Source organism: Marinomonas phaeophyticola, from assembly GCF_026966905.1.
Lineage (GTDB): Bacteria > Pseudomonadota > Gammaproteobacteria > Pseudomonadales > Marinomonadaceae > Marinomonas > Marinomonas phaeophyticola.
In genome coordinates this window covers 1-57,671 of sequence record NZ_JAPUBN010000016.1, presented here as the reverse complement: position 1 = coordinate 57,671, position 57,671 = coordinate 1, and the positions used below count along the sequence as shown (strand labels likewise).

48 protein-coding genes, 4 tRNA genes, 2 rRNA genes and 2 pseudogenes (1 of these 56 running past the window's edge) are annotated in these 57,671 nt (G+C 41.4%); 44 read left to right on the top strand and 12 right to left on the bottom strand.

Annotated elements, in window-relative coordinates; translation table 11 throughout:
* A protein-coding gene (locus tag O1D97_RS10785) for a cytochrome C assembly family protein (protein ID WP_269125506.1) crosses the window boundary here: on the bottom strand, positions 1-710 show its 5' portion. Its footprint begins 58 nt before the window's first position; only the first 710 of its 768 coding nucleotides appear in the window; the start codon lies at positions 708-710; the stop codon falls past the left edge of the window.
* 130 nt (positions 711-840) lie between these two features.
* Between O1D97_RS10785 and ffh the strand changes: the two genes are divergently transcribed.
* The 17 genes and pseudogenes from ffh to O1D97_RS10695 all read left to right on the top strand — a co-directional run bounded on the left by ffh (position 841) and on the right by O1D97_RS10695 (position 19,251).
* A complete protein-coding gene (gene ffh, locus O1D97_RS10780) occupies positions 841-2,211 on the top strand; it encodes a signal recognition particle protein (protein WP_269125504.1) in 1,371 nt (456 codons plus the stop codon).
* A gap of 196 nt (positions 2,212-2,407) precedes the next feature.
* Positions 2,408-2,656: a 30S ribosomal protein S16 gene (gene rpsP, locus O1D97_RS10775; protein ID WP_269125502.1), complete on the top strand. Its 249-nt coding sequence runs from the start codon at positions 2,408-2,410 to the stop codon at positions 2,654-2,656.
* Between the two features lie 14 nt (positions 2,657-2,670).
* Positions 2,671-3,213: a ribosome maturation factor RimM gene (gene rimM / locus O1D97_RS10770; RefSeq protein WP_269125500.1), complete on the top strand. Its 543-nt coding sequence runs from the start codon at positions 2,671-2,673 to the stop codon at positions 3,211-3,213.
* A gap of 23 nt (positions 3,214-3,236) precedes the next feature.
* On the top strand, positions 3,237-3,989 hold the full coding sequence (gene trmD, locus O1D97_RS10765) for a tRNA (guanosine(37)-N1)-methyltransferase TrmD (RefSeq protein ID WP_269125498.1): 753 nt from the start codon (positions 3,237-3,239) through the stop codon (positions 3,987-3,989).
* 73 nt (positions 3,990-4,062) lie between these two features.
* The gene (gene rplS / locus O1D97_RS10760) at positions 4,063-4,425 is read left to right on the top strand and encodes a 50S ribosomal protein L19 (RefSeq protein WP_191601322.1); all 363 of its coding nucleotides are present in this window, start codon (positions 4,063-4,065) and stop codon (positions 4,423-4,425) included.
* Positions 4,426-4,529: 104 nt separating this feature from the next.
* Positions 4,530-5,249 (top strand): thioredoxin fold domain-containing protein, encoded by a 720-nt coding sequence (locus O1D97_RS10755; RefSeq protein ID WP_269125496.1) that lies wholly within the window; start codon positions 4,530-4,532, stop codon positions 5,247-5,249.
* 149 nt (positions 5,250-5,398) lie between these two features.
* Entirely contained in the window at positions 5,399-6,700 is a 1,302-nt protein-coding gene (locus O1D97_RS10750) for a homoserine dehydrogenase (protein ID WP_269125494.1), read from the top strand.
* A gap of 11 nt (positions 6,701-6,711) precedes the next feature.
* Positions 6,712-8,097: a threonine synthase gene (gene thrC, locus O1D97_RS10745; protein ID WP_269125492.1), complete on the top strand. Its 1,386-nt coding sequence runs from the start codon at positions 6,712-6,714 to the stop codon at positions 8,095-8,097.
* A gap of 132 nt (positions 8,098-8,229) precedes the next feature.
* Positions 8,230-8,945, top strand: a pseudogene (locus tag O1D97_RS10740) (16S rRNA (uracil(1498)-N(3))-methyltransferase).
* A 417-nt stretch (positions 8,946-9,362) separates the two neighbouring features.
* A complete protein-coding gene (gene recJ / locus O1D97_RS10730) occupies positions 9,363-11,093 on the top strand; it encodes a single-stranded-DNA-specific exonuclease RecJ (protein WP_428981113.1) in 1,731 nt (576 codons plus the stop codon).
* Between the two features lie 84 nt (positions 11,094-11,177).
* Positions 11,178-12,020, top strand: coding sequence for a bifunctional methylenetetrahydrofolate dehydrogenase/methenyltetrahydrofolate cyclohydrolase FolD (folD, locus tag O1D97_RS10725; RefSeq protein WP_269125488.1), 843 nt, complete (start codon positions 11,178-11,180; stop codon positions 12,018-12,020).
* Between the two features lie 120 nt (positions 12,021-12,140).
* Complete coding sequence (locus tag O1D97_RS10720; protein ID WP_269125486.1) at positions 12,141-12,731, top strand: UPF0149 family protein; 591 nt, start codon at positions 12,141-12,143, stop codon at positions 12,729-12,731.
* Between the two features lie 38 nt (positions 12,732-12,769).
* Entirely contained in the window at positions 12,770-14,074 is a 1,305-nt protein-coding gene (locus O1D97_RS10715) for an aminopeptidase P N-terminal domain-containing protein (RefSeq protein WP_269125484.1), read from the top strand.
* Between the two features lie 39 nt (positions 14,075-14,113).
* Positions 14,114-15,316, top strand: coding sequence for a UbiH/UbiF/VisC/COQ6 family ubiquinone biosynthesis hydroxylase (locus tag O1D97_RS10710; protein ID WP_269125482.1), 1,203 nt, complete (start codon positions 14,114-14,116; stop codon positions 15,314-15,316).
* 131 nt (positions 15,317-15,447) lie between these two features.
* Positions 15,448-16,476 carry a Fe(3+) ABC transporter substrate-binding protein gene (locus O1D97_RS10705; protein WP_269125480.1) on the top strand — a complete coding sequence of 343 codons (1,029 nt, stop codon included), beginning with the start codon at positions 15,448-15,450 and terminating at the stop codon, positions 16,474-16,476.
* A gap of 29 nt (positions 16,477-16,505) precedes the next feature.
* Positions 16,506-18,158: an ABC transporter permease gene (locus O1D97_RS10700; RefSeq protein ID WP_269125478.1), complete on the top strand. Its 1,653-nt coding sequence runs from the start codon at positions 16,506-16,508 to the stop codon at positions 18,156-18,158.
* Positions 18,159-18,180: 22 nt separating this feature from the next.
* A complete protein-coding gene (locus O1D97_RS10695; RefSeq protein ID WP_269125476.1) occupies positions 18,181-19,251 on the top strand; it encodes an ABC transporter ATP-binding protein in 1,071 nt (356 codons plus the stop codon).
* 16 nt (positions 19,252-19,267) lie between these two features.
* On the opposite strand, the gene O1D97_RS10690 is transcribed toward O1D97_RS10695, so the two are convergent.
* Positions 19,268-20,134, bottom strand: a complete 867-nt coding sequence (locus O1D97_RS10690; protein ID WP_269125474.1) for an HDOD domain-containing protein — start codon at positions 20,132-20,134, stop codon at positions 19,268-19,270.
* Positions 20,135-20,240: 106 nt separating this feature from the next.
* On the opposite strand from O1D97_RS10690, the gene O1D97_RS10685 reads away from it, so the two are divergent.
* Positions 20,241-21,437 carry a class I SAM-dependent rRNA methyltransferase gene (locus O1D97_RS10685; protein WP_269125472.1) on the top strand — a complete coding sequence of 399 codons (1,197 nt, stop codon included), beginning with the start codon at positions 20,241-20,243 and terminating at the stop codon, positions 21,435-21,437.
* 109 nt (positions 21,438-21,546) lie between these two features.
* On the opposite strand, the gene O1D97_RS10680 is transcribed toward O1D97_RS10685, so the two are convergent.
* On the bottom strand, positions 21,547-22,203 hold the full coding sequence (locus tag O1D97_RS10680; RefSeq protein ID WP_269125470.1) for a histidinol-phosphatase: 657 nt from the start codon (positions 22,201-22,203) through the stop codon (positions 21,547-21,549).
* A gap of 134 nt (positions 22,204-22,337) precedes the next feature.
* Here O1D97_RS10680 and O1D97_RS10675 point away from each other — a divergent pair, with 134 nt between their 5' ends.
* From O1D97_RS10675 to folA, 5 genes are all read left to right on the top strand, one after another.
* Positions 22,338-22,841 carry an RNA pyrophosphohydrolase gene (locus O1D97_RS10675; RefSeq protein WP_269125468.1) on the top strand — a complete coding sequence of 168 codons (504 nt, stop codon included), beginning with the start codon at positions 22,338-22,340 and terminating at the stop codon, positions 22,839-22,841.
* A gap of 20 nt (positions 22,842-22,861) precedes the next feature.
* Entirely contained in the window at positions 22,862-25,153 is a 2,292-nt protein-coding gene (gene ptsP / locus O1D97_RS10670; protein ID WP_269125466.1) for a phosphoenolpyruvate--protein phosphotransferase, read from the top strand.
* Between the two features lie 27 nt (positions 25,154-25,180).
* The gene (gene lgt, locus O1D97_RS10665; protein ID WP_269125464.1) at positions 25,181-25,975 is read left to right on the top strand and encodes a prolipoprotein diacylglyceryl transferase; all 795 of its coding nucleotides are present in this window, start codon (positions 25,181-25,183) and stop codon (positions 25,973-25,975) included.
* A 68-nt stretch (positions 25,976-26,043) separates the two neighbouring features.
* A complete protein-coding gene (locus O1D97_RS10660) occupies positions 26,044-26,877 on the top strand; it encodes a thymidylate synthase (RefSeq protein ID WP_269125462.1) in 834 nt (277 codons plus the stop codon).
* Between the two features lie 27 nt (positions 26,878-26,904).
* Positions 26,905-27,417 (top strand): type 3 dihydrofolate reductase, encoded by a 513-nt coding sequence (gene folA / locus O1D97_RS10655; protein WP_269125460.1) that lies wholly within the window; start codon positions 26,905-26,907, stop codon positions 27,415-27,417.
* A gap of 95 nt (positions 27,418-27,512) precedes the next feature.
* Here folA and O1D97_RS10650 read toward each other — a convergent pair whose 3' ends face one another.
* From O1D97_RS10650 to ilvD, 3 genes are all read right to left on the bottom strand, one after another.
* Positions 27,513-28,748, bottom strand: a complete 1,236-nt coding sequence (locus O1D97_RS10650) for a PAS domain-containing protein (protein WP_269125458.1) — start codon at positions 28,746-28,748, stop codon at positions 27,513-27,515.
* A 33-nt stretch (positions 28,749-28,781) separates the two neighbouring features.
* A complete protein-coding gene (locus tag O1D97_RS10645) occupies positions 28,782-29,621 on the bottom strand; it encodes a 23S rRNA (adenine(2030)-N(6))-methyltransferase RlmJ (RefSeq protein WP_269125456.1) in 840 nt (279 codons plus the stop codon).
* Positions 29,622-29,732: 111 nt separating this feature from the next.
* A complete protein-coding gene (gene ilvD, locus O1D97_RS10640; protein WP_269125454.1) occupies positions 29,733-31,577 on the bottom strand; it encodes a dihydroxy-acid dehydratase in 1,845 nt (614 codons plus the stop codon).
* Between the two features lie 161 nt (positions 31,578-31,738).
* On the opposite strand from ilvD, the gene O1D97_RS10635 reads away from it, so the two are divergent.
* Positions 31,739-32,932: an EAL and HDOD domain-containing protein gene (locus O1D97_RS10635; protein WP_269125452.1), complete on the top strand. Its 1,194-nt coding sequence runs from the start codon at positions 31,739-31,741 to the stop codon at positions 32,930-32,932.
* A gap of 481 nt (positions 32,933-33,413) precedes the next feature.
* Here O1D97_RS10635 and fdxA read toward each other — a convergent pair whose 3' ends face one another.
* The 3 genes from fdxA to O1D97_RS10620 all read right to left on the bottom strand — a co-directional run bounded on the left by fdxA (position 33,414) and on the right by O1D97_RS10620 (position 37,350).
* Entirely contained in the window at positions 33,414-33,737 is a 324-nt protein-coding gene (gene fdxA, locus O1D97_RS10630) for a ferredoxin FdxA (RefSeq protein ID WP_269125450.1), read from the bottom strand.
* 127 nt (positions 33,738-33,864) lie between these two features.
* Positions 33,865-36,474 carry a DNA mismatch repair protein MutS gene (gene mutS / locus O1D97_RS10625; RefSeq protein ID WP_269125624.1) on the bottom strand — a complete coding sequence of 870 codons (2,610 nt, stop codon included), beginning with the start codon at positions 36,472-36,474 and terminating at the stop codon, positions 33,865-33,867.
* A gap of 231 nt (positions 36,475-36,705) precedes the next feature.
* Positions 36,706-37,350, bottom strand: a complete 645-nt coding sequence (locus O1D97_RS10620; protein ID WP_269125448.1) for a hypothetical protein — start codon at positions 37,348-37,350, stop codon at positions 36,706-36,708.
* A gap of 156 nt (positions 37,351-37,506) precedes the next feature.
* Between O1D97_RS10620 and O1D97_RS10615 the strand changes: the two genes are divergently transcribed.
* The 5 genes from O1D97_RS10615 (at position 37,507) to O1D97_RS10595 (ending at position 41,311) form a co-directional block, all read left to right on the top strand.
* Complete coding sequence (locus tag O1D97_RS10615; RefSeq protein WP_269125446.1) at positions 37,507-37,887, top strand: helix-turn-helix domain-containing protein; 381 nt, start codon at positions 37,507-37,509, stop codon at positions 37,885-37,887.
* Positions 37,888-37,972: 85 nt separating this feature from the next.
* On the top strand, positions 37,973-38,461 hold the full coding sequence (locus tag O1D97_RS10610) for a CinA family protein (protein ID WP_269125444.1): 489 nt from the start codon (positions 37,973-37,975) through the stop codon (positions 38,459-38,461).
* Between the two features lie 95 nt (positions 38,462-38,556).
* Positions 38,557-39,609 (top strand): recombinase RecA, encoded by a 1,053-nt coding sequence (gene recA, locus O1D97_RS10605; protein ID WP_269125442.1) that lies wholly within the window; start codon positions 38,557-38,559, stop codon positions 39,607-39,609.
* Between the two features lie 155 nt (positions 39,610-39,764).
* Entirely contained in the window at positions 39,765-40,241 is a 477-nt protein-coding gene (locus tag O1D97_RS10600) for a hypothetical protein (protein ID WP_269125440.1), read from the top strand.
* Positions 40,238-41,311 (top strand): hypothetical protein, encoded by a 1,074-nt coding sequence (locus O1D97_RS10595; protein ID WP_269125438.1) that lies wholly within the window; start codon positions 40,238-40,240, stop codon positions 41,309-41,311. The genes O1D97_RS10600 and O1D97_RS10595 overlap by 4 nt, the downstream gene beginning before the upstream one ends.
* 35 nt (positions 41,312-41,346) lie before the next feature.
* Here the strand turns inward: O1D97_RS10595 and O1D97_RS10590 are convergent, their stop codons facing one another.
* The gene (locus tag O1D97_RS10590; RefSeq protein ID WP_269125436.1) at positions 41,347-41,802 is read right to left on the bottom strand and encodes a regulatory protein RecX; all 456 of its coding nucleotides are present in this window, start codon (positions 41,800-41,802) and stop codon (positions 41,347-41,349) included.
* Positions 41,803-41,998: 196 nt separating this feature from the next.
* Here O1D97_RS10590 and O1D97_RS10585 point away from each other — a divergent pair, with 196 nt between their 5' ends.
* The 9 genes from O1D97_RS10585 (at position 41,999) to O1D97_RS10545 (ending at position 49,289) form a co-directional block, all read left to right on the top strand.
* Positions 41,999-43,252, top strand: coding sequence for a D-amino acid dehydrogenase (locus O1D97_RS10585; RefSeq protein WP_269125434.1), 1,254 nt, complete (start codon positions 41,999-42,001; stop codon positions 43,250-43,252).
* Positions 43,253-43,259: 7 nt separating this feature from the next.
* On the top strand, positions 43,260-44,336 hold the full coding sequence (gene alr, locus O1D97_RS10580; protein WP_269125432.1) for an alanine racemase: 1,077 nt from the start codon (positions 43,260-43,262) through the stop codon (positions 44,334-44,336).
* Positions 44,337-44,561: 225 nt separating this feature from the next.
* Positions 44,562-47,180: an alanine--tRNA ligase gene (gene alaS, locus O1D97_RS10575; RefSeq protein ID WP_346433184.1), complete on the top strand. Its 2,619-nt coding sequence runs from the start codon at positions 44,562-44,564 to the stop codon at positions 47,178-47,180.
* A gap of 40 nt (positions 47,181-47,220) precedes the next feature.
* Positions 47,221-48,462, top strand: coding sequence for an aspartate kinase (locus O1D97_RS10570; protein ID WP_269125429.1), 1,242 nt, complete (start codon positions 47,221-47,223; stop codon positions 48,460-48,462).
* A gap of 138 nt (positions 48,463-48,600) precedes the next feature.
* Positions 48,601-48,786 carry a carbon storage regulator CsrA gene (gene csrA / locus O1D97_RS10565; RefSeq protein WP_191601287.1) on the top strand — a complete coding sequence of 62 codons (186 nt, stop codon included), beginning with the start codon at positions 48,601-48,603 and terminating at the stop codon, positions 48,784-48,786.
* Positions 48,787-48,853: 67 nt separating this feature from the next.
* Positions 48,854-48,943 (top strand) — tRNA-Ser (locus O1D97_RS10560).
* Between the two features lie 6 nt (positions 48,944-48,949).
* Positions 48,950-49,026: transfer RNA gene (locus tag O1D97_RS10555), tRNA-Arg, on the top strand.
* A 52-nt stretch (positions 49,027-49,078) separates the two neighbouring features.
* Positions 49,079-49,155: transfer RNA gene (locus O1D97_RS10550), tRNA-Arg, on the top strand.
* A 57-nt stretch (positions 49,156-49,212) separates the two neighbouring features.
* Positions 49,213-49,289 (top strand) — tRNA-Arg (locus O1D97_RS10545).
* A 26-nt stretch (positions 49,290-49,315) separates the two neighbouring features.
* On the opposite strand, the gene O1D97_RS10540 is transcribed toward O1D97_RS10545, so the two are convergent.
* Positions 49,316-50,278 (bottom strand): tRNA dihydrouridine synthase, encoded by a 963-nt coding sequence (locus tag O1D97_RS10540; RefSeq protein ID WP_269125426.1) that lies wholly within the window; start codon positions 50,276-50,278, stop codon positions 49,316-49,318.
* Positions 50,279-50,475: 197 nt separating this feature from the next.
* On the opposite strand from O1D97_RS10540, the gene O1D97_RS10535 reads away from it, so the two are divergent.
* The 3 genes and pseudogenes from O1D97_RS10535 to O1D97_RS10525 all read left to right on the top strand — a co-directional run bounded on the left by O1D97_RS10535 (position 50,476) and on the right by O1D97_RS10525 (position 53,748).
* A complete protein-coding gene (locus tag O1D97_RS10535; RefSeq protein ID WP_269125424.1) occupies positions 50,476-50,730 on the top strand; it encodes an OadG family protein in 255 nt (84 codons plus the stop codon).
* A 43-nt stretch (positions 50,731-50,773) separates the two neighbouring features.
* A pseudogene (gene oadA / locus O1D97_RS10530) lies at positions 50,774-52,560 on the top strand (sodium-extruding oxaloacetate decarboxylase subunit alpha).
* A 15-nt stretch (positions 52,561-52,575) separates the two neighbouring features.
* Positions 52,576-53,748, top strand: a complete 1,173-nt coding sequence (locus O1D97_RS10525; protein WP_269125422.1) for a sodium ion-translocating decarboxylase subunit beta — start codon at positions 52,576-52,578, stop codon at positions 53,746-53,748.
* Positions 53,749-53,875: 127 nt separating this feature from the next.
* On the opposite strand, the gene O1D97_RS10520 is transcribed toward O1D97_RS10525, so the two are convergent.
* On the bottom strand, positions 53,876-54,070 hold the full coding sequence (locus O1D97_RS10520) for a type 2 periplasmic-binding domain-containing protein (RefSeq protein WP_269125420.1): 195 nt from the start codon (positions 54,068-54,070) through the stop codon (positions 53,876-53,878).
* 334 nt (positions 54,071-54,404) lie between these two features.
* Between O1D97_RS10520 and O1D97_RS10515 the strand changes: the two genes are divergently transcribed.
* The 3 genes from O1D97_RS10515 to O1D97_RS10505 form a co-directional block, all read left to right on the top strand.
* Positions 54,405-54,743, top strand: a complete 339-nt coding sequence (locus O1D97_RS10515) for a hypothetical protein (protein WP_269125418.1) — start codon at positions 54,405-54,407, stop codon at positions 54,741-54,743.
* Positions 54,744-55,183: 440 nt separating this feature from the next.
* Positions 55,184-56,721, top strand: a 16S ribosomal RNA gene (locus O1D97_RS10510).
* Between the two features lie 393 nt (positions 56,722-57,114).
* Positions 57,115-57,671: ribosomal RNA gene (locus tag O1D97_RS10505) — 23S ribosomal RNA — on the top strand; the annotation flags it as partial.

The window sequence follows — 57,671 nt, the reverse complement described above, 5'->3', positions numbered from 1 at the left end:
ACAAAGCCTCCAAGGGTTAATTTTACCGCATGCTGTCCTCTCCACCCAATAAAGTGATGTCCTGCTAATAATCCCGCAAAAACACACCAGGAAGCGATAGTAAAGACTGTTTTGTGTACTAACTTCTGTGCAAAAATGTCGTCAATAAAATAAATGCCAGTAATAATAGTGACCGTAAGTAGAATGAAAGCCGCCCAGATAAATTCAAACATCAGATCTTCAAGTACCTGTAACGGAGGAACTCGTAATAGCTGCCTTAAATGATGATGCTTTAATTGGTACTCTTGCAATGCCAATAATATGGCAATGCCGCAAGCGGCAGTAAATAAGCTGTAGGCGACTGCCGCAATGAGTATGTGTATTGAGGTGCCAACGGATTGACTGTGCAAAGAATGTAATGCAAATGGCTCTATCGCATTGAGCATCAACATAATAGCAGATAGAGGGAACGCAAAGGTAAGCAGTAGCGAAAGATCTTTGTTTCGATTACTAAACCAAAGCAGTAAACTGCCAATGACAGCGATGAGTGAGCCTATGGTAAGGAAGTCGAATCCATCTTTTGTATTAAACAGTAATATCAGGGCAGCCGTGCTGACCACTATGGTAGTCGCGCCAATGAGTTGAGAGGCCTTGTGTGCCGGCCGGTAAAAATAGCTCGCTCCAGCAAAAAGGGAGAATATACTTGCTAGCCAAAGTGCGATCTGAGTCATGAATCTCAATAGTCCATTCAGTAAAGGTATAGGGTGATAATAATTTATCCGCTATAATAGGGGCAATTCAACATTGGATAAACCATGATCTTGGTTTTTTTCCGTATAGAACACAAATTTTGGGGTTGTTATGTTTGATAATTTATCTGATCGTTTAACGTCGTCCTTGGATCGAATCCGCGGCCGCGCTAAATTAACAGAAGACAATATACAAGAAGTATTGCGTGAAGTCCGTATGGCATTGCTTGAAGCGGATGTTGCTTTGCCGGTTGTAAAAGACTTTATTGGGAATGTAAAAGAACGCGCTATCGGTACAGAAGTCAGTAAAAGTCTGAGTCCTGGACAAGTGTTCTTGAAAATTGTTAAGCAAGAACTAGAGAAAGTGATGGGGGAAGCGAACGATGAATTGAATCTGCGTGCGGCTTCTCCTGCCGTGATCTTACTCGCAGGTCTACAAGGGGCGGGTAAAACGACTTCGGCCGCCAAATTGGCTCGATTCCTAAAAGAGCGCCAGAAAAAATCGGTATCGGTTGTCAGTGCGGATGTTTATCGTCCAGCGGCGATCAAACAACTAGAAACCTTAGCGAATGAAGTTGGGGTGGGCTTTATCCCAAGTGATATTTCGCAAAAACCGATTGATATTGTTAATAACGCCATTGATGTAGCGAAAAAATCCCATAAAGATGTATTGATTGTTGATACCGCCGGTCGTTTAGCCATTGATGAAGACATGATGGCAGAGATTAAAGCGCTTCACGCTGCGATTAATCCTGTTGAAACCTTATTCGTTGTTGATGCCATGACGGGGCAAGATGCGGCGAATACGGCTAAGGCTTTTGGTGATGTGCTACCGCTTACGGGTGTGATACTAACGAAAACGGATGGTGATGCCCGTGGCGGTGCTGCTTTGTCTGTTCGTCATATTACTGGTAAGCCGATTAAATTCTTAGGTGTTGGTGAAAAAACCACGGCATTAGAACCTTTCCATCCAGACCGTTTAGCGTCGCGAATCCTTGGTATGGGTGACATGCTTTCTTTGATAGAGGAAGCTGAACAAAAAATTGATAAAGACAAAGCTCAAAAACTGGCCGGTAAACTGCAAAAAGGCAAAGGCTTTGATCTTGAAGATTTTAAAGAACAGTTACAGCAAATGAAAAATATGGGTGGCATGGGAGCTATGCTAGATAAGCTTCCCGGTATGGGCGGACAAATGGCCAACATCCAGGATAAAGTGAATGATAAAATGTTTATTCAAATGGAGTCTTTGATTAATTCAATGACCCCAGCTGAGCGTCGTAATCCAGATGTTATTAATGGATCACGGAAAAAACGTATTTCTGCCGGTGCGGGTTTACAGATACAAGATGTGAACCGTTTGTTGAAACAGCATAAGCAAATGCAGAAAATGATGAAGAAATTTAGTTCTAAATCGGGTATGAAAAAAATGATGCGCGGTTTGGGAGGAATGATGCCTGGTGCTGGTGGATTCCCTAAAATGTAGGTTTTAAGGTGTTTTGGGCAATATGAATGCTTAATTCGAGCTTTAATTTTGAAAATTTGTTGGAAAAAACAGCAGAAGCGGTCAAACGCCTCTTTTGTTTTCTCTTGATATCAACTAGAATATGCCGCCTTCTTGATCTATGGCTCAAATTTGCCGATGCAAGAGGTGTTTCGTTAAGCAATAAGGAACCAATAATATGGTAACTATTCGTCTTTCTCGTGGAGGCTCTAAAAAGCGTCCTTTCTATCACTTGAACGTGGCTGATAGCCGTTGTGCTCGTGATGGTCGTTATATCGAGCGTCTTGGTTTCTTTAACCCAGTTGCTCGTGGTCAAGAAGAGCGTTTACGCATCGATTTAGATCGCGTTAACCATTGGGTATCTCAGGGTGCTCAACTATCTGACCGTGTTGCTAAGCTTGTAAAAGATGCTAGCAAAACCGCTTAATTATTGAGGTAGGTATGTCTAAAAATAAACAAGCCGCTCCTGAGCAACCGCTTGTTGTTGGACGCATCACTTCGGTCTTTGGCGTGAAAGGGTGGGTGAAGTTATATTCACACACCGATCCAATGCAGGGAATCTTTGATTACCCGAATTGGTGGTTGAAAACCGCTAGCGGTTGGAAATCGATTGAATTGAACCAAGGCCGCCTACAAGGGCGTGGCTTGGTGGCAGCGGTAAAAGGTTATAACGATAGAGATCTTGTAAAAGAAATCTGCGGTATGGATGTTTATATCGATGCAAGCAATCTGCCAGATCTTGACGATGGTGATTATTACTGGAGTCAACTGGAAGGATTGAAGGTCATCACCAAAGAGGGTGTCCTCTTAGGTAAAGTTTTTCAGATGATGGAAACAGGTGCAAATGATGTACTTGTTGTTCGAGCTTGTGAAGGCAGTTTTGATCGTGAAGAGCGTTTGCTCCCTTACGTGCCGAATCAATATGTTTTAAGTGTTAACTTAGAGCAGAAAGAGATGGTCGTAGATTGGGATCCAGGGTTTTAACGATTATTTTGTAAGGGTTAAATGTGCGGGTAAGTGTTATTTCACTGTTTCCTGAAATGTTTCAAGCTATTACCCATTATGGGGTAACAGGGCGAGCTGTTAAATCAGGTCTAGTTGAAATAGACTTTTTAAACCCTCGTGATTTTACTCATGACAAGCATAAGACCGTTGATGATCGACCTTATGGTGGTGGTCCAGGGATGTTGATGAAAGTTCAACCCCTGAACGATGCAATTGAAGTGGCTCGTAATAAGTTACCCAATGCAAAAGTTATTTATCTGTCCCCTCAAGGGCGTACACTGACGCAGGACGGTGTGCAACACCTAGCTAAACAAGCAGAATTAATTCTGGTAGCTGGGCGTTATGAAGGCGTTGATGAGCGTTTGATTCAATCTCAAGTTGATGAAGAATGGTCTATCGGTGACTTTGTGTTAAGTGGTGGCGAGTTGCCGGCAATGGTTCTAATGGACTCTGTGTTTCGTATGATTCCAGATGTATTGGGACACAAAGCATCCGCAGAGGAAGATTCGTTTTCCGATGGGTTGTTGGATTGCCCGCATTATACTCGACCGGAAGTATTAAATGAGACGCCTGTACCGTCTGTACTACTTAGCGGGAACCATGAGGAGATCAGACGCTGGCGATTAAAGCAAAAGCTCGGAAGAACTTTGTTGCGCCGGCCAGACCTCTTGCAAGACCTTGAGTTGGACAAGGAACAGCAAGAGTTGTTGAAAGAGTTTATTCACGAAACCGAAGATTCAACCTCGGCAGAGTAGGAATTGTGAACTTATCAGAGTGGAAGATACATCTTCCACTTGGTAAGAAACCAAATCATTGGGAGTCAAATCCATGAGCAGCAAAACATTAATTATTCAGCAGCTTGAAGCTGAACAAATGACAAAAGAAATCCCGGCCTTCGGACCAGGTGACACTGTTGTTGTTCAAGTTAAAGTTAAAGAAGGTACGCGTGAGCGTCTACAGGCCTATGAAGGTGTTGTAATCGCGAAACGTAACCGTGGTCTTAACTCTGCTTTCACTGTTCGTAAAATTTCGAACGGTGTTGGTGTTGAGCGTTCTTTCCAGACTTACAGCCCATTAGTTGACAGCATTGCTGTTAAGCGTCGTGGTGATGTTCGTCAAGCGAAAATCTACTATCTTCGTGATCGTTCTGGTAAATCAGCACGTATCAAAGAGAAGTTGGCAAAACGCTAAGATCTCATTTGAAAAAAGGCAGCTTCGGCTGCCTTTTTTTATGGAACTTACTTCTTGTTTTATGGCCTAATGATACTTAATTTACGCCTAAGGATTAGAAGTCTATGAAACACATTATTTCAAAAGCATGCAAGGTGCTTTTTATTAGCGCCACTGTTGCCTCTCTTTCTGTTTTTGCTGCTCCTGAAGATTTAGTTCGTTCTTCTATCCAGGCGGCGATACCTCAATACCCTATCGAATCCATTAAGTTACATGAAGGCACCGGTCTTTATGTTGTTTCATTGGGCGGTGGCCCGGTTTTACATGTGAGTACGGATGGTAAATCTTTTATTGCGGGAGATGTCTATCGTGTTGAAACGAATGGCATCGTGAATGAAACAGAGCTCGCAAAAATACAGCAAGTAGAAGATATGCCATTGGATCAAATGGTGGTTTACCCTGCGAAGGGAGAAGAAAAGGCTCATATTTCGGTCTTTACGGATGTCGATTGTGGTTACTGTCGGATGCTGCATAAAGAAGTAACGGCATTAAATGAAAAGGGGATTACGGTGCGCTATTTAGGCTTTCCCCGTGCCGGTACAGGGTCGGCTGCACATGCAAAGCTGATTAGTATTTGGTGTTCTGATGACCCTCAAAAATGGATGACAGAAGCGAAACTTGGCAAAGTTGTCCCGACATCAAATTGTGAGAATCCCATTGCTGAGCAATATCAGTTAGGGCAAGCCGTAGGCGTTCGAGGAACACCTAGTATCGTTTTAAGCAATGGCAAGTTTATTCCTGGCTATTTACCGGCTGACGAACTTGCGAAAGAGCTTGGTTTATAAATAAAGCTGAAAAAAATCTAATAAGTTGGCTTTAACTGGTTAACTCGGCTTTAGGTTTGGACTTTACTGACGGTATAATGTTTTTACTTAAGTTGACTGCGATTCAATCAATTTAAACTATTTTTTAAGCATCTCTGTGGGGTACTATTTTGAAACCGGTAAAAGTCGGCATTTGTGGGTTAGGAACCGTAGGTTCTGGAAGCTTTAATATCCTTCGAAATAACGCGGAAGAAATTACACGTCGTGTTGGTCGTAGTATTGTTATTGAGCAAGTGGGTGCTCGTCGTGATAACGATATGTGTGACTTAACAGGTGTAAATGTAACGCGTGATATTTTTGATGTGGTTGCTAATCCTGAGATTGACATTGTAATGGAGCTCATTGGCGGAACAACGATTGCCAAAGACTTAGTATTACAAGCCATTGAAAATGGGAAGCATGTCGTTACGGCTAATAAAGCATTGATTGCTGAGCATGGTAATGAGATTTTTGCTAAAGCCCAAGAAAAAGGCGTCATGGTTGCTTTTGAAGCAGCGGTTGCTGGCGGTATTCCAATTATTAAGACCATAAGAGAAGGTCTTTCAGCAAACCGCATTGATTGGTTAGCGGGTATCATTAATGGTACTGGTAACTTTATTATGACAGAGATGAGCGAGAAGAATCGTCCATTTTCTGATGTATTAGCGGAAGCTCAGGCTTTGGGTTATGCCGAAGCCGATCCGACCTTTGATGTTGAAGGGATTGATGCTGCTCATAAGTTAACGATCCTTGCTTCTATCGCATTTGGTATTCCTTTGCAGTTTGAAAAAACCTATACCGAAGGCATAAGTAAAATCACCGCCGAAGATGTCGGTTTTGCAAAGGATCTTGGTTATAGCATTAAGCATCTTGGTATTGCTCGACGAACGGATCAAGGTATTGAGCTGCGTGTTCATCCTACTTTGATTTCGAAAAAACAGTTGCTCGCTAATGTTAATGGTGTGATGAATGCCGTTATGGTGAAGGGGGATGCTGTTGGTCCAACACTCACTTATGGCGCAGGCGCAGGCGGACTTCCAACCGGTTCTTCTGTTATTGCAGATGTGATTGATGTGGCGAGAACATTAACGGCTGACCCTGATAACCGAGTTCCTCATTTAGCCTTCCAAGCGAATTCGCTATCTGATTTACCTGTGCTGCCTGTTGAAGAAATCGAAAGTGGCTATTTCTTAAATATGAGCATCGAAGATAAAGCTGGTGTGTTAGCCAATATTACTCAGATTTTGTCTAAAAATGGTATTAGCATTGAATCATTGATTCAACGCGAAAGAGAGGGTAGTGATTTAGTGCCTTTGGTAGTGATGACGCACATTGTGAAAGAGCGCAATATGAACGCGGCTATTACTGAAATTGAGGCTTTATCTGATATCTCAGGTAAAGTGCAACGTATCCGTGTAGAGCATTTAGCGTAGGAAAATTGGTTATGAAATATATTTCTACTAGAGGAAAAGCACCAGCACTTTCTTTTGGCGATGTATTATTGGCTGGACTGGCAAGTGATGGCGGCCTTTATGTGCCTGAGACGCTCCCGACTTTCTCTCAAGAGGAAATCGCTTCTTGGTCTGGACTAAGCTATCAGGAATTGGCTTTTAATATAATGTACCCATTTGTTGAAGGCGATATTCCAGCGGCTGCATTTAAAGAGATGATTAACGATGCTTATGCAGGTTTCAATCATTCCTCTATCGCACCAATGGTTCAAACTGATACGAATGAATGGATCCTTGAACTGTTTCGTGGTCCGACATTAGCATTTAAGGATTTTGCCTTACAACTGCTTGGTCGCTTGATGGATTATGTACTGACAAAACGCCAAGAGAAATTGGTTATTTTGGGGGCAACATCGGGTGATACTGGATCGGCTGCCATTGAAGGTTGTCGTCATTCTGATCATTTGAAAATCTTTATTTTACACCCTTATCAGCGAGTGTCAGAAGTTCAGCGTCGTCAAATGACAACAGTAATTGATGATAATGTGTTTAATATTGCTGTGAAGGGCAATTTTGATGATTGCCAAGGTATGGTTAAAAACAGTTTTGCGGATCAGTCTTTCTTGCAAGGAGCGAAACTGGGGGCGGTAAATTCAATTAATTGGGCCCGTATTATGGCTCAGATTGTTTATTACTTCTCTTCTGCTCTTTCTGTTGGTGCGCCGGCGCGTAAGGTGTCTTTCTCTGTTCCAACGGGTAATTTTGGTGATATTTTTGCGGGTTATCTAGCGAAAAAAATGGGATTGCCAATAGATCAATTGGTTGTTGCGACTAACCAAAATGACATTTTGCACCGTGTAATATCTGAAAATGATATGAGTCGTCAATCGTTGAATGTTACCTTGTCTCCTAGTATGGATATTATGGTTTCTAGTAACTTTGAGCGTTTATTGTTTGATGCTCATGGGCGTAATGGTGCTGAGATTGATGATCTGATGACTCGCTTTAATGCAGGTGATGTTTCTCTAAGCGATGACGCTTGGTCCTTTGTTAAAAGTCACTTTGACAGTTATAAAGTCGATGACAGCCGTACCTGTGAAGTTATTAAGCAAGTATTCGATGAGACTCAATACCTTTTAGATCCTCATACGGCCATTGGTTTAGATGCGGCGCGTACGTGTTGGAAAGATAAATCGATTCCTATGATTACGTTGGCGACAGCGCACCCGGTGAAATTCCCTGAAGCGGTTGAAAAAGCGGGGTGTGTTTCTCCGGTTCTTCCTGATCATATGAAAGACTTATTTGAACGTGAAGAGTCTTATGATGTGCTTGATAATGATTTAAGTGCTGTGCAGCGCTTTGTTACTGAAAGACTATAGAATAAGGTACTGATTTTTCCTTGTTCTACTAAACGGCAAGTTGCTTATAAAGTAACTTGCCGTTTGTTTTTCTGCTATTGATCGGTGATTGCGCTTACATAATTTAATGTAAAACCAGATGAGAAATGAAACTTGAATATTGTTTTATTTGATGAAACCCAAAAAATTAATGACGACGTTTTTCAGCTTACAGAGCAGCAGTCGAAGCATATTCATTCTGTTATTAAGATGCAGGAAGGGGCTCGTATTCGGATTGGTCTGCTAAACGGTAATATGGGGTATGGTACATATTTAGGCAAAGAAGCGGCGAGTATTGAAGTAGTGTCATTGGATCAAGCTCCACCCAAAGCGCTGCCATTAACATTAGTTCTGGCATTGCCACGACCAAATATGTTGAAAAGAACCCTTTTGAATATCACCAGTATGGGGGTAAAAAATATAGTTATAGTGAATTCGGCTAAAGTAGAAAAAAGCTATTGGCAGTCTCCTGTTTTGGAATACAGTAATCTACAGGGGATACTAAGGGAAGGATTGGAACAAGCTAAAGATACGCTGCTGCCGTCGTTACAATTGATACCTAGATTTAAACCATTCGTTGAGGATATATTACCAAGAATGTTGTCTGGTAAGCGCGGTTTATTAGCCCACCCTTATAATGCGAGTGTTTGCCCTGTTGCACTAACGGAACCGTCAATTTTAGCGATTGGCCCTGAAGGGGGTGGAACGAATTTGAGGTGGAAAAATGGCGTGAAGCTGGTTTTGAACAAGTGCATCTAGGTGATCGTATACTAAAAGTTGAAACGGCTGTGCCTACCTTGTTATCACGTTTGTATCCAGCTGGGCTTTAATGTCTTTTGCTGTTAGCCCTTCTTGTTCAGACTGCGATATAGGTCATAAACCGAAAATGCAAAAAAAGCGCTACCTAAGATAAGGTCGATGACACTGGATTTTTGAATGCCCAGCACGATTAGAAATAAACCAAGAGCCGCAAAGATTATTTTTAAAACCATAGTACTTCAAATAGAATAAGTGCCATTAAAAAACCCGCAGGTCGAAAATAAATCTCGAAATACGGGCTAGAGGTATACACAGAGAACTACAATTTGCACTGCAGCGCTTGTGTAGGTCTTCCAAGTTAAAGCTCCAACGTGTGTTTGTCAAATTAATCGTTCTTTTTTTGAGCGGAATTAAATAGAAGTGAGCCGTTTAGGGTTTATTTTGGCTATTTATAAGCTTAGTTGTTACGTAATTTTGGGGAATAAACATTGATAAAAAAACACATAAAACAACGTCAGATCGACGTTTCGTTTGCGCCTTTTTCTCAGCGTTACCCTTTAACTTTACAGAAAATTTTGTATTCAAGAGGGGTTCGATCTGATGAAGAGTTAGGTTATCGTTTGCACTCCCTGTTACGTCCTGAGCCACTTAAGGGCGTAAAGATGGCCGCGGTTCTGTTGGCAAATGCGATTGAAGCTGGTGAGCGAATTTTAATTGTTGGTGACTTTGATGCGGATGGTGCAACCAGTACTACACTAGGGATTCTTGCGTTAACGGCGATGGGTGCCATCGATCCAGAATACCTAGTACCGAATCGGTTTGAATATGGTTATGGGTTGACTCCTGAAATTGTTGAGGTTGCGGAGCAAAGAAAGCCAGACCTTTTGATGACAGTAGACAATGGCATTTCCAGTATTGATGGTGTCGCGGCGGCTAAATCATTAGGCATGACAGTGGTGGTTACTGATCACCATTTACCTGGAGATGAAACGCCAAATGCCGATGCGATAGTGAATCCTAATCAGCGAGGTTGCGAGTTTCTCAGCAAGTCTATGGCTGGCGTGGGCGTGGTCTTTTATCTAATGAGTGCATTAAGGGCTGAATTAAGTGCTCGAAAATGGTTCACAGCGCAGCATATTAAAGAACCTAAAATGGCTGATTATTTAGATCTTGTGGCGTTAGGTACGGTGGCTGATGTGGTGTCCCTAGACGCTAATAATAGGGTCTTGGTGTATCAAGGTATTCAGCGAATTCGTGCCGGTCTAGCGCGACCGGGTATTCTGGAATTGCTGACTATTGGTGGGCGTGATTACACGCAAATTAAGGCTTCAGATTTAGGATTTGTGGTTGGTCCTCGACTGAATGCGGCTGGAAGACTAGATGACATGTCTGTCGGTATTGAGTGTTTATTGAGTGAAAGTAATATACATGCAAGGTCGATTGCGCAGAAGCTTGATCAATTGAATCGTGAAAGAAAAAGTATTGAGTCGGATATGAAAGCTCAGGCCGAGTTCGTTTTGCAAGACCTCTTAGAGGAGACAAACTTGCCAAACGGGGTGTGCTTTTATGATCCAGAATGGCATCAAGGTGTTATAGGCATTCTGGCATCAAGAATGAAAGACAAGTGCTATCGACCAGTCATTGCATTTGCTCGGGCAGACGGAGGGGTTATTAAAGGTTCTGCTCGTTCTATTCCTGGGTTGCACATTCGAGATGCATTGGATGTTATTGCTAAGCGTTCTCCTGACTTGTTAAGTAAGTTTGGTGGGCATGCTATGGCTGCAGGGATGAGTATTCAAGAAGAAGATTATTCACGCTTTTCTAAAGCATTTGATGAGGTTGTTACTGAACTCGTTAGTGAGGATCAGTTAGAGGCACGTATTGTGACCGATGGTCATTTGTCTCCGGAAGACTTTAGTTTAAGTTTTGCGGAATTAATTCGGAACAGTGGCCCTTGGGGGCAGAATTTTCCAGAACCTATTTTTGATGGAGAATTTGAGATACTACAACAGCGAATTGTAGGTGAAAAACATTTAAAACTCTTAGTAAAAGAACCTCAATCTGATCTCTTATTAGACGCCATCGCGTTTTTCACTGATCTAGATGAATGGCCTAATTCGGCACAAAGAGCGCGTCTTGTGTATAAATTAGAAATTAATGAGTTCAGAGGTCAGCGTAATCTACAGTTATTAGTGGATTATATTGAAGCAATTCACTGACATTGGCTGCGGCATTGGGAATATTTACGCTATAATGTTGCTCCCTCATTCATCCACCTTATTTTTTGCAGGAGTTATTTTGTCATGACTGCACTGGTTCTTGATGGCAAGCATTGTGCCGCGGAAACTGAAACTCGTTTGAAAGCACAAGTTGCTGAATTAAAAAGTCGTACTGGCGGAACCCCTATTTTGGCAACCATACTTGTAGGTGGCGATCCAGCTTCTGCAACATACGTTAAAATGAAAGGTAACGCTTGTCGACGTGTTGGTATGGACTCTATGGCAATTGAATTGCCTGAGCAAACCACCACAGATGAGTTACTTTCTCAAATAGAAACACTTAATAATAACCCTGATGTCCATGGGATCTTATTACAGCATCCTGTTCCTCCACAAATTAACGAACGCGTTTGTTTTGATGCTATTGCGGCCCATAAAGACGTTGATGGTGTTACTTGTTTAGGTTTCGGACGTATGGCAATGCAAGAGCCTGCTTATGGAGCCGCTACTCCAGCTGGTATTATGCGTTTGCTTGAAAACTATGATATTGATCTTGAAGGTAGGCATGTTGTGGTTGTTGGCCGTAGTCCGATTTTAGGTAAGCCAATGGCGTTGATGATGCTGAATGCGAATGCTACTGTCACTATTTGTCACTCACGCACGAAAAACTTACCTGAATTAGTTAATCAGGCGGATGTGATTGTGGGAGCTGTGGGTCGACCAGAGTTAATCAAAGCATCTTGGATTAAAGATGGCGCCGTTGTTGTGGATGCTGGTTACCACCCTGGTGGTGTTGGTGACATTGAGTTAGCGCCTTTGCTAGAAAGAGCCTCTGCTTATACACCAGTACCTGGTGGTGTTGGGCCAATGACGATTAATACTTTGATTTTACAAACATTAGAATCTGGCTTGAAGCATTTGAGCTAATCTTAATGTATTGTGAATCAGCACTGCATGCCTATAATCTTTGGGTGATGTATTGACGAAAAGCCGCTGTTTTGCGGCTTTTCACTTTCTATTTTTATTTTGTAATTAGGTTGATTTTCCATGTCTACGGAAGTATTAAAAGAGGCTTTAGATTTTGATCTGTTAGCTGATGTTTTTGTCACTGAATCTATTTCGGCGTCGCCTGCTGAGCTACACGGTCAACTGTGTGGATACCTCGCTTCTGGTGTGAGTTTACCTTTGGAAGATTGGTTAGTTATGGTGGTTGAGTTTTGTGATATTGAATCATGGAAAGAAGACCAAAGCCGCGAAGCCATTGTTGAGTTGTATACCTCTACTTTGAGTTTGTTTCAAAATGGAGAATATGGATTAGTGCCTGCGATTGCAGATGAAGATGCACCCTTAAGTGAGCGAGGTGTTACCTTAGCGCAATGGTCTCATGGTTTTTTAGCGGGTTATGGCCTATCAGGTAGAAAGGATCACTTATCTGATGAAACTAAGCAGGTGTTAAAAGACTTTGCGAATGTGTCGGCGATGCAGTTAGAGATGCAAGACCTAGAAGATAATAATGATAATGAAACGGATTTGACTGAATTAGTAGAATACGCACGTCTATCGGCCATGATGCTGTATTCTGAGCATCACGATGTTAAGCCTGATGCAGAGCAACAAAATAATAACAGAGTTCACTAATATCGCTTTATTAAGACATAATGATGCAGGATAAACTTATGACGAAACTATCAAATACGCGCTATCAATCACGTCGTGCTCAAGTAATGGCAACGTTGCCTAAGGGGGCCGTCGTTGTACTGAGAGCAGGAAGTTTATGTACTCGGAACAGTGATTGTGAATATGAGTTTCGTCCTAATAGCCACTTCTTTTATCTGACTGGTTTTCCTGAATCAGATGCTTGTCTTATTATTGGGGCAGATGGCGTCTCTCATTTATTCTCATTACCTAAAGACATTGAGAAAGAGCAGTGGGAAGGGTTTCGTTATGGAGATAATGCGACCGATGTATTTGGATTTGATAAGGTACATCCCCTAGCGCATCTAGACACTGTCGCGTTATCCCTTCTTGATGGCGCATCGGCCGTGGTGTTTCCATTTGAAGATGCGCTGTTAAATGAGAAAGTCATGTCTTGGCGTTCAACACTTTCTAAAAGAGCGAGAGCCGGAGCCATTGCTCCAACAGTGATTCGAGATCTTGTACCGATTTTATCCGAAATGCGATTGATTAAAGACGATGAAGAAATTGCCCTAATGGAAAAGGCGGCTCAAATCAGTGTTCAAGCCCATAGAGCGGCGATGCAAAATGTGAAACCAACTATGATGGAATATCAATTGGAGGCGGAATTAAATTATCACTTCATGAAGTCTGGATCGCGCCATCTAGCGTATAACAATATTGTGGCATCGGGTGTGAATGCGTGTACTTTACATTACATTAATAACCAAGATGAGATTCGCGATGGCGACCTCGTTTTAATTGATGCAGGTTGTGAACTAGGGTGTTATGCCTCTGATATTACTCGTACTTTTCCGGCAAATGGTCGCTTTAGTGAGCCTCAAGCCGCCCTCTATCAAGTGGTTTTGGATGCGTATTATGCTGGTTTTGCCAAGCTCAATGTCGGTGAAGCTTATGAGTCATGTCATAACGCTGCAGTGGAAACCATTACCGCAGGTTTGATAAAGCTTGGATTGTTAAAAGGCGAGCTTAAAACCTTGATAGAGAGCAAGGCATATCGAGCATTTTATATGCATAATACCGGACACTGGTTAGGTTTAGACGTGCATGATGTAGGTGCTTATAAAATAGATGGTGAGTCAAGACCATTAAAAGCGGGGATGACACTAACGTTAGAACCGGGCATTTATGTTTCAAAAGATAATATGGATGTCGCTGCTAAGTGGCGAGGTATTGGCATTCGTATCGAAGACGACATTGTTATTACTGAGCAAGGTCCTTATGTTTTAACACATGGATTACCAAAAGAGATTTCAGAAATTGAATCACTTGTGACAACCGGTTGAGATCAAGAATATTTATAGTTGATTAGGGGAAGCGTAGGAATGGCAAATAAATACGATGTGGCTGTGATTGGCGCAGGTATGATTGGCAGTTTGACTGCGTCTCTACTCGCTCAAAATAATCTATCGGTTGCTCTCATTGATCCGTCTAATGGATGTATCACACTTTCCTCTCCGCCTTGTTATGATACTCGGGTGAGTGCGATCTCCGCCGCCTCACAAGCGTTAATAGAAAAAGCCGATGTTTGGCATAGAATTCCGAAAGATAGGCTATTGCCTTATCGAAAAATGGATGTTTGGGATGGGCTTGGAACGAGCAATATTCAATTTCAAGCAGAGACTCTAGGTGTCCCTGCTCTGGGATGCATGGTTGAAAATGCCGTGTTAAGTGACGCATTGAATAAAAAAAATGATTCATTACATAAGATACATGCCTATTTCGGTGAGAAAGTAGTTAAATTTCAGCATCAGGATGATCTCATTGCAATAACCTTGTCATCGGGTAAGAAAATTCAGTCACAGCTCATGATCGCCGCAGACGGTGCACATTCTTTTGTACGAAAGGAGGCTGGATTTGTGTGTCGAGAATGGGATTATGGGCATAATGCCATAGTATCCACCATTGAAATTGATCGCTCTCACGAAAATACGGCCTGGCAGGCGTTTGGAGATGAAGGTATTTTAGCGTTTTTGCCCTTACCAAGTGTAGCTGGTCGATATTTCGCTTCGATCGTCTGGTCTGTGCCACCAAAGGAGTCTGAGCTACTCTGCTCTCTGGATGAAGCGGGTTTTTGTCAACGATTAAGTTATGCACTTTCGGAACGCTTTACTGTTTTGGCCGAGCTTTCATCAAGGCAGTCGATTCCTTTAAAGCAGCGCCATGCAACGGAATATGTTAAAGATCGAATTGCCTTAGTAGGAGACGCCGCACACACGATACATCCTTTAGCGGGTCAAGGCGCCAACATTGGTTTCGCGGATGTTAAGGCATTGGTTGATGTGGTTAGTAATGCCTATAAACGTGAAGATGATATTGGTCGTAGTATTGTTTTAAGGCGTTATCAAAGAGCTAGAATGCTTAACAATTTGCAAATGACAGCAGGAATGGAAACTTTTAAGAGATTGTATGCAACACAGACGCCTCTTATTGTTCAAATGCGCAACCTTGGAATGAATTTCATTAATCACAACAGTACCATAAAACGTCTGGTGGTTGATCGTGCTTTTGGTGATCGTAAAGCTTAAGTAAATTATCTTTGTAAACCCATAAAAAGTCAGATTTTCATGGGTTATTGATTAAAAGTCATTGGTAATGGTAATTGTTTTCATTTATAGTCTGGTTATTGTTTTAGATTACTTTTGAAGGTGAATATTCTATGAAAAAAACAGTGTGCTCTCTTTCTATACTTGCTGCTACAAGTGTGATTGCTACTCAGGCGTTTGCTTCTAATGAAGTGAATTTATACTCGGCTCGTCAAGAGTCTTTGATTTTGCCATTACTGGAAAACTTCACTGAAGATACGGGTATCGCAGTGAACTTAATCACAGGTTCAGACGATCAATTATTAAGACGTTTACAAGTAGAAGGCGATGCAAGTCCTGCGGATCTTTTCATTACAGTAGACGCAGGTCGTTTACATAGAGCAAAAGAAGCGGGTGTTCTGCAACCGGTTGAAAGTGATGTTTTAAATGAAAAAGTTCCAAGTAATTTAAAAAACTCTGATAACTATTGGTATTCTTTATCACAACGTGCGCGAGTTATCTTTTATGCTAAAGACCGTGTTGATCCAGCGGAGTTGTCTCGATATGAGAACTTGGCTGACTCAAAATGGAAAGGAAGATTATGCATTCGCTCTTCTGGTAACATCTACAACCAATCTTTAGTCGCTTCCATGATTGAAGTTGATGGCGCCGCCAATACTCAAGAGTGGATTAACGGATTGGTAAAAAACTTTGCTCGTCCTCCAGTCGGTGGTGATACGGATCAACTAAAAGCAGTTGCCGCTGGCGAGTGTGATATTGCGGTTGCTAACACCTATTATTTCGGTCGTTTAGTAAATAGTAAAAAAGCAGAAGATCGTGCAATAGCGGAAAAACTCGGTTTGTTCTGGCCTAACCAAGGTAAGGGTGATCGTGGGGCTCATGTCAATGTGAGTGGTATTGGTGTAACGGCGTCTTCAGAAAATAAAGAGAATGCGGTTAAATTAATAGAATATCTTTTGTCGGATAAGTCACAAACTTGGTATGCTGAAGTGAATAACGAGTATCCAGTCGTGAGAGGGAATCCTTTCCCTACGTCATTGGTTAAGTATGGCGAGTTTAAATCAGACCAGCTTAACTTAACTAAATTAGGTGAAAATAACCGCCAAGCCGTTGAGATGATGGACATTGCTGGTTGGAAATAACCTTAAAAGTGTTTAAGTGTTGAGAAAACATGTCGAATAATGTGTTAACTGCCAATTCAGGAAAAACTGGAAATGGCTGGCTAAAGGGCGTATCAATCGCCCTTTCTGTCGTTCTAGCGTTGCCTATTTTAGTGATTTTAAGCCATGTTGTTTTAGGTGATGCCTCTGTTTGGCACCATCTAGTTGACACTGTGTTATTTGGCTACATTGCTAATTCTCTTTATCTGATGGGAGGTGTAACGTTTGGGGTTCTGCTATTAGGGGTTCCTACGGCTTGGCTGACCAGTGTTTGCGTTTTTCCTGGACATAAATGGATTGCCATTGCACTCTTACTGCCGCTTGCGGTTCCCGCCTATATCATTGCCTATACTTATACTGGGCTATTTGATTACGCTGGACCGATTCAAACCTTTATTCGGGATATGACTGGGCTAGGTTATGGAGAGTATTGGTTCTTTAAAGTACGCTCCTTGCCTGGAGCCATCGTTATGTTATCTTTGGTGCTGTATCCCTATGTTTACTTGATGGCACGATCGGCTTTTTTAGAGCAATCCTCCAATACCTTAGAGGTGAGCCGCACACTAGGTTACAGCAATCGAAAGGCGTTTTTCAAGCTGGGGTTACCTTTAGCAAGACCGGCTATTGTGGCAGGTGTTACACTCGCATTAATGGAAACATTAGCGGATTACGGTACCGTACAGTTTTTTGGCGTGAATACCTTCACTACAGGAATATTTCGCACTTTTTATGGTTTCGGCGATGCCGTTGCAGCCTCCCAACTGGCTTCTATATTGTTGGTTTTCGTGACGATTTTGATCGTTCTTGAGCGTTATTCTCGTAGGAAGATCCGTTATCACTCTTCAGGTCTAAGCAAGGTGAGTAATCGTAAAATTCATTTGCAAGGGCGTTATGGAATAGGGGCCTTAATTTTTTGTCTGGTACCTATTTGCTTCGGCTTCTTATTTCCGGTCTTACAACTGGCGTATTGGGCCTTTTTTGATTCAATAGGTCTGGATAAAAGCTTTTTCAAATTGGCTTGGAACTCCTTGTCTTTAGCTTTCATCGCTTCTTTATTGACAGTGTCTTGTGCGTTACTTTTAGCCTATGCAAGCCGTTTATTTCCTAGTAAATCAGTTGACACTGCAGTCTCTGTTTCTGGTTTAGGTTATGCTCTTCCTGGAACCATTATTGCGATTGGCGTGATTATTCCTTTTGCTTGGTTAGATCATCAAATTATTGATGCCGTGAAAGCCTTGACCGGTGACAAGATCGGTTTGTTAATGTCAGGTACAATCTTTGCGTTATTGTTTGCTTATGTAGTCCGTTTTATGGCGGTTTCTCTGGGAGCGGTACAGAGCGGCTTAGGGAAAATAAAACCCAGCTTGGATATGGCTGGACGTTCTTTAGGACTAACGCCGGTAGGGGTATTGAAACAAATACATGTGCCTTTGCTTCGAGGGTCTGTGCTCACCGCGCTATTGATTGTTTTTGTTGATGTGCTGAAAGAATTGCCGGCTACATTAATCCTGAGGCCTTTTAATTTTAATACTTTGGCGGTAAGAGCGTTTGAGTTGGCCTCTGATGAACGACTAGCCGATGCCGCGCCAGCTTCCCTTATGATCGTCTTAGTAGGGCTTATTCCTGTGATATTACTCAGTCGTTCAATTGCGTCCAGAACTTAAATTCATATAGAGATTTATATTAATGACCTCATCATCTTCGACAGCCGTATCTGAATTATCTATTAAGAATGTCTCTATTGCGTATGATGATATACAGATTATAAAAGAGGTAAGCTTTTCTCTAAAAGAAGGTCAGATAGGGTGTTTACTTGGCCCAAGTGGCTGCGGAAAATCTACCTTATTACGCGCGATTGCAGGCTTTGAACCACTTGCTGAAGGTGAGATTCATATTGATGGTGAGTTATTTGCTTCCACTTCCTATTCATTGCCCCCCGAACAGAGACAGTTTGGTATGGTATTTCAAGATATTGCTTTATTCCCTCATCTCACCATTTTTGAAAATATTGTCTTTGGAATTAAGCATTGGAGTAAACAAGAGCAAATTGAGCGGGTGTCTTATTTGCTAGAGTTAGTTGGTTTATCTGGCTATGAAACTCGTTATCCTCATTCTCTCTCCGGTGGTCAGCAGCAGCGCATCGCATTGACCAGAGCGATGGCTCCTAAACCTAGATTGCTGTTAATGGATGAGCCTTTTTCAGGGCTGGATACTAAATTGAGAGAAGAGCTTGTTCCTGAGATTCGTCAAATCTTATTACAAGAAAAGATGAGTGCTATTTTAGTAACTCATGATCAGCTGGAGGCCTTTGCGATGGCGGATCAAGTTTCAGTTATGAGTGATGGCTATATACATCAAACTGGTTCTGCCTATCAAATTTACCATAAACCGAATACTCGTTTTGTGGCGAGCTTTATTGGTCATGGTGATTTTCTAGCCTCGGTTGTCTGTGGAGATGATTGTGTTCATTCAGATCTAGGTGAGATAAAAGGGCATGCGCCTCATGGTTATGATGCTGGAGAAAAAATAGATCTATTGGTTCGTCCAGATGATATTTTGCATGATGATGAGAGTAACTTTAAAGGGTTAATTGTCAATAAATGGTTTAGAGGATCGCACTTCTTGTATCGGGTTCGATTGCCCTCAGGAAAAGTCGTGTATTGTTTTGCGTCATCTCATCATGATCATTCCGTAGGACAGCGAATTGGTCTTTCAGTCCATTTAGATCATCTTGTGCTGTTCCCAAGAGAATCTTGATGGACTGTTTTGCCCTCTAACCAAGTCCTATGCCTTGTTCATGGCAGGCCTCAACAATCCCTTCAAAATCATATTGAGTGAGCTCTAGGTGTTCTAGGGCATACTCTGATATTTTGTCCCACTCATAATCTATTTGAGCTTTACCTATGATTTTATAGGTCCCAGAAATATGTTCTGCCATTTTTAAGATGGACGAAAATGTTAGCGTGCTTTTATCGCCCGCAATGCGCTCTTGGAAAAGTTGCTCGGTTCTATGGTGATGAGCAATGACATGACAGCTACTCTTTGGTAGGACCCATGATTTTGATAAATAGTATCCAACAACGGAATGGTTCGTTTTAAAGTGTTGATTCTCATTGTTTGTAAGTTCAAAGTTTGGGTCTTGGTATGACTCTTCTAAGACGTCATTGTAATCTTTAAAGCGCATCATCATTAATGGTATGCCCGCGTTATGGAACAACCCCAGAGAGTAGCATTCATCTTGGAAGCGAAATCCAATTTGTTGGGCGATACTGGCACTGACAGCAGCAACGTCCATCGCATTATCCCAAAAGTCATGTAAGGATTGAATAGAATCATCAGACAGCTGACTTTTAATTGATAAGCCGTTAATGATATTAGAAATACTGCTGATTCCGAGCATCATAACGGCTTGTTTGATTGACGAAACCTTTCGAGGAAGGCCGTAATAAGATGAATTAATCAACTTTAAAATAGCAGCAGACAAGCCGACATCTCGAGAAATAATGCTTGCTATACGATTTAAATCTGGGTCAGGCATGGCCTGTTCCATGTGTAAATCGACCATTACCTGAGGCTGTGGAGGGATGGTTATACCTTGTAGGATTCGGTTTAATTGCGATTCGGTGATTTCAGTGGACATTCTGACCCTTTTAATTGTACAAATATTCAATAAAGTTGGTGTTTTGCATTAGCAAAAGGCAGTTGAGTAACTATAATAGCTTCTTTTACTATGTTAGGTGATTATTTTGAGTGTTATACGACTAAAAGGTCAAGCAGATCGACGTTTACGCGCTGGACATCAATGGGTATACAGTAATGAAATCAATACTACTGCAACGCCATTAAAGCAATTTTCTGCAGGTGATCAAGTCGTGGTCGAAGCCGCGAATGGTAAAGCACTCGGTATGGCGACGATTAACCCTAACACATTGATCTGTGGTCGACTATTTAGTCGTGAGGTTGGCGCTGTATTAAATAAATCATTGCTTATTCATCGCCTAAAAATCGCGTTGTCATTGCGTGAAATGGCGTATAAAGGTCCCTACTATCGTTTGGTTTTTGGGGATTCCGATGGTTTGTCAGGCCTAGTAGTTGACCGTTTTGGCGATGTCTTAGTTGTACAGATATCTACAGCCGGTATGGAACGCGTTAAACAAGACATTATAGATGGTTTGATCGAAGTGATTAAACCTGAAGCGATTCTGATGAAAAATGATGGCAAAATGCGTACGGTCGAAGGGTTAGACTCTTATGTTGAGGAAGTATACGGCACCGTTCCTCAAGAAGTCTTCATTCAAGAGAATGGCGTATTATTCCAAGTACCTGTGTGGGATGGGCAAAAAACAGGCTGGTTTTATGATCATCGTGAAAATCGCAAAACCATGCAGGGTTTTTGTGATGGCAAACGGGTTTTGGATGTTTTTTCATATATTGGTGGTTGGGGAGTGCAAGCAGCGTTTGCTGGTGCGACGGATGTTACCTTTATCGACGCATCAGAAAGTGCGCTGAGTCATGTAGAAGCAAATTTACAGCTGAATCAATATGAAGGGCACTCATCACTAATGAACGGCGATGCGTTTGAGGCGATGCAATCTTTAATCGCTGATAAAGAGCGTTTTGATGTGGTGGTGATGGATCCGCCTGCGTTTATTACCCGTCGCAAAGATATTAAGGCTGGAGAAGGGGCTTATCATAGAGCCAATCAGTTGGCTTTGCGCCTTGTTGCGAAAGGAGGCGTGTTAGTCACAGGCTCTTGCTCTATGCACTTACAAGAGTCACGTTTACACGATATTATTCGTAGTAACACTCGCTCCTTAGAGCGCTTTTCACAGTTGATTTATCGTGGAACACAGGCACCAGATCATCCGGTGCATCCATCGATAGAAGAAACGGAATACTTAAAGGCACTTTTCTATCGGGTCCATAACAATATGGGACTGTGATTGACAGTGTTTTGATATAGAAACAAAAAAACGCCTTCTCGTTATTTATCAAAGAGCGAGAAGGCGTTTTTTGTCTGATGATATGACGGCAAAAATCGATAGATTGATCTTAATCTCTTAGAGAAATATGCGGCCATCCTCTTTTTGCCGCCGTATCTGTAAGTACCTTGTCGGCATCAACGGCAACGGGATGCTCTACGAGTTCGAGTAAAGGTAGATCATTATGAGAGTCACTGTAGAAGTAACTTCCCTCAAGAGAGAGACCGCTTTCTTCTAACCAGTGGTTCAAACGAGTGACCTTGCCTGACTGGAAGCTTGGAATACCAACGACGTTACCCGTATAGCGACCATCGATGACTTCAGGAATTGGCGCTATGATATCGTCCATACCTAACATCTCGCTAATGGGGCCTGTAACAAATTGATTCGTGGCCGTAATGATCAATAAGAAATGACCTTTTTGGCGATGATCCTCAATGAGATTTAAGGCTTTCTGATGTACCATAGGTTGTATTTTTTGATGCATGAATTTTTGATGGAGCAAGTTCAGTTCTTCAGAAGAGAAGCGGCTTAAGGGCGCCAAGCTAAAAGAGAGATATTCATGAATATCTAGGGTACCCGCAACGTAATCTTGGTAGAACCGATCGTTCGCTTGCTTATACACATCTACGTCGACCAATTTTTCTTCTACTAGAAACTGTCCCCAACTGTAGTCACTGTCTCCTTCTAAAAGTGTTCCATCTAAATCAAATATCGCAAGTGTCACGTTTCGTCTCCAATTGTTGCAAATATGTGGAAGTATAATGACCTTATGGAGAAATAACACCAGTGTTAATTGTTAAGCTTAGTGAATTATGGAACAATGAATTCAATTATTTTTTACTTTTAAGGTAGTATCTCGTGATTGATACAGACGGATATAGGCCGAATGTAGGCATCATATTGATGAACGAGCGAGGTCAACTTTTATGGGCGCGACGGATAGGTCAAAATGCATGGCAATTCCCTCAGGGTGGCATCAAAAATGATGAAACGGCTGAAGACGCCCTATTTCGAGAGTTGAAAGAAGAAGTTGGCTTAGAGCCTCATCAAGTTGAAATCGTTGGAAAAACACGTGGCTGGCTAAGGTATCGATTACCAAAGCGAATGTTACGTCATAATAGTAAACCTCTGTGTATCGGACAAAAGCAAAAGTGGTTTTTGCTCTCAATACGATGTCCAGATGCCGCTGTATGTGTGGATGGAACAGATTGCCCTGAGTTTGATGGATGGCGTTGGGTTAGTTATTGGTATCCTCTTGGGCAAGTTGTTGCTTTTAAAAAGGATGTTTACCGCCGTGCATTGAAAGAATTAATCCCTAATGCTCATAGATGGTTAGATAAGATTGATAGGTCGGTGGCTTGATATTAAATAAAAGGAGAACCATGCTAAGTTTGTTAAGACGCATTACTCAGGAAGTAGCCGCGGCGGAATCTCTGTCGGCCGCACTGGATATCATTGTTCGTCGAGTTCGTCGAACAATGCGTGCGGAAGTATGTTCTGTTTACCTTGTTGATCCAAACTCCAAAGAATATTTATTAATGGCGACAAGAGGCTTAAATGCTGAAGTAGCAGGTAGCGCCAGTTTAAAGCCTGACGAAGGATTGGTCAGTCTTGTTGGACGACGGGCTGAGCCGGTCAACTTAGAAGACGCACAAAAGCACCCTTCGTTTCATTTTTTAAAAGGAACAGGTGAGGAACGTTATAAATCCTTTCTAGGTGTGCCAATTATTCACCATCGAGAAGTACTCGGTGTTTTAGTTGTTCAGCATGAAGAAAAACGTCGCTTTGATGAAAGTGAAGAGGCTTTCTTAATTACCTTATCGGCTCAGTTGGCAAGTATTATTGCCCATGCTGAAGCGACAGGTGCTATGACGGTTTTTAATAAGTCACAGGACATAACGCACTCTGACTTACGCTATAAAGGGATACCTGGCAGTTCCGGTGTCGCTATTGGAACAGGGGTTGTGGTTTATCCTCCTGCTGACCTAAATGCCATACCGGATAGAGTGGCTGATGATCCTGAGAAAGAGATTGCCGATTTTCGGGAAGCCTTAGAAGGTGCTCGAAAAGATATCCGTCAAGCAAGTAGTCGTCTTAGTCAGCACCTTTCTTCTGACGAAAGAGAATTGTTTGATGTCTATTTAAGAATGCTTGATGACAACATGATCGCTTCTGAAATAGAAACTAAAATTAAAGCAGGTAATTGGGCTCAAGGTGCGCTGCGTCAGGTATTTTTATCTCATATTGCTCAATTTAATATGATGGATGACCCGTATTTACGAGAAAGAGCAACCGACATTCGTGATCTAGGGAGTCGAATTCTTTCACACCTACAAGAAAGTGCCCCAAGTGCTGCGAATCGCTTTTCGGAGCCGTCTATTGTCATTGGTGAAGAACTAACGGCTTCCATGCTGGGTGAAATCCCTTTAGATAAAATTAAAGGTTTGGTGTCTGTCAGGGGATCAGGTAACTCTCATGTGGCCATTCTAGCCAGAGCAATGGGAATACCGACGGTAATGGGAGCAATGGATTTACCTTATGCTCAGCTTGATAAAAAAAGCATGATCATAGATGGATATTCGGGGAAGATATTTACCAATCCATCAGAGAGAATGATTGAAAGCTATCAGCAAGTTGTTGATGAGCAAAAAGTATTGGAAGAAGAATTTCTGGTATTAAAAGATTTGCCTTGTGAGACTAAAGACGGCCATCGCATGTCCTTATTTGTTAATACTGGCTTATCGGCTGATATTGGTCTCTCTCTTGATCGTGGAGCTGAAGGTATCGGTTTATACCGGACCGAAGTGCCGTTTATGGTTCGAGAGCGCTTTCCAACCGAAAAGGAACAAGAGTATATCTATCGTAAGCAGTTAGAGGGCTTTGCTCCGGCACCTGTAACGATGAGGACCTTGGATATTGGTGGCGACAAAGCCTTACCTTACTTTTCTATTAAAGAAGAAAACCCATTTCTTGGTTGGCGTGGTATTCGTGTCACACTGGATCATACGGAAATTTTTCTTGGGCAAATCCGAGCTATGATTAAGGCCAGTTCTGGACTTCATAATTTGAAAATTATGTTGCCTATGATTTCTAATGTGGCTGAAGTTGAAGAAGCTCAATCCTTGATCCGACGTTCTTTTATGGAAGTCAAAGAAGAGGGTTATGATGTTCAAATGCCGCAGATAGGTGTGATGATCGAAGTTCCGGCCGCTGTTTATCAAGTTAAGGCTTTGGCATCTATCGTCGATTTTATGTCTGTGGGCAGCAATGATTTAACCCAATATTTACTGGCCGTTGACCGTAATAATCCACGAGTGGCCGATTTATACAGCCCTTTTCACCCTGCCGTATTAAGAGCATTACTGAATATTGTTATTGATGTGAAACATGAGGGCATTAGCTTAAGTGTTTGTGGCGAAATGGCGGGTGATCCGATGGGAGCGATCTTATTAATGGCGATGGGGTATGACACCTTATCAATGAGTTCCACGAGTTTACCCAAAGTAAAGGCTGTGATACGCAATATTAATGTAGAACAAGCAAATGACATGTTAGAGCAAGTAATGACGTTGGTGCATGCGGATGCCGTTACTCAAACAATGACACGTCTTATGAGAGAAGCGGATATTGAACGCTTGGTGAAACCAAGTAAGAGCAATCAATCTGAACACTAGTCGTTTTTTATTTAAAGGTTAAACAGAATGATTGATTACCCAAATATTGATCCCGTTGCGGTTTCACTTGGCCCCATTTCGGTTCATTGGTATGGAATAATGTATCTAATTGGCTTCGCTGGAGCTTACCTGTTGGGGGCTTACAAAGCTAAGTATTCGAATGGGACGTGGACAAAAGATCAAATCAGCGATGTCATTTTTTACGGCGCTATGGGCGTTATTCTTGGTGGTCGGATCGGCTATGTGTTTTTCTATCAATTTGATGGATTAATACGAGATCCTTTGAGTTTATTTCGTATCTGGGAAGGGGGTATGTCTTTCCATGGAGGATTGTTAGGGGTGATCGTCGCCATGTGGCTATTCGGTCGTCGCTATAAGAAGCACCCTATTGATGTGACGGATTTCATTGCTCCTTTGGTGCCTATTGGATTAGGTGCTGGACGCATTGGTAATTTCATTGGTGGTGAACTTTGGGGCAAAGCAACGGATGTCTCTTGGGGGATGGTGTTCCCTAATGATCCTAGTCAATTAGTACGCCACCCATCTCAGCTGTATCAGTTTGCTTTAGAGGGCGTAGCTCTTTTTGCAATCCTTTGGCTTTTTTCTCAAAAGAAAAGGCCGAGATACTGCGTTTCAGGGGCATTTTTACTCTTTTATGGTCTGTTTCGAATTGTGGTAGAATTCTTCCGCCAACCGGACGCCCATATTGGATACTTAGCATTTGGCTGGCTAACACAAGGTCAACTTTTATCCTTACCTATGGTCTTAGGCGGTATAGGATTGATTGTGTATAGCTATAAAGCCATGGCTTCTAATAAATAAGCATGTCTTAGTAATTGATAAAAATGCTAGAATTGCGGGCATTTTTATACAGAGTATTGGGTAATTTTATGATTCCTTATCTACAACTCTTGCAAGATGTTTTGGACAATGGACAGTTTAAAGGTGATCGTACTGGCACAGGAACTTACAGTGTTTTCGGTCGTCAAGTTCGTTATGATTTGCAAGCTGGTTTTCCATTATTAACAACCAAAAAGTTGCATGTACGCAGTATCCTACATGAGCTTTTGTGGTTCTTAAGTGGCGACACGAATATTCGTTATTTGAAAGAAAATGGCGTAAGTATTTGGGATGAATGGGCAACGCAAGAAGGCGAGCTGGGCCCTGTTTATGGGGCGCAATGGCGTCAATGGAAAGGTGAAGATGGCAAGACCTATGATCAAGTGGCTACATTGGTTGAAGGATTGAAGAAGAATCCTTCAAGTCGACGACATATCATTAATGGTTGGAATGTGGCTTGCTTACCTGATGAGACCAAAAAACCTTGGGAGAACGCGGCCGCAGGTTTAATGGCTTTGCCTCCATGTCATGTGCTATATCAGTTTTATGTTTGTAATGGGAAGCTGAGTGCTTCTCTTTATATTCGTAGCAATGATTTGTTTTTGGGCAATCCTTATAATACGGCTTCACTGGCCTTTTTGACTCATATGTTAGCTCAACAATGTGATTTAGAGGCAGGGGAGATCGTTATTTCCATCGGTGATTGTCATTTATACGCGAACCATTTAGAGCAAGCAAAATTACAACTTGAAAGAACGCCTACGGCCTTACCTAAGTTGAATATTTTACGTAAGCCTGATTCTATTTTTGATTATCGTTTTGAAGATTTTGAAGTGGTTGGCTATGAGCCACAAGGTCACATTTCGGCTCCTATTGCGATTTAAATAATACAAAAATATAAGAGATAAACTATGTTGTCTTTAATTGTTGCGATGGCTGAAAATCGAGTCATTGGAAGAAATAATGCCTTACCTTGGCACTTGCCAAATGATTTACAATATTTTAAACGCGTTACTATGGGGAAGCCTATCATCATGGGACGTAAGACGTTTGAATCTATTGGACGTCCCTTACCTGGTAGACGTAATATAGTGATCAGTCGTCAGAAGAATTTGCAATTTGACGGTGTAGACTGTGTAAGCTCGTTAGAGGAAGCCATTACTCTAGGTGAAAACATCGCTTTTGTTGAAGGCCATGAAGAAGTTATGGTGATAGGAGGCGCTCAAATCTATCAAAGCATTTTGCCTATGGTGGATCGACTCTATATCACTCATGTTCACTCTAATGTGGAGGGAGATGCATTTTTTCCTCACGTGTCTTGGTCGTTATTCCAAGAAGTTGCCCGAGAAGATTTTTCGGCTCAAGAGCCAAACCCTTATAATTACAGTTTTGTTGTCTATGATAGGTTAGCTGCGGACAATTGATATGCTGCCCATGAATCTGAATGACTAAAAACAACAATGCCGTTAGCCATCGCTAGTGGCATTGTTGTTTTCAGATGTGTGTATTAAAAATAATCTTAATTGAGAGCAATCTTTAGGTGCGAAATAGCACAGGATTCGACAGCCAAATTAGCACTTTCTGCCAGTTCTTCTATTGTGTCGCCATCTTCAGGGAATATGGCAACTCCGGCACAGAATTGTAATTCTCTTTTTACTCCTTCAGGCAGATCAAGAGTGAGATTCGTTTCGGGCTCGACAATGTTAGAAATGAATTTTAAAGCATCTTTCTCACTCGTATTTGGTAAGAGTAACAATAGTTTTTCAGGCTCTACTCTAGCGAGCACATCGGCTTCTCGAATATGATTGTAAATATATTGGCTGGACGTACGTATGGCATCATTTTTAGCTTGATTAGATAATCCTTCTAAACAGTTTTCTGCCCCAATATTGATCTTAACCATGACAAGAGGAGTATACTGACGTTTTGCCAACCCTAACTGCTTTTTGAAGTGTGAAATAGCCGCATCACGATTTAAAAGACCTGTTAGTTCATCGTATGTTGCTTGATTTCGTAAATGCTCTTCTAAGGCTTTACGAGAACTGATGTCCTCCATAAAACCAATGATTTTTGCTATTTTACCTTTACTGTCTCTTGAGTAGGTGCGGCCTCTTTCTTTGACCCACATATAAGATCCATCGCCTTTTAAAATGCGATATTCAGCTTCGTAATAATTGCCATTTTGTGCAACATGTTCTGTTACTAGGTTCTTTAATCGCAATACATCATCAGGATGAACAAGTCTATGCCATTCTTCAGTGGACTGTGGGGAGTCAATTGGTTGGCATCCGAGCAATATTGAAATGGATTCGGAGCAAACGACAAGGTCACCTTCTGTTTCCCATAACCAAAGACCTGTAGAAGACTCAGTAAGAGCAAATTTTAATAAGGTGTTTTCCGCGGATGAAAGGTCCATGTAATCGGTACTATAGACGCAGGTAAGATAATGTTCATCATCAATGGATTGGAACCCTAATTCAGAAGTGATGGAGATATCGCCGATTTGAATTTTTTCTTGGCAACGGTCTATGTTACCCATGTCTATTTCATTGGATAACCAATTCCAATTATCTTGCTCAGAAGAGGAGGCGCTAAGCGCTAGCCAGTGCTCCGGAGGAGGTACAATTTGATTTGCAAATAATGCTCTAAACCCTTGATTTGAACCTACAATATTGCCACTGACACGTTCAATAATAAACGCAGGTGTTGGCATAAAATCAAACGCAGATTTGAATATATCGTTTGCATTTTGCATATCACCTCTCCTCTTCTTATCAAAATTTAATCGTTATTCAGGTGTAATACAACGAACTTGAAATCCAGCTTCACCATCTTCACCTAGAAGTGTTGTTAATGTCGGCAGATATTGTTCTGCTTCCACCTGAAGTGTCCAGGGTGGATTTACAATAATCATACCACTACCGTTCATGCCTTTATCTGCATTTGCATTACGAATAAGTAGCTCTACCAATAGTATATTTCTAATTCCCGTATGTTTCACTGCGTTAATTAAACTGTCAGCTTGTTGACGAGAAAGAACAGGATACCATATTGCATAGGTTCCAGACGAAAAACGTTTATGTCCATCACAAAGAGCATCCACTACCGTCTGATAATCATTTTTGACTTCGTATGGTGGGTCCATTAATACAAAACCACGTTTTTGAGGGGGAAGCGTGGCTTTAACGGCCGCAAACCCATCACCTTTTTGAACATTTGCTTTACGCTTGTGTGGGAATAGGCTTGCTAGAATAGGAAAGTCATTAGGATGCAGTTCACATAAATGCATTTTGTCTTTTAGACGTTGGTAATGCGCAACCACTTTTGGGCTGCCTGGATAGGTGAGTAAAGCACCATTTGGGTTCATCGATTTTACTAATTTCACGAAATTCGCAACAGGCTCTGGTAAGTTTTTCTGGGCTACGAGTTTGGCAATACCAGACTCAAATTCTTTGTTTTTCTGAGCTTGATCGGATTCTAGAGAGTATTCACCAATACCTGCATGAGTATCTAAATAGAAAAAAGGTGCTTCTTTTTTAGTGAAGTGTTGGCAGATTTGGCTCACAATAATGTGCTTTAAAATATCAGCATGATTGCCTGCATGGTAAATATGGCGGTAACTCAGCATAGAATTCCTTGGTATATGAAGTTTGAACACAGAGCATTTGTGAATAATAAAAAGCCGCTTCGAGGTGATTATAGTCTCTTGGCGGCTTTTTGGGTGCTCAATTTTTAAAAGCTATTTTAGTAAAGACGTGTCTCTTACGGCACCTTTATCTGCACTCGTTGCAAAGTGAGCATAGACTTTCAGAGATGTCGTTACTTTTCTTGGGCGATGTTTTACGGGTTTCCAAGCAAGATCCCCTTTTTCTTCCATTATAACGCGACGAGCGGCCAGCTCTTCATCTGAAAGCAAAACGTTAATCGTACGGTTCGGAATATCAATTCTAATGATATCGCCAGACTCAATTAAGCCAATGGCTCCGCCAGACGCCGCTTCAGGAGATACATGGCCAATAGATAAACCGGAAGTCCCTCCAGAGAATCTACCATCTGTTAATAAAGCACAGGCTTTGCCTAGACCTTTAGACTTAATGTATGACGTAGGGTACAGCATTTCTTGCATACCAGGGCCACCTTTAGGGCCTTCGTAGCGAACAATGACCACTTCACCCGCTTTCACTTTATCTTCAAGGACGTTACTTACGGCTTCGTCTTGAGACTCAGTGATATGTGCAGGGCCTTCGAAAACAAGGCAAGACTCATCAACTCCAGCGCTTTTCACTACACAACCGTCTAAGGCAATATTTCCATAAAGAACCGCTAAGCCACCTTCAAGAGAAAAGGCATTTTCAATTGAACGAATACAGCCATCTTGGCGATCTCCATCAACAGATGGCCAACGAGTAGACTGACTAAATGCTGTTTGAGTTGGTATGCCTGCTGGGCCTGCACGGAAAAATTCTAAAATTTCAGGCGTTGGGTTACGCATGATATCCCATTTGTCTAATGCTTCTGACATAGTACCACTGTGGACAGTATGTACATGACTGTTTAATAGCCCTGCACGATCGAGTTCACCCAATAAGCCGAAGATACCGCCTGCACGATGCACATCTTCAACGTGATATTTTGGCGAGTTCGGCGCGACTTTACAAAGTTGCGGAATTTTACGGGAAAGTCGATCGATATCTTTTAAAGTAAAATCAATTTCTGCTTCTTGAGCCATCGCTAGCAGGTGAAGAATCGTGTTGGTTGAACCACCCATTGCAATATCAAGTGCCATCGCATTTTCGAATGCTTCAAAAGAGGCAATAGAACGTGGTGCTAAATGCAGCTCATCATTCTCGTAATAACGTTTTGTAATATCAACAATACGGTGTCCAGCTTCTTTAAACAGACGTTCGCGGTCAGAGTGTGTTGCTAATGTCGTTCCGTTTCCTGGAAGACTGAGACCAAGCGCTTCGGTTAAGCAGTTCATAGAGTTTGCAGTAAACATGCCTGAACAAGAACCGCATGTAGGGCATGCAGAACGTTCATAGGCCGCTACTTTTTCATCTGACGCTTCTGAGTCAGCGGCAATCACCATGGCATCAACAAGGTCTAACTTATTTTCAGAAAGCTTAGTTTTACCTGCTTCCATTGGTCCACCAGAGACAAAAATAACCGGAATGTTGAGGCGAAGGGCTGCCATTAGCATTCCCGGCGTGATTTTGTCACAGTTTGAAATGCATACTAGCGCATCGGCACAATGTGCATTTACCATGTATTCAACTGAGTCTGCGATTAAATCTCGGGAAGGTAGGCTATAAAGCATACCATCGTGTCCCATAGCAATACCGTCATCAACAGCAATGGTATTGAATTCTTTTGCCACTCCACCAGCGGCTTCAATTTCACGGGCAACAAGCTGCCCCATGTCTTTTAAATGCACATGTCCTGGAACGAATTGAGTAAATGAGTTCGCTACAGCAATAATTGGCTTGTGAAAATCTTCATCTGTCATCCCTGTTGCGCGCCATAAAGCACGAGCACCAGCCATATTTCGACCTGAAGTAGTAGTTTTTGAACGATATATCGGCATTGCTAACCCCACATTGATTTTACTTTTGTAATTTTGTTATGTTATCAAGTTTATTCTCAACACCCAATTGCAATTTTTGTTGTTTCTAACTTCATTAATAAGTAACGTTGTCATAAAGAGTAAGTTATGACGCATTTTATTTACAAATATTGAGTTCTAGTATGAATGTCACGATAGCACGACAACCTATTTTTACAACGAAACAAACTATAATGGGCTACGAACTATTATATAGAAGAGACTTAGATGCCTTGGATGCAGAGTTGTTTGATGACGTTAGTGCGACGGCCCAGGTGATCTCTGGGAGTTTATTAGAAATTGGCATGACCAATATGGTTGGTGAAAGTAAAGCGTTTATTAATTTCCCACGAGCGTATTTATTGAACCCAAGTGGTGTGCCATTAGATAAAAATCAAGTTGTTATTGAGGTACTGGAAAACTCTGGTTTCGATGCTTTGTTATTGGCATCCTTAAGGAAATGGGTGAAAGCCGGTTATAAATTGGCCTTGGATGATTTTGAGTATGAAGCTAAGTTGTTACCATTTGTTGAATTGGCAACCTATATAAAACTGGATTTACAAGAATTAGGCCGGGATAAGTTTATGCAGCAAATGGAGGCTTTAAAAACATTTGATGTCAAAATTGTCGCTGAAAAAATCGAAACCTGGGAAGAATTTAATTTTTGTGAAGTGCTAGGTGTCGATTATTACCAAGGGTATTTTTTTGAACGTCCAGAAATTGTGACTAAAAAAGCCACTAAAGTAAACAGTATGACATTATTACAGCTAATGGCAGAGCTGTTGAAAGGCGACAATCTCAACGTAAATGAATTAGAGTCTATTGTTAGTCGTGATATTGGGCTAGTTCATAAATTATTGAAATTCCTCAATTCCCCTATCACAGGGTTGTCCGCTAATGTCGACTCTGTTCGCTTGGCGATTGTATTAGTTGGTGTTGATCAATTGAAATCACTAACTAATTTATTGCTGATGTCTGAATTGGTGGGGGATCGACATGTTTTGTTAGAAGCTATTTTATTACGAGCAAAACATGCCGAGTTAATATCAATAAAGTTAGGGCATGAACACAATGAGACATACTTCTTAGCCGGGATGCTGAGTATGATGGATGCTTGTGTGGGAATTAGCTTGCCTGAAGTATTGAAACAGCTCCCATTACCTCGTGAGTTTATCAATGCGATCATTGAACGTAGTGGTAATGTTGGCAACGTGCTGGATATGGTAGAGCAGTTTGGTAAAGGCCATAAGGTGACAAGTACTGTCTCAATTGAAGATTTAAAGTCTACTTATGTTGAATCGCTTGAGTGGGTGGATGATTTTCTTTCAAGAGTTTAATGTGATTTTGTAGGATACTACCTACAAGCTATGTAGGTCATTGTTGTTTGTTATGTGCGACTTTCTCTCTGAACCCTGTAAAATTAACTTATCTAATTGAATTTAAACAATTTTATTTTAATTTTGTCTGCCTTCTTCTTTCTTGCATAGTTTAAAAAGCCTGTTATTCTGAATGCATCTAAACGGAGTCTTACGGATTGAGGAAGTACATGATGTACTTAAAACAGGATGTTTTTAGGATAGGACTTGCTTGAAAACGGATTAGTAATGTCATGGATGATACAAACGGAATTGGAAGACTTATCGGATTAAGTCATGTACTTGGATGTTTAGATATTATGGATGATCATAAAATGGAATTTATACTCATCGGATGAGTCGTTTACAGGAATGTTGACGATAAAAAAGGACGACCTTTGGTCGTCCTTTTTGTATTTTTATGTATAAGAAAGAGGGAGTAGGCTCCCCCATTTCATTTTGATTAACGCTCTAGGTGTTCTAGTTTATCTTCAACACCATCCCATTTTGCTGCATCAGCAAGTGGATCTTTTCTTTCGGTAATGTTTGGCCATACCAAAGAGAGTTCTTGGTTTAGCTCAACAAACACTTCTTGATCTTCTGGTAGCTCATCTTCAGAAAATATTGCATTCGCAGGACATTCTGGTTCACATAATGCGCAATCGATACACTCATCAGGGTTGATGGCCAAAAAATTAGGGCCCTCATAAAAACAATCTACAGGGCAAACTTCTACGCAGTCGGTATATTTACAACGAATGCAATTGTCAGTAACGATGAAAGCCATCAGACTTCTCCTTTATAAAACAGCAAGATTAATTACTGTATATTCTAGTTGTTTAGGCGCTTTCGCAGCAAGAACAATAAGCATATAAAATTAATGTATACTTCATTGATCTAGCTTATATACATGTTCAAACCAGTTCTTTTAATTTATATAATAAATTTAAAGCCTCTAAAGGCGTTATCGTATTCAAATCAATTGCCTTTAAGGAATCCTCTAACTCATCATTACGAGAATTGCTAAACAAATCAGTTTGTATAGGATTGTCTATTAATGCTTTTTTCTGAGAGAGCTTTTTACCTGACGAGGATTTGATTGATGGTGTACTTTCCTTTACGAAAGCATCATGAGCGCTTTGGCTATGCTGTTCTAATTCAGATAATTTAAGCTTAGCTTCATTAATGACTTTTTTAGGAACCCCTGCTAACTGAGCTACCTGAAGACCATAACTTTGGCTGGCTGGTCCTTCATGAACCTGGTGCATAAAGACAATTGAGTCTTCATGCTCTGTGGCGGTGAGGTGGACATTAGTGGCATTGTTTAATTCATCGGCCAGTTGAGTGAGTTCGAAATAGTGTGTGGCGAATAAAACATAGCAGTGAATGTGGTTTGCCAAGTATTCCACGGCAGACCAAGCAAGCGATAGACCATCAAAGGTGCTGGTTCCTCTACCAACTTCATCCATCAAGACTAAGCTGTTGGCACTAGCATTGTTGAGTATGTTCGCTGTTTCTGTCATTTCAACCATGAAGGTTGAACGTCCTCCCGCTAAATCATCAGAGGACCCCATACGAGTAAAAATCCGATCGACTAAAGTCAATGTTGTCGCTTCAGCAGGTACAAAAGAGCCTGTATGGGCCAAAAGAGTGATTAAGGCGACTTGTCTCATGTAAGTCGATTTACCGCCCATGTTAGGACCTGTAATCATTAATAAAGAACGGTTTTGATCCATATACAGATCATTAGGAATAAAGGGTTCTGTAATTACTGATTCAACAACAGGGTGACGACCTTGTTTAATCTCAATCTTATTGTCATTATTTAACGTGGGTCTTGCGTAATTCAGCTTATTCGCTCGCTCAGCGAAATTGGCTAATACATCTAATTCTGCCAGTGCTTGGCTGGTGGATTGCAAGGAGCTTAGTAAAGTATTGAGTGTATCTAATAGTGTTTCGTATAGTTGCTTTTCTCTTGCTAGGGCTTTTGATTTAGCGCTTAACGCCTTATCTTCAAAGGCTTTGAGTTTTGGAGTGATAAAGCGTTCCGCGTTCTTTAATGTCTGGCGACGGATATACTCTACAGGCGCTTGTTCTGAATGCAGTCGGCTGATTTCAATGTAATAGCCATGAACACGATTAAATCCTACTTTTAAGGAGCTAATGCCTGTTTTTTCTTTTTCTGAACGCTCCATTTCCGCTAAAAAGTCGGTTGCGTTTGAAGAAAGCGCCATTAATTCATCTAATTCGCTGTCGTACCCTTTATCAAAAATACCACCATCTCGAATCACGGCTGGTGGGTTATCAACTAACGCGGTCTCTAATTCCGCGGCCATGGCATTCTGTTCTTCGATACGAGTATTGATGTCGATTAAACGGTGAGAAGACAAGGCACTTAATTGTTTTTTTAAAGAGGGTAGTGCGTTTAAGGCGAGACCGAGCCGGACAAGGTCTCTTGGGCGTGCTGATTTGAGACCAATACGAGATAGGATACGTTCAAGATCTCCTATGTCCTTTAACGTTTGCTTAAAATCTTCAATAAGCTGTGATGTTTTGAGTTCTTCAATAACATCTTGGCGATGGGTGATCTCAACAATATCTCGAATCGGTTGGTGTAGCCAACGTTTGAGTAAGCGGCTACCCATTGGTGTAGAGCAGCGGTCTAACACGGACGTTAGTGTATTGCTTGTACTTCCTGTTAGGTTTATGTCGATTTCAAGATTGCGACGTGTAGCCCCATCAATTAAGACACAGTTGTCTCTTTGCTCTACGGTAATAGTACGAATATGAGGCAGTTCAGACCTTTGAGTGTCTTTTGCGTATTGTAGTAAGGCTCCCGCAGAAGCAATGGCGGCCTTGAGTTCTTCACATCCAAAACCAGATAGGTCTTTAGTATTAAATTGTTGAATCAGTTGGCGATAACTTGAGTCGTAATCAAAGTGCCAAGGACCCAGCTCCCTTATCCCTTTCTCTAATTGGATCAATTTTGTATAGGGAAAATCTTCTGAGAGCAGTATTTCCGTCGGAGTTAATCTTTGTAATTCGCTGCTTAATGCTTCCTCTCCTTCGACTTCAAATAAACAAAATCGACCGCTGGCCATGTCTAAATAGGAGAAGCCGAAAACGGATGATCCTTTACGGTTTTCATGCGCCAAGGACAGAAGCAGGTTTTCTTTTCTTTCTTCTAGAAACGCTTCATCACTTAGTGTTCCAGGAGTTACTATACGAGCTACTTGTCTATCTACAGGTCCTTTGCTGGTGGCTGGGTCGCCAACTTGTTCACAGACAACGACAGACTCTCCCATTCTCACGAGTCTCGCGATGTAATTCTCTGCGGCGTGAAAAGGAATCCCTGCCATAGGGATAGGTTTACCTCCTGAATGGCCGCGACTTGTTAGCGTAATATCTAACAGACGTGCGGCCTTTTTAGCATCATCGTAAAAAATCTCATAAAAATCCCCCATTCGATAAAATAAGAGTTGTGTTGGATGTTGCGATTTAAGGCCAAAATATTGGCGCATCATTGGAGTGTGGGGTTGGGATGAATCGTTATCTTTCACGGTTTTTATTGGCCTGAAATGGTTGGTAACACAAGATTGAATAAGCGGCTGTCATCTAAAAGTCTAAAAAATGGTCAGTAAAAAAAGCAGCAACAGTAAACCTCAAGAGTAACAAATCTAACTCTAATAAAACAATTTCTCTTCCTAATTTGACAGAAGAAATACAGATGTTAAACCTTCGCTGTCGATCGGCAGCTATCTAGAGCGTGTTGAGTAGCTAAAAAATGCGTCCAATACGTTCGTTGCTATTACTAATGCGCTGCCTTTAATGGGGGGCTGTAATAAAGATAAGCAGGGTGAAATTACTTTTATTAATAGGTCGTCCTCGCTTTTTAGCTCTTCCAGTAATGTGCTGAAAAGCCAAGGTTGGTAGGGACAGCCATGGATTGCAGGTGGCCAGTAGAGAATCTTGTCTTCAAAGGAATATATATCTTCACCGGAGTTGTTTACTTGTTTTAGCTCAAAGGTATTCTCGTGATTTAAAGGCGTTTCGCCGAAGTGTACGTGCAGTAAGGGGGCTGTGTTTTTAATCTGGCCGCTGCACATACCGGCGCCATAGAGGCTGATTTGTATACTTAAGTGAAAGGTGTGTTGTGGATATTGAGAATAGATGATTGGCAATGAAAGGTATGTGCTTTCATAAAACCAGTGAGAGGCGTTTTCTTTATCGGAATAATCCCAACTTAAGGCCTTTCTGAGGAGCGCTTTTTGAAAAGACTGTTGGATATGTTTTGAAAGTAATCGCTCTAGCTGTTGAGTAAGGTCATTTATATGGTTGCCCACTTCTTGGAGGGATCGCATTGCATGATGTAGGGAAGTTTCAATTGGAAAGGTGTCCATGATTAATATCCTTATTATATGAATTTAGACTTCTTGTCTAAAATACTCCTTATCGGTCTTTATTGTATTTTTTACTCTAATAAGGATGTTCTTTCAAGAGTGAAAAACCTCCAAACTTCCATTTATTGATAGTTTTGTTTTATCTAAGTGGAAATGATGTCAAAAATTTCAGTAACAGACATAGATGCTACCGTGGGTCGTCGTATTCAATTAAGACGTAAAGAGTTGCGCATCAGTGCTGCCAGTTTGTCTGAAAAAATAGGCATCTCTCAACAACAACTATCTCGATATGAAAGAGGCGTTAACAAAATAAATGTCAGTCATCTTTTTCATATTTCTGTCTTTTTGGAATCACCGATTTCATGGTTTTTCTTAGATTGCGAAGTGGAAGAAGCCTTTCAAATTTCAAATCAAACTGCTCCTTATATTGCTATGCAAGATGCGGACTTACAAACTAGACTACAGCAAGTATGGACAACGCTCTCTAGAGATCAGCAGCGTAAACTGATTGCTTTATTAGATGCCTTTTCTATCTAATCGCTTCTTAGTAAAGCTTAGGTTGTTTTTTTTAAAGTATATCTGGTAGCCTTCAAGAATAAATTATTTTCCTGTTAGGTCTTGCGTGATTATATCAACTGAAATTAAACGTCTTGTTAGTGCTCTCTCCGAAAGGCTTATAGAGAAAGAATATCAATTGGCGACGGCTGAATCCTGTACAGGAGGGTTAATTGGTGCCGCTTGTACTGAACAAGAGGGAAGCTCGGCTTGGTTTCAATGTGCGTTAGTGACCTATTCAAATGAGTCTAAACAGAGGCTGCTTGGTGTTCAGGCAGATACTTTACTCAGTTATGGTGCTGTCTCCAGAGAGACAGTGTCGGAAATGTGTGTAGGTGCATTAAATCAAGAGGTAGATGTGGTCGTTTCTGTGAGTGGCATCGCTGGTCCTGGTGGCGCGACTGAGGGGAAACCGGTTGGTACAGTTTATATTGGTTGGCAAAAGAAAGGGTCACCTTCTACCATAAATCGTTTTAATTTTGATGGTGATCGCTCTGAAGTCAGGGAAAAAGCCACCACTGAAGCGCTAAAAGGATTAATTAAATTACTCGAATAAATAATACTGTTTTTTTATACAGTGTTTCTTGAGTTGGTTTAAAAAACAAGGTAGAGTTCGTCTCATACATTTATGGATTTCTAGAAGGTTTTATTATGTCATCAACAGCTGATAACAAGAAAAAAGCATTAGACGCTGCACTAACTCAGATTGAGCGTCAATTCGGTAAAGGTGCCATCATGAAAATGGGTGAAGGTGCTCGTCTTAATATAGAAACAGTATCTACTGGCTCTTTAGGATTGGATATTGCTTTAGGTGCTGGTGGTTTACCTTATGGAAGAATCTGTGAAATATATGGGCCAGAGTCTTCAGGTAAAACAACGCTCACTTTAAGTGTTATTGCGGAAGCTCAGAAGCAAGGGAAAACCTGTGCCTTTATTGATGCTGAACATGCATTAGACCCTAATTATGCTGAGAAATTAGGGGTTAATATTAACGACTTGCTGATTTCACAACCTGATACAGGTGAACAAGCACTTGAGATCGTTGATATGTTGGTTAGGTCGAACAGCGTTGATGTGATTATTGTCGATTCCGTAGCCGCCTTAGTACCTAAATCAGAAATTGAAGGCGAAATGGGGGATTCCTCTGTCGGTGTTCAGGCGCGCTTATTATCTCAAGCTATGAGAAAACTGACAGGGTCTATTAAACATGCGAATTGCTTAGTTGTTTTTATAAACCAAATTCGTATGAAAATCGGTGTGATGTTTGGTTCTCCTGAAACCACAACTGGCGGTAACGCGCTGAAGTTTTATAGTTCTGTACGTCTAGATATTCGTCGGATTGGTTCTGTCAAGCAGGGCGATGAGGTTGTTGGTAATGAAACTCGGGTTAAAGTAGTCAAAAACAAAATCGCACCACCTTTTAAACAAGCTGAATTCCAAATTATGTACGGTGCTGGGATTTACCGTATGGGTGAAATTATTGATCTTGGTGTAAAACAAGGTTTTGTCGATAAAGCGGGTGCTTGGTACGCTTATGGTGGTAGTAAAATAGGTCAAGGTAAAGCCAATGCGGCTCAATACTTGACCGATAACCCGGTAATAGCGCAAGAAATTGAAGCCAAAATTCGCGCTGAATTACTGGCGGCCCCAGCACCGAAAGAAGATAAAAATGACAGCGAGAAAAAAGATTTATTAGACGCTTAAACCTATTTAAAAGCCGTTTCATTCATATAAAGCAGACAAGCAATTGTCTGCTTTTTTTATGTGACGTTTTGTGAGTAAATGATTTTATTAAAAACGTATTTTGGAATGTATGATATCTTTTAAGTAACACAATTTTTTGGTGAATGACTACGGTTATGTTTTTAATCGACCTCGTTATCGGGCTGTTTATACTTTTCGTTTGTTTGTCTATTACAAGCGTTGCTGGATACTTATATTTAAAACGACGCCAAGACAATCATAATGATGAAGTGGACGCAGGAAAAGCAGGTTCTGAAACTCTTGCTTTGGCCGATAATCTTATTTTAGAAACATTTAAATTGGAGTGGCTAAGTATTGTCGAAAGTCAGAAGCTTGTTTGCGTAGAGCTTATTGAGCAAAGGACTAAGGAGAAGAAGGATTCTGACTTTACTTTATTGTTATGCTGGAAAACGTTTTTAGACATTGAGTATGAGACCATTGAACAGGGCGTTCCTTACACTGATATTGAATCTTATTTAGATGTTTTTCAAACATTAGTAAACAAAGTTGATAAAGCGTTAGAAATAGAGTCTCTTCAAAAAAACCTCCAAGAACAAAAAAAATATTGGCCGAAGCGAAAAAAGCCAATATGAACTCTGCTGATGCTCTGTCTCATAGTTTAGATACTAGTGCAAAGCTGAAACTTGCTTTGGATACATTTCAGTTGAAAGTCATGCATGAGGCGGATCTGGATGTTGATTTGGCAAAAGTCAGAGAACAAATAGCGCGTATTTCTTCAGTTCGAGATGCGGTGCAAAATAAGCTGGATGAAATGGACAGTGAGTCAGACCTTGAGCCTATTGGCCATTTAGAGCTGTTTTTAAACTCTATGGAGAGCCCTCCCTTTCTTGAGTCAATGGAAAGTGAGTTAGCAGAGAAAGTGTCTGATTTAAAAAGAATTGCAAGTGAGCAATTGAAAACAATTCAAATGCTGCAGAAAGAAAACAAGGAAATGAAACTTGGGGAAGTGAATCAAAGACTCCATTCTGGAAATGATGTGCTTATTGTTCGGCTGGAGAAAATATTACTCGATCAAAATCGATCCGTAAAAACGTTAGAAAATAAGTTGAATAGTCTTCACACTATTCGTCATAACCTAAATATTGATCTGACTAAAAAGGAAGAGGTGATCGATTACAAAGGTAAGGTGTTAGAAGAGCGTTCTGACTCATCAGATGCCATCGTTAATATGAAGGGTTTGATAGAGCGTAAGCATGAAACGATGCAATCTATGGAGGACTTATTACACTCGATCCCTTTAACGGTAGAGTCGGATGAATATTCAACAGAGCAAGGGAAAAGGCTGAGTGAGTTAAGATTAATGGTGTCTGAGTCTGAGCTATATGTAGAAATGTTAGAAAGAGATTTGGATAGTGTTCATGAAAAAAGAGAGCAATATGAGTTAATATTGTCTCAACAAAATGAAGATGGGCTTGCTCAAAATGGAGGTGATCCGCAGGCGTATTCTGAAAGTTTAAGTCGATTACAAGTACTTGAAAAAGAAGCTAGTGAACTTCAGTTAACTTTGACAACGAATTTAGATGCAATAAGTCGTGTTAAAAAGATGACGACTGAGATTGATGAAATGGAAGAAAAAATTGAAGCTGTAACAGCGAAGTATGTTGAGTTGGAAGAGAAGTATTTAACAACACTTATTATGTGATTTTGTCACACTAGCTTGAAACGTGCGTCTATATACTAAGTTTCTTGGTCGCTCATGGCATATTTGATTTGCTCAAATGTAAACCCTCTTGATTGCATAAACCTTTGTAGTTTCGCCCTTTCTGTAAAAGACAAGTGTTGGTGATTTAATTGCCTTTTATTTTTCACTTTAAGCGCTAATTCAAACCAGTCTATCTCGGACTGGCTTAGCGCATTAGCAATATCTTCTGTGTTTATCCCTTTAATTTTTAGTTCTTGACGAACTCTTATTTCCCCAATTCCTTTAGAGGACTTACTACGAGCGTATATTTCAGCAAAGCGGCGGTCATTAACATAGTTATGATCTTTTAAAAGTGCTAACACTTCTTCGATTAATTCAATATCTTCAGAGTATTCCCATAGTTTTGTTGTTAGTTCTTTAGTGCTGTGTTCTCTATAGGACAGTTTTCTAAGGGCTATATCATAGAGAGAGTGCATTGCATTTTTAGTCATTTTTGGTCAGGTGTATAAATAAAAAACATGATAGCACCAATAAGAAAATACGACGAAGTATAAAATAGTTTATTATTCTTTAATAACTAAATAATTAAGTTTATTCAACTGCATATAAGATTTAAATAGAGATTATTATTTCGTTATTTAGTGTATAAATATGCTTATCAACTTTATTGTTTTAGTGGTGGTTTCGATGCGTATATGTATTTTAGGGGCGGGCGTTATAGGATTGTCATCCGCTTATTATCTTGCCAAACTTGGATTTGATGTCACAGTAATTGATCGACAGAAGGGCCCTGCATTGGAAACCAGCTTTGCTAATGCTGGACAAATCTCTCCTGGCTACTCTTCTCCTTGGGCGGCTCCAGGCGTGCCATTGAAAGCTGTTAAGTGGTTATTACAGGAGCACTCACCTTTAAAAATTGGCTTAAAACCTGAGTTAGATAAGTTCTTATGGGTAAGCAAAATGCTAAGGCAATGCACTTCAGCCGCCTATGACGTGAATAAATCTAGAATGGTTATGCTTGCTGAGTACAGTCGAGACCAGTTTAAATTATTAAGACAAGAGTTAAATCTTACGTATGATGATGCACAAAAAGGTACTTTGCAGTTATTTCGTACTCAGAGTCAGATTGATTCAATACAAAAAGATATGCAGGTGTTAAAAAAATTAGGTGTTCCTCATCAACTTTTATCAGCCAAAGAGTGTTCTGAAGTAGAGCCAGGCCTTAGTGCCGTTCAGGATAAGCTTCAAGGCGGTTTGAGATTGCTGGGAGACGAAACGGGTGATTGTTTTGTTTTTTGTCAAAAACTGAAAGTGGCATGTGATTCCCTAGGTGTTAAATTCATGTTTAATACGGATATTGAGCGTATTAATGTGAAATCAAATGCGGTGAGCGGTGTTATGACATCTCAGGGTGAGCTTGCCTTTTCCAAAGTGTTAGTTTGCTTGGGTAGCTATTCAGCTAAGTTAATGAATGATCTAAAGCTTTCTATTCCTGTTTATCCTGTAAAGGGTTATTCATTAACAGTACCGGTTAATAATGAGCAATTTGCACCTATTTCCACTGTTATGGATGAAACTTATAAAGTCGCGGTTACTCGCCTGGGTGGTAATATTCGTGCGGCAGGGACAGCTGAGTTAAATGGATTTGATTTATCTCTACCAGAATCTAGAACGAAAACGATTCAGCATGTAGTGCATGACTTATTTGGTCAAGGTTGTAATTTGGATGAAGCACAATATTGGTGTGGTTTAAGACCAATGACCCCTGATGGTACCCCGATTATTGGTGGAACATCGATTAAGGGTGTGTTTTTAAATACCGGTCATGGCACTTTAGGGTGGACAATGTGCTGCGGTTCGGGGCGTGTGATTGCCGATATTATTTCTGAAACGGCGTCCGAAATTGATGTGTCTTCACTGTCTATTCATCGTTATCATTGAGGTTTTTATGGCTCGTCCACTTAAAAAAACAGTTAGTTTATCGGCCATTAAGCATAATTATCATGTGGCTAAAAAGTTACATCCCAAGAGCAAGGCATTTGCCGTTGTAAAAGCCAATGCCTATGGTCATGGGGCTGTGGCCGTCGCAAAATATTTAGACTCCACTGTGGATGCCTTTGCGGTTGCCGCAATTGAAGAGGCCCTAGAGTTAAGAAAAGCAGGGGTGGAATCTCCGATTATGCTTTTAGAAGGCGTGTTTGAAGCCGAGGAGTGGTCTTTGTGTGAACAGTATGGTTTGTGGAGCGCGGTTGAAAACGAATCTCAAATTAATGCTTTTTTTATGGCTAATGTGCAAATTGAAAAACTATTTGTAAAAGTCGATATTGGCATGCATAGGCTAGGTGTTGATCCAGGTGAAGCACCTAATTTGGTTGAGCAGTTGAATCATTCGAAGCGTGTTGGTGAGGTGCTACTTATGTCTCATTTTTCCTGCGCAGACAATTTAAGTAGTAATACGACCTCCGAACAGTTGGCTGTATTTAATCAAGTGAGTTCCCTGTGTCCTGAGGTATCTGCTAGTGTGGCTAACTCGGCAGCAGTATTAAAATGGGATATTCCTGAAGGTGGCTGGATTCGTCCTGGTATCATGTTGTATGGTATTTCGCCTTTTGATGGCATTACCGGAGAGCAGCTAGGGTTGCAGGTAGCCATGAAGTTTACGTCTGAAATTATTTCCTTAAGAGTTATACAAAAGGGAGATAAAGTCGGTTATGCGGGCAGTTTTGAAGCGCAAAAAGAAGAGCGTATTGCAACAATAGCTGTGGGGTATGGAGATGGTTACCCTCGCAATGCTATCAATGGCACCCCTGTCTTAGTTAACGGTGTGGTTTGTACTTTAGCTGGCCGTGTTTCTATGGATATGATTACGGTAAATGTTACTCATGTGCCAGATATTACTTTGGGCTCAAGAGTGGAACTATGGGGAGACCTTTTACCGGTTGAAGAGGTGGCTAGTCTCGCTTCAACCATTGGTTATGAGTTAGTTACTCGAATGACTAGCCGACCAAAAATTCAGTATAGCTAAGTTATTTCACCTCATGAGGTGGCAGAAAGCGTTGATATCTTGCGTATCAACGCTTTTTTTGTGGGAAAATAAAAAAATACCTCAAAAAATAGTATTTTTTTTGAAAATATACGTGGTTTCCGTGTACTATTTTGGGCTTTTATTTGCTCATTTAAATTATTTCTTGCAAGTGTTAATGTCACAATCCCCTTTTCGCTAAGAAACAACATAGAGTCTTACTTGATTATGAAGAGTTCAGAGTTACGCCAATCATTTTTAGAATACTTCGCGGGTCAGCAGCACCAGGTTGTCGACTCAAGTTCTTTAATCCCAGGAAACGATCCTACTTTGCTTTTTACCAACGCTGGTATGGTGCAATTTAAGGATGTGTTTTTAGGTCAAGAACAGCGCCCTTATACTCGAGCGACAACTTCCCAACGTTGTGTTCGTGCAGGTGGTAAACATAACGATTTAGAAAATGTTGGCTATACTGCACGTCATCATACATTTTTTGAAATGCTAGGTAATTTTAGTTTTGGTGATTATTTCAAAGAAGAAGCGATTGGTTATGCTTGGGAGTTTTTGACAGGTATTTTGAAATTACCAAAAGAAAAACTATTGGTAACTGTGTATGCAGAAGATGATGAAGCGTATGACCTGTGGGCAAATAAAATAGGCATTCCAGCGGATCGAATTATTCGTATTGGTGACAATAAAGGCGCTCGCTATGCTTCAGATAATTTCTGGCAGATGGGTGATACGGGGCCATGTGGTCCTTGTACTGAAGTATTTTACGATCATGGTGAGCATATTTGGGGTGGGCCTCCAGGGTCTCCTGAAGAGGATGGAGATCGTTTTATTGAAATCTGGAATGTGGTCTTTATGCAGTTTAATCGATCAGCTGATGGTTCCATGGCTCCATTGCCGAAGCCTTCCGTTGATACCGGCATGGGGCTTGAGCGTATCGCGGCTATTTTGCAGGGCGTTCATAGTAACTACGAAATTGACTTATTTCAAAATTTAATTCAAGCGGCCGCAAAGGCTGTTGGTACAGATGACCTGAGTGCTCAGTCATTGCGTGTAATTGCGGACCATATTCGTTCATGCTCTTTTATGATTACCGATGGTATTGTTCCGTCTAACGAAGGACGAGGTTATGTTTTAAGGCGTATCATTCGTCGTGCCATACGGCATGGTCATAAATTAGGGCAAAAAGAGGCCTTTTTTAATCAATTGATCGGTGCTCTTTGTCTTGAAATGGGAGAAGCGTATCCTGAATTAGTCAAATTGAAAGGTCGCATTCAATCCATTTTACTGAAAGAAGAAGAGCAATTCGCTAAAACCCTTGAACAAGGGATGCGCATTTTAGATGAAGCGATTGGTTCAATGGAAGATGGCGCTAAAACCATCGCTGGTGATGTGGTCTTTAAGCTTTATGATACCTATGGTTTCCCTGCAGACCTAACCAATGACGTTGCGCGGGAACGTGGTTTGGAAATCGATGAGTCAGGCTTTGAGTTAGCCATGGAGAAACAGCGTAAAAGAGCACGTTCAGCCAGTCAATTTACCATGGATATGTCTAATGTAATCGATGCTTCTGAAACTGAGTTTACCGGCTATTCCAATCTAGTCGATGATTGTATTATCGAATCTATCCTTGTTAACGGCGTTAAAGTAGACAAAGTTGAAGAGGGAGAAAGTGCGATTATAGTGTTGAAGCAAACCCCATTTTATGGCGAATCTGGTGGTCAGGTTGGCGATAAAGGTTGGTTGCGTGGCAATGGTGCTTTTAGTGTCACTAATACAACGAAACAAGGTAAAACGCACTTGCATCACGGAGTGCTTCGCGAAGGCATGATGGCGGTTGGTGAAACGTTAACAGCGGCTGTTGATACATCACAACGTTCAGCAACTTCTTTAAATCACTCTGCAACTCATTTATTACATGAAGCATTGCGTAGAATTGTTGGTGACCATGTTCATCAGAAAGGTTCGTTATGTGATTCTGAGCGTCTACGTTTTGACTTCTCTCATTTTGAAGGCGTTACGGCTGTAGAACTTGAGCAAGTTGAGGATATGGTTAATGAACAAATTCGTTTGAATCATGAAGTATTAACCGAAGTTATGGATATCGAATCGGCTAAAGAAAAAGGCGCTATGGCATTGTTTGGTGAAAAATACGACAGTGATGTTCGTGTATTAACCATGGGAGCGGATTATTCTATTGAGCTTTGTGGTGGTACTCATGTTAAGCGTACGGGAGATATCGGTCTATTGAAGATTGTGTCTGAAAGCGGTATAGCGGCTGGAGTAAGGCGAATTGAAGCGGTTACAGGTAAAGCGGCATTTGATTCAGTTCGCTCTACTGAATTGACTTTACAGAAAATTGCATCCCTAGTGAAAGGCAACTCAGATAACGTTCTAGAAAAAATAACGTCTTTATCGGAGCAAACCCGAGCATTACAAAAAGAAGTGGATCAGCTGAAATCAAAAATAGCCGCTCAAGCCGGCGCTGATATGGCTTCTCAAGCGATAGAAATTGTCGGTGGTAAGCTATTGGTTTCTCAAGTTGAGGTCAATGATCCTAAAGATTTAAGGGACATGCTAGATCAATTGAAAAGCAAACTTGAATCCGCCGTTATTCTGCTTGCAAGCGTGAATGATGGTAAGGTGAGTTTGATTGCTGGTGTAACAAAAGACCTTACAAATAAGGTAAAAGCGGGAGACCTTATTAAAATGGTTGCTCCAATTGTCGATGGTCGTGGGGGCGGTCGACCAGATATGGCTCAAGCCGGTGGTAATAATCCTGATAAATTGTCAGAAGCATTGGAAGCTGCTGTTGCTTGGGTTTCAGAGAGAGTATAAAAAAGTGCCTAAATTGGCCATTGTGTGGGTTTAAAAAGTTATGGCGTTGTTAGTTCAAAAATATGGTGGGACGTCTGTGGGCTCTGTTGAGCGCATCGAAGCGGTTGCTGATCGTGTCCAGAAACATAAAGAAAAAGGTGATGATATCGTTGTTGCTGTATCGGCAATGAGTGGTGAGACAAATCGCCTAATTGCTTTAGCAAAAGCAATACAGGAAGAACCGGATCCCAGAGAAATGGATGTGCTCGTTTCTACGGGTGAGCAGGTAACCATAGCATTACTTTGTATGGCGCTTAAGAAGCGTGGCATAGATGCGCGCTCTTATACTGGTGCTCAAGTCCGTATTGAAACCGATAGTTCATTTGGTAAAGCTCGTATTCAAAGTATTGATACGGAAGGTATGAGAGCCGATCTCGATAAAGGTAGAGTCGTCGTTGTAGCGGGTTTTCAAGGCGCGGATGCGGAGGGCAACATTACCACTCTTGGTCGAGGCGGGTCTGATACAACGGGTGTGGCGCTTGCTGCGGCTTTGAAAGCCGATGAGTGTCAAATATATACAGATGTTGATGGTGTTTATACTACTGACCCAAGAGTGGTTGATAGTGCACGTCGATTAAAGAAAATCACGTTTGAAGAAATGCTTGAAATGGCGAGTTTAGGATCAAAAATTCTACAAATTCGTTCAGTAGAGTTTGCTGGGAAGTATCAGGTACCATTACGTGTGCTTTCGAGTTTTGAAGATGGTGAAGGTACATTGATTACAACTGAGGGGAGTGAAGGTATGGAGCAGCCAGCTGTTTCTGGGATTGCATTTAATCGCGATGAAGCGAAATTAACATTGAAAGGTGTGCCTGATATTCCAGGTATCGCTTCACGAATTCTTGTTCCAGTCAGTGATGCCAATATTGAAGTGGATATGATAGTGCAAAATGTTTCGGCTGATGGTACTACTGACTTTACTTTTACTGTGCATAGAAATGAATTTAATAAGGCTCTAGAGTTGTTGGAGAATGTTAAAGATGAATTAGGTGCTCGTGATGTAATTGGTGATGCAAAAATTGCGAAAGTGTCTATAGTTGGTGTAGGTATGCGTTCGCATGCAGGTGTTGCTAGCATGATGTTTAAAGCATTAGCTGAAGAATCTATAAACATTCAACTGATTTCAACATCTGAAATTAAAGTGTCTGTAATTATCGATGAAAAGTATATGGAGTTGGCTGTGAGAGCGCTTCACTCGGCGTTTAAGCTAAGTGATAAAGCTCATGGTATAAGTGAGGCTTAAACTTACTGAATAAAGCTGTTGAAAAAAATGGATTAAATTTGATTCAACAGCTACAATTCGACTTGTAAGATATATCTTACAATATTTGTAAGGTATGTCTCTTTTTTTAATTATGAAAGGATTACTAAGGAGATTTATATGTTAATTCTTACTCGTCGAGTTGGTGAAACTTTAATGGTAGGAGATGAAGTATCTGTTACTGTTTTAGGTGTTAAAGGTAATCAAGTACGAATTGGTATTAATGCACCAAAAGATGTATCTGTTCACCGTGAAGAGATTTATTTACGTATACAAAAAGAACAAGGCGAACACGAAGAAGATTAATTTAAATTTTTTTTAAAAAAGCCTTTACAAAACAAATGAGGGATCTATAATACGCCCCACTTGTTTCGGAGAGTTGGCCGAGTGGCCGAAGGCGCTCCCCTGCTAAGGGAGTATGGGGTGAAACTCATCGAGGGTTCGAATCCCTCACTCTCCGCCATTTTATGCATCCGTAGCTCAGCTGGATAGAGTACTCGGCTACGAACCGAGCGGTCGAAGGTTCGAATCCTTCCGGATGCACCATTTAAAAAGCAAGTAGTTCTAGCGTATCGTTAGAATGTCGTAATATTTGAGCGCATCCGTAGCTCAGCTGGATAGAGTACTCGGCTACGAACCGAGCGGTCGAAGGTTCGAATCCTTCCGGATGCACCAAATATCTTCTTTATATTCAATTTTTTAAATCACAAAAGTAAATCATTGAATTTGAGCGCATCCGTAGCTCAGCTGGATAGAGTACTCGGCTACGAACCGAGCGGTCGAAGGTTCGAATCCTTCCGGATGCACCATATCTTTTCTCATATTTCCTTTTACATTATTTATTGTTGATGGTCTTTATCCTATTGACGAACTCTATTACGGACTGACTTTGTCTGAGAAATTTTAAATGTTCATCAATCAGTTCAAAATTATGTCTTAAATTTCCACACCATTGTTTTAGTCTTCCTAACGTTGCAACTTCATCATAATGCTGTTGCAAAATGTGAGTGTATCGTCCCAGTAATGATTCCAATTTTTTTGAGTTATCTATAGGTTCTTGGCCTGCTAGTGCTCTTCTGATGTCTTGAAAAACAAAAGGGTTGGCGAGTACGCCTCTTCCAATCATAAAATGCTGGCAACCTGTCTCATCTAAGCAGCTGAGAAGTGATTGAATATCTGTTATGTCTCCATTTGCAATTATTTCCATCTGACTTCTTTTTTGTACCTGACCTATTTTTTCCCATCTTGCCGGGGGCTTATAACCATCCTTTTTGGTTCTGCCGTGAATGGTAAGGGATTGAGTTCCAGCTTGTTCAATTGCGCTGACATTTTCAAAGAGCAAGGATTCATTTTCATACCCTAATCGAATCTTTGCCGACAGATGTATGTGGTCTGGAATGGATTTTTTAATTGCGCTCATAATGTCATGTAATATCTCTGGCGTTTGCAGTAATACTGAACCGCCGCCATGACCATTAACCCTTTTAGCTGGACACCCAAAGTTGACATCAATGTGAGTCGAGCCAGAACTCACCGCATTGACGGCACTTAATGCCATTAGTTCTGGTGTGCTACCTAAGAGTTGTGTGTGTACTGGGTGCTTACTTTCAGTGGCGGCCCCTTGTGTATTTTCTGGGATAAGTCGATGGAAAGTGTGGCTCGGAATAGGGTATTGCGTTACTCGAACAAATTCAGATACAAAATAGTCCATACCGCCAATTTCGGATAAAAGCTGTCTCAGCGTATGGTCCATGATGCCTTCCATAGGAGCAACGGCGATTTTAATATGTGAGTGCATTTAGGGTTTCTTGGGAAGTTGGCAAAAAAATGAAAATAAACCAAACTGTTATGCATAAAAAATATGAAACTGTTACGGTTTGTGATATAAAAGTGACCATTAAGTAATAGATAGCTCAGTGTTTAAGGAGATATGATCACAAACACTGAATTCAAACAAGTCTAATGGTTAATATTTAGATAGAGGCTTATGTAAAAATGAACGGATTAATTCAAGATGGCTTTGGTTTATTGGTCTTGGGTATGGGTTTTGTATTCTTGTTTCTAGTTCTTCTGATCTACGCAACAGGATTTATGTCGACCTTACTTACCAAGTACTTTCCTGAAGTTGCGCCAGTAGTGAAAACAAGTGTTGCTCCGGCAGCGACTAAGATAGCAAGTCAAGTACAAGATGAGCATTTGAAGGCTGTTATTACAGCGGCGATTCATCAACACCGAAACAATAAACGTTAACCATTAATTTATATTAAATAGAAATATATCAGGGGCTGATAGTATGACTGTAAATAAGCAACCTCTAGGCATTACCGATGTAGTTTTAAGGGATGCACACCAATCACTTTTTGCTACACGACTGCGCATTGATGATATGCTTCCAATTGCGGAGAAGCTAGATCAAGTGGGTTTTTGGTCTCTTGAATCTTGGGGTGGTGCAACGTTTGATTCATGTATTCGCTTTATTGGTGAAGACCCTTGGGATCGTATTCGTGAGCTAAAAAAAGCCATGCCGAATACGCCTCAACAGATGCTATTACGTGGTCAAAACTTGCTAGGTTATCGCCATTATGCCGATGATGTGGTTAATAAATTTGTAGAACGTGCAGCGACAAACGGTGTGGATGTTTTCCGTATTTTTGATGCGATGAATGACCCTAGAAACCTAGAGACGGCGATTAAAGCGGTTAAGGGTATGGGGAAACACGCTCAAGGTACTATCTCATATACTAAAAGCCCTGTACACACGACGCAAAATTGGGTTGATTACGCGAAAACGTTGGAAGATATGGGGGCCGAATCGATCGCGATTAAAGATATGTCCGGTATCTTGACTCCTTATGATGCTTTTGAATTGGTTGGCTTATTGAAAGCGCAAACTCAATTAGAAGTGCAGCTGCATGCACATGCTACTTCTGGTTTAGCCGATATGACTATTCTGAAAGCGATTGAAGCTGGTGTTGATAGAGTTGATACAGCGATTTCATCTATGTCGATGACTTATGGGCATTCAGCTACAGAAACTGTTGTGGCGGCTTTGCAGGGAACAGATCGTGACACTGGGTTAGATTTGACACTTCTAGAGGATATTGCTGCCTATTTTAGAGAAGTTCGTAAAAAGTATGCTAAATATGAAGGCTCTTTACGTGGTACTGACTCTCGTATTCTAATTGCACAAGTTCCTGGTGGTATGTTGACTAATATGGAAAGTCAATTAAAAGAACAAGGTGCGGCAGATAAGTTTGATGAGGTTTTAAAAGAGATTCCTCGTGTCCGTGAAGATCTGGGTCTTATTCCTTTAGTGACTCCTACTTCTCAAATTGTAGGTACACAAGCGGTTCTGAATGTGTTGACGGGCGAACGTTACAAATCTATTTCAAAAGAAACGGCTGGTATTTTGAAAGGAGAATATGGAGCGGCTCCAGCACCATACAATAAAGAACTTCAAGCTAAAGTATTAAATGGTGAAGCGCCAATTACATGTCGCCCTGCAGATTTAATCTCACCAGAAATGGAAAAATTAGAAGCCGAATTGTTATCGCTCGCAAAAGAAAAAGGCTTAACGCTTGCTGATGCTAAGATTGATGACGTTCTTACTTATGCTTTGTTCCCTCAAATCGGATTGAAGTTTATTGAAAATCGTAATAATCCGGATGCGTTTGAACCGACCCCGACACTTGAAAATTCAGTCGCTGTGGCACCATCTGCTAGCGCGTCTACAGAGCCAAGTGTATATACAGTGACGGTCTCTGGCCAAAGTTATGTTGTGCAAGTCACGGACGGGGGGATGTTGAAAGCATTCACGCAGCCAGTTCTGCCGCTACGCCTGCACCTGTTGAGGTGGCTCCGACAACCAGTGGTGAGTCTATTCCTTCACCTTTGGCTGGTAATATCTTTAAGATTCTGGTGTCTCCTGGTCAGCAAGTTGAAGAGGGTGAAACCATTATTATTCTTGAAGCAATGAAAATGGAGACTGAGATTTCAGCTCCGGCTTCAGGTGTTATTGGGGCTATTCATGTTAAAGAAGGTGACTCCGTTCAAGTTGGCCAATCACTGGTTACCCTGTAGAAGGTTTGTATAAAAATGGAAAATAAGCTTTTAAACTTATATCACGATACGGGCATATATCAGCTTGAATTTGGTCAAGCAGTTATGATTGCGGTAGGTTTGTTGCTGATCTATCTCGCGATAAAAAAAGGCTTTGAGCCTCTATTGTTGTTACCGATCGGTATTGGGGCCATCATGGTAAATATTCCAGGGGCTGGTTTTATGGCGGCTCCAGTTTATGATGCTACTGGACACCTAGTGAGCCCAGGCGGATTGCAATATTATATTTATCATGGTGGTATTGAGACTGGTCTATTCCCATTGCTCATCTTTATGGGTGTTGGAGCAATGACAGATTTTGGTCCTATGTTAGCCAATCCTAAGACATTATTACTAGGTGCTGCGGCTCAGTTTGGTATTTTTGCAACTGTAATTGGCGCTGTTGTTCTAGGCGCTACTGGAATTATGGATTTCACATTAGCGGATGCGGCTGCAATAGGTATTATTGGTGGTGCTGATGGTCCTACGGCAATCTTTGTTGCAAGTCGACTGGCTCCTGATCTATTAGGTGCTATTGCGGTGGCGGCTTATTCCTATATGGCATTAGTTCCTTTGATTCAGCCGCCTATCATGAGGGCGCTAACATCTCATGAAGAGCGTTCTATTAAAATGGAGCAATTGAGACCGGTATCGAAAACAGAGAAAATTGTTTTTCCATTAGTTGTATTGCTTTTGGTGGCTTTTTTCTTACCGTCTGCAGCGCCATTATTAGGAATGTTCTGTTTTGGTAACCTGATGAAGGAGTGTGGAGTTGTTGATCGCTTAAGTGATACCGCACAAAATGCATTGATTAATACTGTGACTATTTTCCTCGGTTTAGGTGTTGGTTCAAAGTTAAGCTCTGCTGATTTCTTAAATCTTGAAACATTAGGTATTTTATCTTTAGGCTTGATTGCATTTTCTATTGGTACTGCTGCAGGTATTATCATGGCGAAAACTATGAATAAATTTGCTGATGTTAAAGTGAACCCGTTAATCGGTGCTGCAGGCGTTTCCGCAGTGCCCATGGCGGCACGTGTTGCCAATAAAGTTGGTTTGGAAACAAATAAACAAAACTTCCTTTTGATGCATGCAATGGGCCCCAATGTTGCTGGAGTTATTGGTTCGGCCGTCGCGGCAGGTGTTATGCTGAGTTATGTCGGCGGTTAGAAATCTAGCGTTGTAATCCCCATTTTAAAAGTAAGTTATTTGAAGCCAGTGCGATGAAATTCGCACTGGCTTTTTTTGGTATCTTATGGACAGTCTAGATGCATGGAAGTTCGAAGTTCTCTCCAAGCTAATTATTAAAGTCAGTGAAGGCTGGGTGTTGATGGTTTGTGTCTGGAGCGACTAGATAGAATGAATAGCCTGTAGGAACGGCAGTGGAGAATGGGAGTAACAACTTGTTTTCTTTCAGTTCTTGATGAATGAGCGTGATGTCGGTCATGGCAATACCTTGTCCATTGATGGTGGCTTGAATTGCTAAACCCATTGATTCGAAATGCTGATTAAGAGTGGTCTGGTCGCTGTGTGGTGCATTTGCGTTATCTTTGTGTGCTAGCCAGTAATTCTAATCGCGTTTATTGAAAGTCGGATGTAGCCATCGATAATTACTTCTATTCAATAGGGTCGTGGTTACTATGCACAAAGAGAGGCAGCAATGGTTGCGACGAATTTTTCTATTGTATCTGTCGCTTTTTGCCTAGTTATCGCAAATTTTGTGAATATTAAGCACTTATTCATCCCTTACTATAGCCAGTTTCTGTATTGTCGGTGTTGCTGCTGCAATCATTGTTCCTCGTTTGCCACCCTTATCTGGCTTGCCTATGACGTATCATAATAATCAAAGAGGGGATTCTCATGAAGGGAATGAATCAGGAGGTCGTTTCCAAATAGCCATGAGTCGCGCTTGTAAAAGAGCCGCAACTGCTCCAAAGTTGAGTTCACAGTTAAATACTGCTTGTATCAATGTTGTGGATATTTGGATGGGGCTATTCCCTGCCGTCATGGGAATAGGAACGACGGCGTTGATAATTAATGAGTTCACACCCGTTTTCCAGATTGTGTCTTATTCGTTTATATTTATATTGGATCTGTTGCAAATTCCGGAAGCAAAGGCCGCAGCGCCTGCAATGATAGTTGGTTTTATTGTTCGTGACATATGAGGAAGATGGGTAGAGGGGGATTTGATTGTTTTCTGAGCGTTTTTGTCGACTTTATGAATGAAAAATAATCAAAAAAGCTTCTTTATCATTTTAATTACCCTTTTTTACAATAAATACCAAAAAAAGGTTGCACTAAATCTGTAGATCCTTAATATACGCCCTCGCTGACACGGACAACCACTCAGAACAACGAGTAAGCGTCCAACAAGAAAAACAACACAGTTTGTTCTTCTTGTCTTATTTTAGTTAGCACGCTCTTTAAAATAGTTAATCAGATAATTTGTGTGGGCGCTCGCTGGAGACTTCGAAAATATTTTGAAGTCTTACGAGAGTCCAAACACTTTCAATTCGTTCATGTTTGTTTGATTTATCAAACAAACATGTAAGTTTAGTTAGAGTTAAATTTGAGTAAGCAAGCTGATTTATCAGCAAAAGATCTTAAACTGAAGAGTTTGATCATGGCTCAGATTGAACGCTGGCGGCAGGCTTAACACATGCAAGTCGAGCGGAAACGATGTAGCTTGCTACAGGCGTCGAGCGGCGGACGGGTGAGTAACGCGTAGGAATCTGCCTAGTAGTGGGGGACAACATGTGGAAACGCATGCTAATACCGCATAATCCCTACGGGGGAAAGGAGGGGATCTTCGGACCTTTCGCTATTAGATGAGCCTGCGTGAGATTAGCTAGTTGGTAGGGTAAAGGCCTACCAAGGCGACGATCTCTAGCTGGTCTGAGAGGATGACCAGCCACACTGGGACTGAGACACGGCCCAGACTCCTACGGGAGGCAGCAGTGGGGAATATTGGACAATGGGCGCAAGCCTGATCCAGCCATGCCGCGTGTGTGAAGAAGGCCTTAGGGTTGTAAAGCACTTTCAGAGGGGAGGAAAGGTAATTGATTAATACTCGATTGCTGTGACGTTACCCTCAGAAGAAGCACCGGCTAACTCTGTGCCAGCAGCCGCGGTAATACAGAGGGTGCAAGCGTTAATCGGAATTACTGGGCGTAAAGCGCGCGTAGGTGGTTTGTTAAGTCGGATGTGAAAGCCCAGGGCTCAACCTTGGAATGGCACCCGATACTGGCAGGCTAGAGTACGATAGAGGAGTGTGGAATTTCCTGTGTAGCGGTGAAATGCGTAGATATAGGAAGGAACATCAGTGGCGAAGGCGACACTCTGGATTGATACTGACACTGAGGTGCGAAAGCGTGGGGAGCAAACAGGATTAGATACCCTGGTAGTCCACGCCGTAAACGATGTCTACTAGCCGTTGGGTTGTAATGACTTAGTGGCGAAGCTAACGCGATAAGTAGACCGCCTGGGGAGTACGGCCGCAAGGTTAAAACTCAAATGAATTGACGGGGGCCCGCACAAGCGGTGGAGCATGTGGTTTAATTCGACGCAACGCGAAGAACCTTACCTACTCTTGACATCCAGTGAATCCGAAAGAGATTTTGGAGTGCCTTCGGGAACACTGAGACAGGTGCTGCATGGCTGTCGTCAGCTCGTGTTGTGAAATGTTGGGTTAAGTCCCGTAACGAGCGCAACCCTTATCCTTATTTGCCAGCACTTCGGGTGGGAACTTTAAGGAGACTGCCGGTGACAAACCGGAGGAAGGTGGGGACGACGTCAAGTCATCATGGCCCTTACGAGTAGGGCTACACACGTGCTACAATGGCGCATACAGAGGGCTGCGAACTAGCGATAGTAAGCGAATCCCACAAAGTGCGTCGTAGTCCGGATTGGAGTCTGCAACTCGACTCCATGAAGTCGGAATCGCTAGTAATCGTGAATCAGAATGTCACGGTGAATACGTTCCCGGGCCTTGTACACACCGCCCGTCACACCATGGGAGTTGATTGCTCCAGAAGTAGCTAGCTTAACCTTTCGAGGAGGGCGGTTACCACGGAGTGGTCAATGACTGGGGTGAAGTCGTAACAAGGTAGCCCTAGGGGAACCTGGGGCTGGATCACCTCCTTAAACGATACGAAGCTCTGGTGAGCGTTCACACAAATTATCTGATGACTACTTTATAGCAGCAATTGTTCTAGGATAGAGTCCTAAGCAAGGGGTTGATGAAAGCGATTATGTGATGACCAGTCATCATAATGTTCGCGTTATTCATGAATGTCTGACTTAGTGCTTTGCACTAAACTTGCTCTTTAACAATGTGACTTTTTGAAATAGACGATAATCAAGCGTCAAACCGGTGGAAAGCATCTTTCTCTTTATTGAGAATAACCTGGATGACTTTCTAAATCGTAAAATCCAGTGATGACACAAAAGCATCGTTGGTATGTGATCTGAGTGTTGTTTTGATACTGACTTTTCTTTTAGAAAAGTGAGGGATTAAAAAACTACTTTGGGTTATATGGTCAAGTGACCAAGCGTGCACGGTGGATGCCTTGGCAGTCAGAGGCGATGAAGGACGTGGTAATCTGCGATAAGGTTCGGGGAGTTGATAAACAAACTTTGATCCGAACATTTCCGAATGGGGAAACCCACCCGCTTGCGGGTATCATTAAGTGAATACATAGCTTAATGAGGCGAACTCGGGGAACTGAAACATCTAAGTACCCGAAGGAAAAGAAATCAACCGAGATTCCCTAAGTAGCGGCGAGCGAAAGGGGATTAGCCCTTAAGTTGATTTGGTGTTAGTAGAACAAGCTGGAAAGCTTGGCCGTAGAGAGTGAAAGCCTCGTATACGAAAACACCTTTTCAATGAAAACGAGTAGGACGGGACACGTGGTATCCTGTCTGAACATGGGGGGACCATCCTCCAAGGCTAAATACTCCTGACTGACCGATAGTGTACCAGTACCGTGAGGGAAAGGCGAAAAGAACCCCGGCGAGGGGAGTGAAATAGAACCTGAAACCGTGTACGTACAAGCAGTGGGAGCGGACTTAGTTCCGTGACTGCGTACCTTTTG

Bases quoted from the DNA above. Each gene is read 5' to 3' on its own strand.
- O1D97_RS10695 (WP_269125476.1), top strand. From the start codon at position 18,181: ATGACCTCATCATCTTCGACAGCCGTATCTGAATTATCTATTAAGAAT.
- ffh (WP_269125504.1), top strand. From the start codon at position 841: ATGTTTGATAATTTATCTGATCGTTTAACGTCGTCCTTGGATCGAATC.
- O1D97_RS10660 (WP_269125462.1), top strand. From the start codon at position 26,044: ATGATTCCTTATCTACAACTCTTGCAAGATGTTTTGGACAATGGACAG.
- folA (WP_269125460.1), top strand. From the start codon at position 26,905: ATGTTGTCTTTAATTGTTGCGATGGCTGAAAATCGAGTCATTGGAAGA.
- O1D97_RS10540 (WP_269125426.1), bottom strand. From the start codon at position 50,278: ATGCACTCACATATTAAAATCGCCGTTGCTCCTATGGAAGGCATCATG.
- O1D97_RS10690 (WP_269125474.1), bottom strand. From the start codon at position 20,134: ATGTCCACTGAAATCACCGAATCGCAATTAAACCGAATCCTACAAGGT.
- O1D97_RS10705 (WP_269125480.1), top strand. From the start codon at position 15,448: ATGAAAAAAACAGTGTGCTCTCTTTCTATACTTGCTGCTACAAGTGTG.
- O1D97_RS10715 (WP_269125484.1), top strand. From the start codon at position 12,770: ATGACGAAACTATCAAATACGCGCTATCAATCACGTCGTGCTCAAGTA.
- ptsP (WP_269125466.1), top strand. From the start codon at position 22,862: ATGCTAAGTTTGTTAAGACGCATTACTCAGGAAGTAGCCGCGGCGGAA.
- O1D97_RS10620 (WP_269125448.1), bottom strand. From the start codon at position 37,350: ATGGACACCTTTCCAATTGAAACTTCCCTACATCATGCAATGCGATCC.
- O1D97_RS10600 (WP_269125440.1), top strand. From the start codon at position 39,765: ATGTTTTTAATCGACCTCGTTATCGGGCTGTTTATACTTTTCGTTTGT.
- O1D97_RS10710 (WP_269125482.1), top strand. From the start codon at position 14,114: ATGGCAAATAAATACGATGTGGCTGTGATTGGCGCAGGTATGATTGGC.
- folD (WP_269125488.1), top strand. From the start codon at position 11,178: ATGACTGCACTGGTTCTTGATGGCAAGCATTGTGCCGCGGAAACTGAA.
- O1D97_RS10590 (WP_269125436.1), bottom strand. From the start codon at position 41,802: ATGACTAAAAATGCAATGCACTCTCTCTATGATATAGCCCTTAGAAAA.
- O1D97_RS10520 (WP_269125420.1), bottom strand. From the start codon at position 54,070: ATGGGTTTAGCAATTCAAGCCACCATCAATGGACAAGGTATTGCCATG.
- O1D97_RS10615 (WP_269125446.1), top strand. From the start codon at position 37,507: ATGTCAAAAATTTCAGTAACAGACATAGATGCTACCGTGGGTCGTCGT.
- csrA (WP_191601287.1), top strand. From the start codon at position 48,601: ATGTTAATTCTTACTCGTCGAGTTGGTGAAACTTTAATGGTAGGAGAT.
- ilvD (WP_269125454.1), bottom strand. From the start codon at position 31,577: ATGCCGATATATCGTTCAAAAACTACTACTTCAGGTCGAAATATGGCT.
- O1D97_RS10595 (WP_269125438.1), top strand. From the start codon at position 40,238: ATGAACTCTGCTGATGCTCTGTCTCATAGTTTAGATACTAGTGCAAAG.
- O1D97_RS10525 (WP_269125422.1), top strand. From the start codon at position 52,576: ATGGAAAATAAGCTTTTAAACTTATATCACGATACGGGCATATATCAG.
- O1D97_RS10515 (WP_269125418.1), top strand. From the start codon at position 54,405: ATGACGTATCATAATAATCAAAGAGGGGATTCTCATGAAGGGAATGAA.
- O1D97_RS10570 (WP_269125429.1), top strand. From the start codon at position 47,221: ATGGCGTTGTTAGTTCAAAAATATGGTGGGACGTCTGTGGGCTCTGTT.
- lgt (WP_269125464.1), top strand. From the start codon at position 25,181: ATGATTGATTACCCAAATATTGATCCCGTTGCGGTTTCACTTGGCCCC.
- recA (WP_269125442.1), top strand. From the start codon at position 38,557: ATGTCATCAACAGCTGATAACAAGAAAAAAGCATTAGACGCTGCACTA.
- rplS (WP_191601322.1), top strand. From the start codon at position 4,063: ATGAGCAGCAAAACATTAATTATTCAGCAGCTTGAAGCTGAACAAATG.
- O1D97_RS10635 (WP_269125452.1), top strand. From the start codon at position 31,739: ATGAATGTCACGATAGCACGACAACCTATTTTTACAACGAAACAAACT.
- O1D97_RS10650 (WP_269125458.1), bottom strand. From the start codon at position 28,748: ATGCAAAATGCAAACGATATATTCAAATCTGCGTTTGATTTTATGCCA.
- O1D97_RS10585 (WP_269125434.1), top strand. From the start codon at position 41,999: ATGCGTATATGTATTTTAGGGGCGGGCGTTATAGGATTGTCATCCGCT.
- O1D97_RS10700 (WP_269125478.1), top strand. From the start codon at position 16,506: ATGTCGAATAATGTGTTAACTGCCAATTCAGGAAAAACTGGAAATGGC.
- rimM (WP_269125500.1), top strand. From the start codon at position 2,671: ATGTCTAAAAATAAACAAGCCGCTCCTGAGCAACCGCTTGTTGTTGGA.
- O1D97_RS10720 (WP_269125486.1), top strand. From the start codon at position 12,141: ATGTCTACGGAAGTATTAAAAGAGGCTTTAGATTTTGATCTGTTAGCT.
- thrC (WP_269125492.1), top strand. From the start codon at position 6,712: ATGAAATATATTTCTACTAGAGGAAAAGCACCAGCACTTTCTTTTGGC.
- rpsP (WP_269125502.1), top strand. From the start codon at position 2,408: ATGGTAACTATTCGTCTTTCTCGTGGAGGCTCTAAAAAGCGTCCTTTC.
- O1D97_RS10755 (WP_269125496.1), top strand. From the start codon at position 4,530: ATGAAACACATTATTTCAAAAGCATGCAAGGTGCTTTTTATTAGCGCC.
- mutS (WP_269125624.1), bottom strand. From the start codon at position 36,474: ATGATGCGCCAATATTTTGGCCTTAAATCGCAACATCCAACACAACTC.
- O1D97_RS10535 (WP_269125424.1), top strand. From the start codon at position 50,476: ATGAACGGATTAATTCAAGATGGCTTTGGTTTATTGGTCTTGGGTATG.
- alr (WP_269125432.1), top strand. From the start codon at position 43,260: ATGGCTCGTCCACTTAAAAAAACAGTTAGTTTATCGGCCATTAAGCAT.
- alaS (WP_346433184.1), top strand. From the start codon at position 44,562: ATGAAGAGTTCAGAGTTACGCCAATCATTTTTAGAATACTTCGCGGGT.
- fdxA (WP_269125450.1), bottom strand. From the start codon at position 33,737: ATGGCTTTCATCGTTACTGACAATTGCATTCGTTGTAAATATACCGAC.
- O1D97_RS10645 (WP_269125456.1), bottom strand. From the start codon at position 29,621: ATGCTGAGTTACCGCCATATTTACCATGCAGGCAATCATGCTGATATT.